Annotated in this window: 62 protein-coding genes, 1 tRNA gene and 1 pseudogene (2 of these 64 only partly in view); 8 read left to right on the top strand and 56 right to left on the bottom strand. The window is 60.7% G+C overall.

What is annotated here, in order from left to right; genetic code table 11:
* Window positions 1-4: the 5' portion of a DUF2970 domain-containing protein gene (locus LHU53_RS02980; protein WP_227330590.1), read on the bottom strand. It extends 203 nt beyond the left edge of the window; only the first 4 of its 207 coding nucleotides appear in the window; it begins with the start codon at window positions 2-4; the stop codon falls past the left edge of the window.
* Window positions 1-582, bottom strand: a complete 582-nt coding sequence (locus LHU53_RS02975; protein WP_227330589.1) for a cytochrome c oxidase assembly protein — start codon at window positions 580-582, stop codon at window positions 1-3. Before LHU53_RS02975 ends, LHU53_RS02980 begins: the two co-directional genes overlap by 4 nt.
* 7 nt (window positions 583-589) lie before the next feature.
* A complete protein-coding gene (locus LHU53_RS02970) occupies window positions 590-739 on the bottom strand; it encodes a hypothetical protein (RefSeq protein ID WP_227330588.1) in 150 nt (49 codons plus the stop codon).
* Between the two features lie 8 nt (window positions 740-747).
* The gene (gene ctaD / locus LHU53_RS02965) at window positions 748-2,364 is read right to left on the bottom strand and encodes a cytochrome c oxidase subunit I (protein WP_227330587.1); all 1,617 of its coding nucleotides are present in this window, start codon (window positions 2,362-2,364) and stop codon (window positions 748-750) included.
* Between the two features lie 33 nt (window positions 2,365-2,397).
* Entirely contained in the window at window positions 2,398-3,465 is a 1,068-nt protein-coding gene (coxB, locus tag LHU53_RS02960; protein WP_227330586.1) for a cytochrome c oxidase subunit II, read from the bottom strand.
* A 254-nt stretch (window positions 3,466-3,719) separates the two neighbouring features.
* Window positions 3,720-3,938, bottom strand: a complete 219-nt coding sequence (locus LHU53_RS02955) for a cytochrome c oxidase subunit II transmembrane domain-containing protein (RefSeq protein WP_227330585.1) — start codon at window positions 3,936-3,938, stop codon at window positions 3,720-3,722.
* Window positions 3,939-3,949: 11 nt separating this feature from the next.
* Complete coding sequence (locus LHU53_RS02950) at window positions 3,950-4,873, bottom strand: biotin synthase (RefSeq protein WP_227330584.1); 924 nt, start codon at window positions 4,871-4,873, stop codon at window positions 3,950-3,952.
* A gap of 37 nt (window positions 4,874-4,910) precedes the next feature.
* Here LHU53_RS02950 and LHU53_RS02945 point away from each other — a divergent pair, with 37 nt between their 5' ends.
* From LHU53_RS02945 to LHU53_RS02930, 4 genes are all read left to right on the top strand, one after another.
* The gene (locus LHU53_RS02945; RefSeq protein WP_227330583.1) at window positions 4,911-5,618 is read left to right on the top strand and encodes a ComF family protein; all 708 of its coding nucleotides are present in this window, start codon (window positions 4,911-4,913) and stop codon (window positions 5,616-5,618) included.
* A gap of 54 nt (window positions 5,619-5,672) precedes the next feature.
* Entirely contained in the window at window positions 5,673-6,149 is a 477-nt protein-coding gene (locus tag LHU53_RS02940) for a cupin domain-containing protein (RefSeq protein ID WP_227330582.1), read from the top strand.
* A 231-nt stretch (window positions 6,150-6,380) separates the two neighbouring features.
* Window positions 6,381-7,442 carry a DUF4062 domain-containing protein gene (locus LHU53_RS02935; RefSeq protein WP_227330581.1) on the top strand — a complete coding sequence of 354 codons (1,062 nt, stop codon included), beginning with the start codon at window positions 6,381-6,383 and terminating at the stop codon, window positions 7,440-7,442.
* Between the two features lie 141 nt (window positions 7,443-7,583).
* Complete coding sequence (locus LHU53_RS02930) at window positions 7,584-8,054, top strand: tRNA (cytidine(34)-2'-O)-methyltransferase (RefSeq protein WP_227330580.1); 471 nt, start codon at window positions 7,584-7,586, stop codon at window positions 8,052-8,054.
* Between the two features lie 45 nt (window positions 8,055-8,099).
* Here LHU53_RS02930 and LHU53_RS02925 read toward each other — a convergent pair whose 3' ends face one another.
* The 4 genes from LHU53_RS02925 to secA form a co-directional block, all read right to left on the bottom strand.
* Window positions 8,100-8,573 carry an NUDIX domain-containing protein gene (locus tag LHU53_RS02925; protein ID WP_227330579.1) on the bottom strand — a complete coding sequence of 158 codons (474 nt, stop codon included), beginning with the start codon at window positions 8,571-8,573 and terminating at the stop codon, window positions 8,100-8,102.
* Window positions 8,570-9,463: an ATP-binding protein gene (locus LHU53_RS02920; protein WP_227330578.1), complete on the bottom strand. Its 894-nt coding sequence runs from the start codon at window positions 9,461-9,463 to the stop codon at window positions 8,570-8,572. Before LHU53_RS02920 ends, LHU53_RS02925 begins: the two co-directional genes overlap by 4 nt.
* The gene (gene argJ, locus LHU53_RS02915) at window positions 9,460-10,689 is read right to left on the bottom strand and encodes a bifunctional glutamate N-acetyltransferase/amino-acid acetyltransferase ArgJ (protein WP_227330577.1); all 1,230 of its coding nucleotides are present in this window, start codon (window positions 10,687-10,689) and stop codon (window positions 9,460-9,462) included. The genes LHU53_RS02920 and argJ overlap by 4 nt, the downstream gene beginning before the upstream one ends.
* Before the next feature lie 90 nt (window positions 10,690-10,779).
* Complete coding sequence (gene secA, locus LHU53_RS02910; RefSeq protein ID WP_227330576.1) at window positions 10,780-13,524, bottom strand: preprotein translocase subunit SecA; 2,745 nt, start codon at window positions 13,522-13,524, stop codon at window positions 10,780-10,782.
* 249 nt (window positions 13,525-13,773) lie between these two features.
* On the opposite strand from secA, the gene LHU53_RS02905 reads away from it, so the two are divergent.
* Window positions 13,774-14,082 (top strand): hypothetical protein, encoded by a 309-nt coding sequence (locus LHU53_RS02905; protein WP_227330575.1) that lies wholly within the window; start codon window positions 13,774-13,776, stop codon window positions 14,080-14,082.
* A gap of 134 nt (window positions 14,083-14,216) precedes the next feature.
* Here the strand turns inward: LHU53_RS02905 and LHU53_RS02900 are convergent.
* The 9 genes and pseudogenes from LHU53_RS02900 to LHU53_RS02860 all read right to left on the bottom strand — a co-directional run bounded on the left by LHU53_RS02900 (window position 14,217) and on the right by LHU53_RS02860 (window position 20,655).
* A tRNA-Thr gene (locus LHU53_RS02900) sits at window positions 14,217-14,292 on the bottom strand.
* A gap of 76 nt (window positions 14,293-14,368) precedes the next feature.
* Window positions 14,369-14,752: pseudogene (locus LHU53_RS02895) on the bottom strand (ClpXP protease specificity-enhancing factor); the annotation flags it as partial.
* A 7-nt stretch (window positions 14,753-14,759) separates the two neighbouring features.
* Entirely contained in the window at window positions 14,760-15,371 is a 612-nt protein-coding gene (locus tag LHU53_RS02890) for a glutathione S-transferase N-terminal domain-containing protein (RefSeq protein WP_078364154.1), read from the bottom strand.
* 99 nt (window positions 15,372-15,470) lie between these two features.
* Entirely contained in the window at window positions 15,471-16,226 is a 756-nt protein-coding gene (locus LHU53_RS02885) for a cytochrome c1 (RefSeq protein WP_227330647.1), read from the bottom strand.
* A 32-nt stretch (window positions 16,227-16,258) separates the two neighbouring features.
* The gene (locus tag LHU53_RS02880; RefSeq protein ID WP_227330573.1) at window positions 16,259-17,659 is read right to left on the bottom strand and encodes a cytochrome bc complex cytochrome b subunit; all 1,401 of its coding nucleotides are present in this window, start codon (window positions 17,657-17,659) and stop codon (window positions 16,259-16,261) included.
* An 11-nt stretch (window positions 17,660-17,670) separates the two neighbouring features.
* A complete protein-coding gene (gene petA, locus LHU53_RS02875; protein WP_227330646.1) occupies window positions 17,671-18,285 on the bottom strand; it encodes a ubiquinol-cytochrome c reductase iron-sulfur subunit in 615 nt (204 codons plus the stop codon).
* Window positions 18,286-18,380: 95 nt separating this feature from the next.
* Window positions 18,381-19,451 (bottom strand): 4-hydroxythreonine-4-phosphate dehydrogenase PdxA, encoded by a 1,071-nt coding sequence (pdxA, locus tag LHU53_RS02870; protein WP_227330572.1) that lies wholly within the window; start codon window positions 19,449-19,451, stop codon window positions 18,381-18,383.
* A 7-nt stretch (window positions 19,452-19,458) separates the two neighbouring features.
* Entirely contained in the window at window positions 19,459-20,217 is a 759-nt protein-coding gene (locus LHU53_RS02865; protein ID WP_227330571.1) for a Nif3-like dinuclear metal center hexameric protein, read from the bottom strand.
* A 78-nt stretch (window positions 20,218-20,295) separates the two neighbouring features.
* A complete protein-coding gene (locus LHU53_RS02860; protein ID WP_227330570.1) occupies window positions 20,296-20,655 on the bottom strand; it encodes a hypothetical protein in 360 nt (119 codons plus the stop codon).
* Window positions 20,656-20,724: 69 nt separating this feature from the next.
* Between LHU53_RS02860 and LHU53_RS02855 the strand changes: the two genes are divergently transcribed.
* Window positions 20,725-21,864 carry a trypsin-like peptidase domain-containing protein gene (locus tag LHU53_RS02855; RefSeq protein ID WP_227330569.1) on the top strand — a complete coding sequence of 380 codons (1,140 nt, stop codon included), beginning with the start codon at window positions 20,725-20,727 and terminating at the stop codon, window positions 21,862-21,864.
* A gap of 3 nt (window positions 21,865-21,867) precedes the next feature.
* Here the strand turns inward: LHU53_RS02855 and tatC are convergent, their stop codons facing one another.
* The 14 genes from tatC to LHU53_RS02785 all read right to left on the bottom strand — a co-directional run bounded on the left by tatC (window position 21,868) and on the right by LHU53_RS02785 (window position 30,193).
* The gene (gene tatC, locus LHU53_RS02850) at window positions 21,868-22,662 is read right to left on the bottom strand and encodes a twin-arginine translocase subunit TatC (RefSeq protein ID WP_227330568.1); all 795 of its coding nucleotides are present in this window, start codon (window positions 22,660-22,662) and stop codon (window positions 21,868-21,870) included.
* Entirely contained in the window at window positions 22,662-23,129 is a 468-nt protein-coding gene (gene tatB / locus LHU53_RS02845; RefSeq protein ID WP_227330567.1) for a Sec-independent protein translocase protein TatB, read from the bottom strand. The genes tatC and tatB overlap by 1 nt, the downstream gene beginning before the upstream one ends.
* Window positions 23,130-23,159: 30 nt before the next feature.
* Entirely contained in the window at window positions 23,160-23,396 is a 237-nt protein-coding gene (gene tatA, locus LHU53_RS02840; protein WP_227330566.1) for a Sec-independent protein translocase subunit TatA, read from the bottom strand.
* Window positions 23,397-23,464: 68 nt separating this feature from the next.
* Window positions 23,465-23,839, bottom strand: coding sequence for a histidine triad nucleotide-binding protein (locus LHU53_RS02835; protein WP_227330565.1), 375 nt, complete (start codon window positions 23,837-23,839; stop codon window positions 23,465-23,467).
* A complete protein-coding gene (locus LHU53_RS02830; RefSeq protein ID WP_227330564.1) occupies window positions 23,836-24,225 on the bottom strand; it encodes a hypothetical protein in 390 nt (129 codons plus the stop codon). Before LHU53_RS02830 ends, LHU53_RS02835 begins: the two co-directional genes overlap by 4 nt.
* Complete coding sequence (locus LHU53_RS02825) at window positions 24,222-24,611, bottom strand: phosphoribosyl-ATP diphosphatase (RefSeq protein ID WP_227330563.1); 390 nt, start codon at window positions 24,609-24,611, stop codon at window positions 24,222-24,224. Before LHU53_RS02825 ends, LHU53_RS02830 begins: the two co-directional genes overlap by 4 nt.
* Before the next feature lie 5 nt (window positions 24,612-24,616).
* Window positions 24,617-25,006 (bottom strand): phosphoribosyl-AMP cyclohydrolase, encoded by a 390-nt coding sequence (gene hisI, locus LHU53_RS02820; RefSeq protein ID WP_227330562.1) that lies wholly within the window; start codon window positions 25,004-25,006, stop codon window positions 24,617-24,619.
* A 168-nt stretch (window positions 25,007-25,174) separates the two neighbouring features.
* Window positions 25,175-25,975 carry an imidazole glycerol phosphate synthase subunit HisF gene (hisF, locus tag LHU53_RS02815; RefSeq protein ID WP_227330561.1) on the bottom strand — a complete coding sequence of 267 codons (801 nt, stop codon included), beginning with the start codon at window positions 25,973-25,975 and terminating at the stop codon, window positions 25,175-25,177.
* 138 nt (window positions 25,976-26,113) lie between these two features.
* Window positions 26,114-26,854 (bottom strand): 1-(5-phosphoribosyl)-5-[(5-phosphoribosylamino)methylideneamino]imidazole-4-carboxamide isomerase, encoded by a 741-nt coding sequence (gene hisA / locus LHU53_RS02810; RefSeq protein ID WP_227330560.1) that lies wholly within the window; start codon window positions 26,852-26,854, stop codon window positions 26,114-26,116.
* A gap of 131 nt (window positions 26,855-26,985) precedes the next feature.
* Window positions 26,986-27,669 (bottom strand): imidazole glycerol phosphate synthase subunit HisH, encoded by a 684-nt coding sequence (gene hisH / locus LHU53_RS02805; RefSeq protein WP_227330559.1) that lies wholly within the window; start codon window positions 27,667-27,669, stop codon window positions 26,986-26,988.
* A 51-nt stretch (window positions 27,670-27,720) separates the two neighbouring features.
* Window positions 27,721-28,359: an imidazoleglycerol-phosphate dehydratase HisB gene (gene hisB, locus LHU53_RS02800; RefSeq protein ID WP_227330558.1), complete on the bottom strand. Its 639-nt coding sequence runs from the start codon at window positions 28,357-28,359 to the stop codon at window positions 27,721-27,723.
* Window positions 28,356-29,489, bottom strand: a complete 1,134-nt coding sequence (gene hisC / locus LHU53_RS02795) for a histidinol-phosphate transaminase (RefSeq protein ID WP_227330557.1) — start codon at window positions 29,487-29,489, stop codon at window positions 28,356-28,358. The genes hisB and hisC overlap by 4 nt, the downstream gene beginning before the upstream one ends.
* Before the next feature lie 22 nt (window positions 29,490-29,511).
* Window positions 29,512-29,976 carry a PIN domain-containing protein gene (locus tag LHU53_RS02790; protein ID WP_227330556.1) on the bottom strand — a complete coding sequence of 155 codons (465 nt, stop codon included), beginning with the start codon at window positions 29,974-29,976 and terminating at the stop codon, window positions 29,512-29,514.
* The gene (locus tag LHU53_RS02785; RefSeq protein WP_227330555.1) at window positions 29,969-30,193 is read right to left on the bottom strand and encodes a CopG family transcriptional regulator; all 225 of its coding nucleotides are present in this window, start codon (window positions 30,191-30,193) and stop codon (window positions 29,969-29,971) included. Before LHU53_RS02785 ends, LHU53_RS02790 begins: the two co-directional genes overlap by 8 nt.
* Window positions 30,194-30,569: 376 nt before the next feature.
* On the opposite strand from LHU53_RS02785, the gene LHU53_RS02780 reads away from it, so the two are divergent.
* On the top strand, window positions 30,570-31,415 hold the full coding sequence (locus tag LHU53_RS02780) for a restriction endonuclease (protein WP_227330554.1): 846 nt from the start codon (window positions 30,570-30,572) through the stop codon (window positions 31,413-31,415).
* Between the two features lies 1 nt (window position 31,416).
* The gene (locus tag LHU53_RS02775; protein WP_227330553.1) at window positions 31,417-31,956 is read left to right on the top strand and encodes a hypothetical protein; all 540 of its coding nucleotides are present in this window, start codon (window positions 31,417-31,419) and stop codon (window positions 31,954-31,956) included.
* 586 nt (window positions 31,957-32,542) lie between these two features.
* Here LHU53_RS02775 and hisD read toward each other — a convergent pair.
* From hisD to LHU53_RS02665, 22 genes are all read right to left on the bottom strand, one after another.
* Complete coding sequence (hisD, locus tag LHU53_RS02770; RefSeq protein WP_227330552.1) at window positions 32,543-33,868, bottom strand: histidinol dehydrogenase; 1,326 nt, start codon at window positions 33,866-33,868, stop codon at window positions 32,543-32,545.
* A gap of 205 nt (window positions 33,869-34,073) precedes the next feature.
* Entirely contained in the window at window positions 34,074-34,811 is a 738-nt protein-coding gene (locus LHU53_RS02765) for a metallophosphoesterase (protein ID WP_227330551.1), read from the bottom strand.
* Between the two features lie 36 nt (window positions 34,812-34,847).
* On the bottom strand, window positions 34,848-35,270 hold the full coding sequence (locus tag LHU53_RS02760; protein WP_227330550.1) for a type II toxin-antitoxin system VapC family toxin: 423 nt from the start codon (window positions 35,268-35,270) through the stop codon (window positions 34,848-34,850).
* On the bottom strand, window positions 35,267-35,524 hold the full coding sequence (locus LHU53_RS02755) for an Arc family DNA-binding protein (protein ID WP_227330549.1): 258 nt from the start codon (window positions 35,522-35,524) through the stop codon (window positions 35,267-35,269). The genes LHU53_RS02760 and LHU53_RS02755 overlap by 4 nt, the downstream gene beginning before the upstream one ends.
* Before the next feature lie 246 nt (window positions 35,525-35,770).
* Entirely contained in the window at window positions 35,771-36,406 is a 636-nt protein-coding gene (gene hisG, locus LHU53_RS02750) for an ATP phosphoribosyltransferase (RefSeq protein ID WP_227330548.1), read from the bottom strand.
* 60 nt (window positions 36,407-36,466) lie between these two features.
* A complete protein-coding gene (gene murA / locus LHU53_RS02745) occupies window positions 36,467-37,741 on the bottom strand; it encodes a UDP-N-acetylglucosamine 1-carboxyvinyltransferase (protein ID WP_227330547.1) in 1,275 nt (424 codons plus the stop codon).
* 1 nt (window position 37,742) lies between these two features.
* The gene (locus tag LHU53_RS02740; RefSeq protein ID WP_227330546.1) at window positions 37,743-37,988 is read right to left on the bottom strand and encodes a BolA family protein; all 246 of its coding nucleotides are present in this window, start codon (window positions 37,986-37,988) and stop codon (window positions 37,743-37,745) included.
* Between the two features lie 54 nt (window positions 37,989-38,042).
* Complete coding sequence (locus tag LHU53_RS02735; RefSeq protein ID WP_227330545.1) at window positions 38,043-38,798, bottom strand: ABC transporter permease; 756 nt, start codon at window positions 38,796-38,798, stop codon at window positions 38,043-38,045.
* Window positions 38,795-39,745, bottom strand: coding sequence for an ABC transporter ATP-binding protein (locus LHU53_RS02730; RefSeq protein ID WP_227330544.1), 951 nt, complete (start codon window positions 39,743-39,745; stop codon window positions 38,795-38,797). Before LHU53_RS02730 ends, LHU53_RS02735 begins: the two co-directional genes overlap by 4 nt.
* A gap of 7 nt (window positions 39,746-39,752) precedes the next feature.
* On the bottom strand, window positions 39,753-40,040 hold the full coding sequence (locus LHU53_RS02725) for an STAS domain-containing protein (protein ID WP_227330543.1): 288 nt from the start codon (window positions 40,038-40,040) through the stop codon (window positions 39,753-39,755).
* A 2-nt stretch (window positions 40,041-40,042) separates the two neighbouring features.
* Complete coding sequence (locus LHU53_RS02720) at window positions 40,043-40,702, bottom strand: phospholipid-binding protein MlaC (protein ID WP_227330542.1); 660 nt, start codon at window positions 40,700-40,702, stop codon at window positions 40,043-40,045.
* Window positions 40,703-40,718: 16 nt separating this feature from the next.
* Window positions 40,719-41,477, bottom strand: a complete 759-nt coding sequence (locus tag LHU53_RS02715) for a VacJ family lipoprotein (RefSeq protein WP_227330541.1) — start codon at window positions 41,475-41,477, stop codon at window positions 40,719-40,721.
* A 15-nt stretch (window positions 41,478-41,492) separates the two neighbouring features.
* Entirely contained in the window at window positions 41,493-41,972 is a 480-nt protein-coding gene (gene mlaD, locus LHU53_RS02710; protein ID WP_227330540.1) for an outer membrane lipid asymmetry maintenance protein MlaD, read from the bottom strand.
* Between the two features lie 146 nt (window positions 41,973-42,118).
* Window positions 42,119-42,901: a lipid asymmetry maintenance ABC transporter permease subunit MlaE gene (gene mlaE / locus LHU53_RS02705; protein WP_227330539.1), complete on the bottom strand. Its 783-nt coding sequence runs from the start codon at window positions 42,899-42,901 to the stop codon at window positions 42,119-42,121.
* A complete protein-coding gene (locus tag LHU53_RS02700; protein ID WP_227330538.1) occupies window positions 42,898-43,716 on the bottom strand; it encodes an ABC transporter ATP-binding protein in 819 nt (272 codons plus the stop codon). The genes mlaE and LHU53_RS02700 overlap by 4 nt, the downstream gene beginning before the upstream one ends.
* Before the next feature lie 58 nt (window positions 43,717-43,774).
* Window positions 43,775-45,241, bottom strand: coding sequence for a glutamate synthase subunit beta (locus LHU53_RS02695; protein WP_227330537.1), 1,467 nt, complete (start codon window positions 45,239-45,241; stop codon window positions 43,775-43,777).
* 26 nt (window positions 45,242-45,267) lie between these two features.
* Window positions 45,268-49,998, bottom strand: a complete 4,731-nt coding sequence (locus LHU53_RS02690) for a glutamate synthase-related protein (protein WP_227330536.1) — start codon at window positions 49,996-49,998, stop codon at window positions 45,268-45,270.
* Window positions 49,999-50,184: 186 nt separating this feature from the next.
* Complete coding sequence (locus LHU53_RS02685) at window positions 50,185-50,877, bottom strand: transposase (protein ID WP_227330535.1); 693 nt, start codon at window positions 50,875-50,877, stop codon at window positions 50,185-50,187.
* A gap of 27 nt (window positions 50,878-50,904) precedes the next feature.
* Entirely contained in the window at window positions 50,905-51,372 is a 468-nt protein-coding gene (locus tag LHU53_RS02680) for a hypothetical protein (protein WP_227330534.1), read from the bottom strand.
* A gap of 36 nt (window positions 51,373-51,408) precedes the next feature.
* On the bottom strand, window positions 51,409-52,425 hold the full coding sequence (locus LHU53_RS02675) for an SAM-dependent methyltransferase (protein WP_227330533.1): 1,017 nt from the start codon (window positions 52,423-52,425) through the stop codon (window positions 51,409-51,411).
* Window positions 52,406-53,029, bottom strand: a complete 624-nt coding sequence (locus LHU53_RS02670; protein ID WP_227330532.1) for a DUF1415 domain-containing protein — start codon at window positions 53,027-53,029, stop codon at window positions 52,406-52,408. The genes LHU53_RS02675 and LHU53_RS02670 overlap by 20 nt, the downstream gene beginning before the upstream one ends.
* Before the next feature lie 96 nt (window positions 53,030-53,125).
* Window positions 53,126-54,053, bottom strand: the 3' portion of a protein-coding gene (locus LHU53_RS02665; RefSeq protein ID WP_227330645.1) for a deoxyguanosinetriphosphate triphosphohydrolase. It continues 263 nt past the right edge of the window; 928 of the gene's 1,191 nt are visible here — the last part of the coding sequence; the start codon falls outside the window, past its right edge; the stop codon is at window positions 53,126-53,128.

Here is a 54,053-nt window from a genome sequence, read left to right as displayed (position 1 = left end):
TCATGGTGCCGCCTGCGGCTTGGCTGCGGCTACCTGCACCGATCCCGCCGGCACCTCAAAAAACGTGTAGGACAAGGTCACGGTGGCCAGGTCTGGCGGCAAGCGGGGGTCAATGATGAACACCACCGGCAGCTGGCGCACCTCATGTGGCGCAAAGGTCTGCTGTTTGAAGCAAAAGCAATCCAGCTTGACCACATACTCGGCCGCGTGTTTTGGCCCGTAGCTGGGCACCGCCTGGCCGATCACGGGGGTGTCACGGGTGTTTTCAACCCGATACGTCAGGTGGATGATGTCGCCGGTCTGCACCGACAAGGTGCTGACTTCCGGGCTAAAACGCAGCCCGTTGTCGAAACTGTTGGCATCGAACTCGATCCCGATGGCGCGTGCCGCCACGGTGCTGCGCGCCAGTTTGCCAGCCCGGTCGATGTCATAAATACCAGTCCATTCACAAAAAGCTCGGTACAGCGACGGCTGGACCGCAGCAAACAACAAACTGCCCGCCACCACCCACATCAGCCGCCACGCCAGGCGCCGATTGGCCAGCCTGACTGGCGTATGGGGGGGCACGACGGGGGCGCTCATGTCGGGCTCAGTGGGCGGAGAACCACCACTGCCGCAGGATGTAGCTGGCAAACATGCCGAGTGCCAGCAGGGCCAGGCCGATGGCCAGACGCCGGTTGGCCGCTGTCTGGCGCGGGGGCCGCTTGGCGGGTGTGGGTTGAAGTGCATCGTTTTTCATGGCAACCCTCAGCCGTGCGCCCGTGACGTGTCAAACGGCGGCGGCACTTCAAAGGTGTGGTACGGCGCGGGCGACGACACCGTCCACTCCAGGCCTTCGGCACCTTCCCAGGGTTTGGCGGGGGCTTTTTCTTTGCGCCTCAGGGTGTTGAACACCACCACCAGCACCAGCAACTGGCTGATGCCAAAACCAAAAGCGCCGATGCTCGACACCATATTGAACTCGGTGAACTGCTGGGCGTAGTCCGGAATACGCCGCGGCATGCCCGCCAGCCCCAAAAAGTGCTGCGGGAAAAAAGCCACGTTGAAAAACACCAGCGACAGCCAGAAATGCCATTGGCCCAGTCTCTCGCTGTACATGTAGCCGGTCCACTTGGGCAGCCAGTAATACAGCCCGGCGTAGGCCGAGAACAGCGCTCCGGCCACCATCACATAGTGAAAATGCGCCACCACGTAGTAGGTGTCCTGAAGCTGGATGTCCACCGCGGTGATCGCCAGCACCAAGCCGGTCAGGCCGCCAATGGTGAACAGAAACAGGAAACCCAGCGCAAACAGCATCGGCGTCTCAAACGTGATCGACCCGCGCCACATGGTCGTCACCCAGTTGAACACCTTGACCCCGGTGGGCACGGCAATCAGCAGCGTGGCGTACATGAAATACAGCTGCCCGGTCAGCGGGATGCCGGTCACATACATGTGATGCGCCCAGACCAGAAACGAAATCAGGCCAATCGCGGCAATGGCGTACACCATCGAGGTGTAGCCAAACAGCGGCTTGCGCGAAAACGCCGGAATGACGTGCGACACCACCCCAAAGGCCGGCAAGGCGATGATGTACACCTCGGGGTGGCCAAAAAACCAGAAGATGTGTTGAAACAGCACCGGGTCACCGCCCCCGGCGGCGCTGAAGAAACTGGTGCCGAAATGGCGATCTGTCAGCAGCATGGTGACCGCACCGGCCAGGATCGGCATCGACGCAATCAGCAGGAAGGCGGTGACCAGCCAGGTCCAGCAGAACATCGGCATCTTCATCAGCGTCATGCCCGGCGTGCGCATGTTGAGGATGGTGGTGATGATGTTGATCGCCCCCATGATGGAGGACATGCCGAGAATATGGATGGCAAAAATGGCCATGTCCATGCCAATGCCCATCTGTACCGACAAGGGTGGGTACAGCGTCCAGCCGGTCCCGGCAGCGCCGCCGGGCATCAGCAGTGAGGAGGTCAGCAGGATGGCTGCGGGCGGCAGCAGCCAAAAGCTCCAGTTGTTCATGCGCCCAAACGCCATGTCGGAAGCGCCCACCATCATCGGCAGCATCCAGTTGGCGAACCCGACAAACGCCGGCATGATGGCCCCGAACACCATGATCAGCGCATGCAGCGTCAGCATCTGGTTATAGAACTCGGGCGTCACAAACTGGATGCCCGGCTGCATCAACTCCGCGCGCAGCACCAGCGACATGGCGCCACCGACCAGAAACATGGCAAAGCTGAACCAGAGGTACATCGTGCCGATGTCCTTGTGGTTGGTGGTGGTGACCCAGCGCAAGATGCCTTTGGTGGGATGGCCAGCGTGCGCCGCGTGGCCCTCGTGGCCTGGGTGGATGGCGGTATCACTGGCGTACATGGTGTGTCCTCCTTGGAGCGCGGGTCATTCGGGTCACTTGCCGCGCAGGGCCAGTACTTCAGCCGGTTGGATGACATCGCCGGTATGGTTGCCCCAGGCGTTGCGCTCATAGGCCACGACAGCGGCCAAGTCCGTGTTGTTGAGTTGCGCACCAAACGCCGCCATGGCGGTGCCTGTCTTGCCATTCAGGACGATGCCGATGTGGTCAAGCTTAGGACCTGTGACCAATTTGGAGCCATCCAGCGCCGGAATGGCCGGTGGCAGCCCGCTGCCGTTGACCTGGTGACAGGCAACACAATGGGCGAGATAGATTTTTTCGCCATGTGCCACCTGCTCGGCCAGGGTCCAGACCTTGTTGGGGTCCTCCACATTGGCGGCCATCAGCGTCTTTTGCTCGGCAGTCCACGCGGCATATTGCTGTTCGGACACCACCTCCACCACCACCGGCATGAAGCCGTGGTCTTTGCCACACAGCTCCGAACACTGGCCGCGGTAGGTGCCCTCTTTCTCGGCGCGGAACCAAGTCTCGCGCACAAAGCCGGGCACCGCGTCGGTCTTGACCGCAAACGCTGGCACCGACCAGGCGTGAATCACGTCGGCCGAGGTGGTCAGCACACGCACCTTGCGGTTGACCGGAACAACCAGCGGCCGGTCCACGTCCAGCAAGTAGTTTTCGCCTTTGGGTGCTTGACCTTTGATCTGCTCCTGGGTGGTTGCCAGCACACTCTGAAACCTGATGCCTGCAGCGTCACCGGTCAGGTATTCATAACCCCACTTCCACTGGTAGCCGGTGGCTTTCACGGTCAGGTCTGGCTGCGAGGTGTCGCGCATATTCACCAGCGCGCGGGTGGACGGCACGGCCACCACCACCAGAATCACAAACGGCACCACGGTCCACAGAATCTCGACCTTGGTGTTGTCATGAAATTGGGCGGCCTGGTGCCCCCTGGACTTGCGGTGGGCATACAGCGAATACGCCAGCACCGAAAAAACGCCGAAGAAGATGATGGAGATCAGCCACATCATCCAGGTGTGTAAATCCTGGGCCTGGCGCGCACTGGCGGTCACCGGGTCTTGCAAACCATGTTCCCAAGCGGCCATGATCAGGTTGCAACCCAACAACACAACACCCACAACCACCCCCTTGCCGGTTGTTGCAACCAGCGCTGGGATCCGTTCCAGAAGGCATCCAGTCGATTTGGTGACCATTGATCCCCCACGTTCTGGGTTGGTGAACACACCGCCGTGCCCGCAGCCATGGCACGGTCCGATTGTTCACAGTGACCGTGCCGTCACCAGGGTTTCCTGCAAAAACCATGACGGCAGGCTGGTTTTACCGTCGGCAGGCGGGGTGGTCAGCGGCTCCAGAACGCCTGGGCAATCGGCCAGACCAACGCCAGAACGATCACGGCAGGCACCAGCGTCCACGCCATTTCCACGCTCAACCTGGCGTGAAAGTTGGTTTGGGTCTGCTGGCCCAGACGATGGTGGCGCCAGGTCACCCACAGCAGCGTCACCACTGAGGCTAAAAACAGCAGCAAGCTAGCCAGCATCAGCGCGGACGGGAGATCCATCAAAGGCATCGTCAGCCCCGCGCACCGGGGTCGGTGAACGTGGTCGGCAAGCCGCCGTCCCGACGTTTGCCGCGCTGCAAAGCCATGCGCATGTCGTCGAGCGAAATCTCGCTGTGGGCGCCCACCGACAAGCGCGGTGGCGGTTTGAACGCATGGCCGTAAATCACTTCAAAGGTCAGTTGCAACGGCTGCTGTGCCAGCGCGTCCAACAGCTGCTGGTGCCAGCCCCGCCCGCGCAACGCGGGGAAACGTCCGACAAACAGGTTGCGGCCCAGACCGCGCAGCTCTTCCAGCAGGCGCGCAGGGGTTTCAAAGGTCAGCGTGATGCGCTCCATGTCCATCACCGGCTCGGCAAAGCCGTTGGCCACCAGCATGTCGCCCCAGTCATGCATGTCGGTGAACTGATGCGCCGGGGCGGGCCAGTGCAGCGCCTGGTAGAGCTTTTGCAGCTCCAGCAGCGTGTCGGGCCCCAGGCACGAAAACATCAAAAAACCGTCCACTTCCAGCGCCTGATGCCACTGCGTCATCATGGCCTGTGGGTCGGCCGCCATGTGCAGCGCCATGTTGGACCACAGCATCTGCGCCGGTTGGTCAATGCGCGTGGTCACCTGGGTTTTGGGTTGCAACCAGCTTTGGGGCTTCCAGCGCGGCGCCACCAGTGCCTTGGCCGCGCGCTGCACGTCTGCCGATGAGTTTTCCAGAACCGTGCTAGCGGCCTTGGGGTAACGCTGCGTCAGCAAACCATGCGCCTGCATGCCGCCGCGCAACGGCGCCCAGTGGACCCAGCGGGTGGGCTGCAGCTTGATGTAGTCCAGCCGCTCCTGCATGCGCCGCGCCACCTCTTCGTGCAGCCAGGGCGACTCGGCCACAGGCAGGTGTTGCCAGCGCTGGGCGGCTCGGGGGTCAATGGTGGGGGGCGTGGTAGAAGCGGGCATCTGGCAACCTGTGCGAAGCGGGGAGTATATTGAGCGAATGTTTGGCACGTTGATCACAGGGAAGTTGCCCAGGCTGCCCAGCCAGTGCCGGGTCTGCCACAGCTGGCCAAGCCAGCCGGTGTGTGAAGCCTGCGTGGGCCAATTTGCGCAACCACAGCCTCGCTGCCTGACCTGCGCCCTGCCCCTGCCTGCGGCGCTACAAGACAAGCCACGCCACTGCGGCGCCTGCATCAAAACCCCACCTCCACTGGACCGCTGCCTGGCCGCCGTTTCATACGCTTACCCCTGGTCCACCTTGATAACGCACTACAAATTTCATTCCGAACCGGGTCTGGTGCGCAGTTTTGCCACGCTGCTGCGCGCCATCCCCTGGGTGGAACCTGCGCTGGACAACGCCGACCTGCTGATCCCCATGCCGCTGTCCGACCAAAAGCTGAAGGCGCGCGGCTACAACCAGGCCCTGCTGCTGGCCCGCGCACTCGAACCGACCAAAACCCGCGCCGACATCCTGCTGCGCATTCAGGATACGCCAGCACAGCACACCCTCAAACGCAGCGAACGCCTGACGGTGCTGAACCACGCCTTTGCCGTGGAGCCGCTGCTGGCCCACACCCTGCGCGGCCAGCGCGTGGTGCTGGTGGACGATGTGATGACCACCGGCGCCTCCCTGTTCACCGCCGCGCGGGTGCTCAAGGCGGCGGGGGCCAGTGTGGTGACGGGCTTGGTGGTGGCGCGGACAGAGTGAGGTGGCGGTCTCACGATGTAGAGTGGGCGCACCACCGACTTCCCAAAGGCCACCATGCAAAACCAACCACTTACTGTTGTGGCACTCGACGCCGCACCACGCACCAAACCCTCCAACTACCCGGAACCGTTTCGCTCCATGGTCACAGGCCGGGTGAAGCGCCCGCTGGGTGACCTGTTTGGCCTGAGCCACTTTGGCGTGAACATCACCACGCTGCCGCCCGGCACCATTTCGGCGCTGCGACATGCCCATACCAGGCAGGATGAGTTTGTTTATGTTGTGTCGGGCTGCCTGGTGTTACTCACCGATGAAGGACGCACGGAACTCAGCGCAGGCATGTGCGCCGGCTTCAAGGCAGGCAGCGGCAACGCCCACCAACTGCGCAACGAATCCACGATGGATGCGGTCTACCTGGAAGTTGGTGACCGGACACCGGGGGACGAAGTGAGCTACCCCGACGACGATCTGGTGGCCCGTTCAGAAAATGGCGCTTGGGTGTTCTTGCACAAGGATGGGCGGGCGTATCCGTAGCGCTTGTCGAGCAGAGGCAATGCAAGGTGCCACCCAGCGTAGCCCATTAAGTTTGCATTTTTAGAGCACCGATGACTCTTGATATCGAACAACATTGATCGAAATTCCATGCCACATAAGGATCTCAGGAGCATCTTTCTTCCGACCTTCGGGCGACAATCGTCGTGCGAGGGAGAGAGGTGACTATCTCTCCGTGATTAGTTAGGTCTCAAAGAACACGAGGGAGGGCAAATGAAGCGACGTCTTCAGGTGTTTGTGTCAAGTACATATACCGATCTAGTAGTGGAGAGACAGTCTGCCGTAAGTGCCATCCTCAAGGCGGGGCACATTCCTGCTGGCATGGAGCTGTTTACGTCAGGTGATCGGTCCCAGATGGACACCATCAAGCAGTGGATCGACGAATCCGATGTCTACATGCTCATTCTGGGTGGCCGCTATGGTTCGGTCGAACCCGCGACGAGCATTAGTTACACAGAGCTCGAGTACGACTACGCTGTACAGCAAGGAAAGCCACTATTCGCGGTGGTGATCACCGATGCAGCTTTGGAACAAAAAGTCACAACTGGCGGTTCTGTTTTCATGGAAAAGGAGAACCCAAAAGAGCTAAGGCTCTTCCGAAAGAAGGTCCTATCCAACATGTCATCGTTCTTCGATGATCCGAAGGACATCAAGCTTTGCGTCCATGAATCAATGGCGGACTTCTCAGCAAACCGGGAGCTGAAAGGTTGGGTATCCGGCGATGAGGTAACCGACACGAAGCCCCTCTTTGAGGAAATTCGCAAGTTATCGGAAGAAAATCACAAGTTGAGGAATGCGCTGGCAGAGCAGCAGAAGCGGGCGATATCAAATAGTTCGAAAGACGTTGAGTCCTTCTCTGAGCTCCAAAAAGTGCTCAGCGCAATTGAAGTGAAAATCCCTGCATCACTGAACGATGGGAAGGAAGCAAAGATTGATCTTTTTGCCCTTTTCTTTCACAACAAGGAGACGTTTGTCACGGGCGTGACAAACGCTCACGGGGTTCACGAATCCGAATCTTTCCTGTTCTATAACGTGTGTCCCAAGCTTCAAGTGCATGGACTTGTTGAGAACGAAAAGGTTGCTGGCGCTCGTTACCGCCGCTATGCAGTAACGAAGCAAGGTAGCACGTTCTTAGCAGAAATGGAGCGAAGAATCCTTCTGAAGGAGAGGCCGAAGACACCATCCTCCATAACCGGAGAGCAAGTCACCAATCCAACTTCTGAAGAAGCAAAGCCAACAGCCAAGCCTGCAACGAGAAAGCACAAGCGTGCGTAAGTAACAAGGGTTTGCGGCGCAGGTGCCATTGCGCCAGTCGTTGCAAGCAGCTGGAAAACATCGCTGTAAAGCGCCCCAATGGTCCACCCGCTGCCACCCAAGGCGCAAAACACCTGAGGCCAAGCAGCGACAATCCACCCCATGTTTCACATTGTCCTGGTCGAACCCGAAATCCCGCCGAACACCGGCAACGTCATCCGCCTGGCGGCCAACACCGGCTGCACGCTGCACCTGGTGGAGCCGCTGGGGTTTTCGATGGACGACAAACACATGCGCCGCGCCGGGCTGGACTACCACGAGTACGCCACCGTCAAGCGCCACGCCGACTGGGCCACGTTTCTGGCCACGCAAAACCCGCCGCCCGAGCGCATGTTTGCGCTGACCACCCGCGCCAGCCGTAATGTGTTTGAGGTGGCTTTCCAGCCGGGGGACTATCTGGTGTTTGGCTCGGAAACCAAGGGGCTCAGTGATGTGGTGCGCCTGGCCTTTACGCCCAGCACGGCGATCAAGTTACCCATGGTGCCGGGCCAGCGCAGCCTGAATTTGTCGAACGCGGTGGCGGTGACGGTGTTTGAGGCTTGGCGGCAGAATGGCTTTGCCAAGCCGTTATAAGCCAAATCGGCCTCTAGCCCTCGTATATCAAGGGCTAGTAGCTATTTAATACAGAGCACCCGTCCAGCCGATGTCAGCGGCAAGCCATTGCAATACGGGAATCGTACCGGGCAAGACCGGGCTCACTTTCACCGGAATCTGCTGCCAGGCAAAACTCTGTGCCTCGCGCATCTGCAACTCACCCGACCAGTCCAGCACCTTGCAAAAATGCAGGCGCACCAGGGCGTGGGGGTAGTCCACCAGCTCCTCGCGCCAGCGCTGGATTTGGCCGGTGGTGATGCCCAGTTCTTCGTGTAACTCACGCGCCAGGGCTTGCTCCACCGTTTCACCGGCCTCCAACTTGCCGCCAGGAAACTCCCAGTAACCGGCGTAGACCTTGCCCTCGGGGCGCGAGGTCAGCAAAAAGTCACCGTTGGGCTGGATCAGCACCCCCACCGCCACATCGACCACCTTGCGGTCCGGGCCTCCTTCTCGCGCCTCGTGTCCGTCAGCCACCAGGGGCTTGTTTGGCTGACTCATGGCTGGGCGGCGCCGGGCGCAGCCGATTGGCGGCCCGCCAGGTCGCGGGCAAACTGGTAAGCGACACGGCCGCTGCGGGCGCCGCGCTCCAGCGCCCAGACCAGGGCCTCGGGCCGGGCGGCTTCGATCACGCTGGTGGCCACCCCAAAGGAGGTGAGCCACTGCGCCACGATGGCCAGGTACTCGTCCTGGTTGAAAGAGTAGAAGCTGACCCACAGGCCAAAACGCTCGGAGAGCGAGATTTTTTCTTCCACCACCTCACCTGGGTGCACCTCGCCGTCGGGCGCGTGGGTGTAGGTCAGGTTGTCCTTCATGTGCTCGGGCAGCAGGTGGCGGCGGTTGCTGGTGGCGTAGATCAGCACATTGGGCGTGGTGGCGGCCACCGAGCCGTCCAGGATCGACTTGAGCGCCTTGTAGCCGGGTTCACCGTCTTCAAAACTCAGGTCGTCACAGAACACGATGAATTTTTCGGGCCGATCAGACACCAGCTCGACGATGTCGGGCAGGTCCACCAGGTCGGCCTTGTCAACCTCGATCAGGCGCAGGCCCAGGTGGGCGTATTCGTTGAGGCAGGCGCGGATCAGGCTGGACTTGCCGGTACCACGGGCGCCGGTGAGTAACACGTTGTTGGCCAGGTCACCCCGCACAAACTGCCAGGTGTTGCGCTGGATTTTTTCCTTTTGCGGCTCGATGGCTTTGAGGTCGGCCAGCTTCATGGCGCCGATGTGGCGCACCGGCTCCAGGCTGCTGCGCCCGGCACTGCGTTTGCGATAGCGAAAGGCGCTGGAGGCGGCCCAGTCCGGCTGCGCCAGGGGCTGGGGCAGAACCGACTCGATGCGGGCCATGAGCTGCTCGGCACGGGCCAGCAGCTGGTCAAAACGGTCACTCATGAGCGGTAGTCGGCGTTGATGGTGACGTATTCGTGGCTCAGGTCACAGGTCCAGACGGTGTCAGCCGCGCTGCCCCGGCCCAACAGCACCCGCACGGTGATTTCGCTTTGTTTCATGACACGCTGGCCATCTTCTTCGCGGTAGGCCGGGTTGCGGCCCCCTTTGACCGCCACGTGCACGTCGTCCAGGTACAGGTCAATGCCGGTCTGGTCCAGGTCGGTGATGCCGGCGTAACCGACGGCCGCCAGGATACGGCCCAGGTTCGGGTCGCTGGCAAAAAACGCGGTTTTGACCAGCGGGGAATGCGCAATCGCGTAGGCCACCTGGCGGCATTCGGCCTGGGTCAAACCACCTTCAACCTTGATTGATATAAATTTAGTAGCACCCTCCCCATCTCGCACAATGGCTTGTGCCAGTTTTTGTGCCACGCCAAGCATGGCGGCCTTGAGCGCCTGGCCGGCCGGGCTGGCCAGTGAGTCGATCACTGGGTGCGCCGCCTTGTTGGTGGCAATCACCACGAAGGAGTCGTTGGTGGAGGTGTCGCCGTCGACCGTGACGCGGTTGAACGAGCCCTCGGCCAGCTCCAGCGCCAGTTGTTTCATCAGACCGGGGGCAACACGCGCGTCGGTGGCCATAAAACCCAGCATGGTGGCCATGTTCGGGCGGATCATGCCTGCGCCCTTGCTGATGCCGGTGATGCTGACCGTCACGCCGTCGATGTTCACCTGCGCGCCAAAGGCTTTGGGGGCGGTGTCGGTGGTCATGATGGCTTGCGCCGCGTTGAGCCAGTTGTTCGGCTTGGCATCAAGAATGGCGGCGTCCAGACCGGCTTCAATTCGCTCCACCGGCAGGGTTTCCATGATCACGCCGGTGGAAAACGGCAGCACCTGCTGCGCACTGAGCCCCAAGCGACTTGCCAGAGCGGCGCAGCTTTGTTGCGCACGGGCCAGGCCGTCGGCACCGGTGCCCGCATTGGCGTTGCCGGTGTTGATGACCATGGCGCGGATGCCCTGGCTACCTGCCAAATGTTCGCGGCAGATCTGCACCGGGGCGGCGCAGAAACGGTTTTGGGTGAACACGCCCGAGACTGAGGCGCCCGCGTCGATTTGCACCACCGTCAAGTCCTTGCGGTTGGCTTTGCGGATACCGGCCTCTGTGATGCCAATGGTCACACCGGCGATGGGGAAGAGTTCAGCGGGATTCGGGGCGGGCAGGTTGACGGGCATGGTGGTCTTTCAAAACGTCAAAAACACTTTCGGGGAGGCCAGATAAACGAAATCGGGCGCTGGGCCCGATTTTCATGCAGTCAGTGTGGCTTAGCTCAGCTTGCCGTGGCACTGCTTGTATTTTTTGCCGCTGCCGCAGGGACAGGGGTCGTTGCGGCCCACACGCGGCACATCTTGCGCCACGGTGGCAGCGTCGACCGTGGTTTCGACCTCACCGGTCTCAGTAGGGGCGCTGTAGGTGACGTTGCTGACACGTTCGGCACGGTCCTCCATGGCAGCGGCGGCCTCAGCAGCTTCTTCTTGCGACTGCACGCGTACCGTCATCAACATTTTGGTGACTTCGTTTTTGACCGAGTCGAGCATCTGGCCAAACAGCTCAAAGGCTTCGCGCTTGTATTCCTGCTTGGGTTGTTTCTGCGCGTAACCACGCAGGTGGATGCCCTGGCGCAGGTAGTCCAGCGCGCTCAGGTGGTCGCGCCAATTGCTGTCGATGGTTTGCAGCAGCACCATGCGCTCAAACTGGGTGAAATTCTCCAGCCCGACACGCTCCACCTTGTCGCCAAACACCTGGTTGGCATGGGCTTTGACGGCATCCACCAGGTCCTGATCGGTGATGGCGCTGGCCGCATTCACCTGGGCTTGCAGCGCCAGCGTCATCTGCCACTCGTCTTCCAGCACTTTTTCAAGCGCGGCCAGGCTCCATTGCTCTTCGACCGATTCAGCGGGCACAAACTGGCGCACGATGTCTTCAAAACAACCTTCGCGCAGGCCCTGGATCTGGGCCGACAGGTCGGTGGCGTCCAGAATCTCGTTGCGCTGCTGGTAAATCACCTTGCGTTGGTCGTTGGAGACGTCGTCGTACTCCAGCAACTGTTTACGCATGTCGAAGTTGCGCGCCTCCACCTTGCGCTGGGCGCTCTCGATGCTGCGGGTGACGATGCCGGCCTCGATGGCTTCGCCCTCGGGCATCTTCAGGCGGTCCATGATCGACTTGACGCGGTCACCGGCAAAAATGCGCATCAGCGCGTCGTCCAGACTCAGGTAAAAGCGCGATGAGCCGGGGTCGCCCTGGCGGCCAGAGCGACCGCGCAACTGGTTGTCAATACGCCGTGATTCATGGCGTTCGGTGGCGATGATGCGCAGGCCGCCGAGTTGGGTCACCTTGTCGTGCTCTTGTTTCCACTGGCTGCGGATGGCTTCGATCTGCTGCTGCTTTTGCGTCGCATCCAAGGTTTCATCGAGCTCGATGGCTTCGATGGCCTTGCTGATATTGCCACCCAGCACAATGTCGGTACCCCGACCGGCCATGTTGGTGGCAATGGTGATCATCTTGGTGCGCCCGGCCTGCGCCACGATGTCTGCCTCACGGGCGTGCTGCTTGGCGTTGAGCACCTGGTGCGGCAGGTTCTCCTTTTTGAGCAGGTCCGAGATCACTTCCGAGTTTTCGATCGACGTGGTGCCCACCAGCACCGGCTGGCCACGCTCGTAACACTCGCGAATGTCTTTGATGGCTGCGTCGTACTTTTCCTTGGTGGTTTTGTAGACGCGGTCGAGCTGGTCGTCACGGCGGCTGGGCTTGTTGGGCGGCATCACCACGGTTTCCAGACCGTAGATTTCCTGGAACTCGTAGGCTTCGGTGTCCGCGGTGCCGGTCATGCCGGCCAGCTTGCTGTAGAGCCGGAAGTAGTTCTGGAACGTGATCGACGCCATGGTCTGGTTTTCTGGCTGAATCGCCACACCTTCCTTGGCCTCCACCGCCTGGTGCAGGCCTTCGCTCCAGCGCCGCCCGGTCATCAGACGGCCGGTGAACTCGTCGACGATGATCACTTCGCCCGCCTGCACCACATAGTGTTGGTCACGCAGGTACAGGTGCTGCGCGCGCAGCGCGGCGTACAGGTGGTGCATCAGGGTGATGTTGGCCGGGTCGTACAGGCTGGCGCCTTCGGGAATCAGGCCCATGCCGAACAGGATGCGCTCGGCGTTTTCGTGGCCGCGCTCGGTCAGGAACACTTGGCGGCTCTTTTCGTCCAGCGTGAAGTCGCCCGGCTTGGTGATGCCCTCGCCCGTGCGCGGGTCGGCTTCGCCTTCCTGCTTTTCCAGCTGCGGCACGATGAGCTTGATGGCCTGGTACAGGTTGGTCTGGTCTTCGGCCTGGCCGCTGATGATCAAGGGCGTGCGCGCCTCGTCGATCAGGATCGAGTCCACCTCATCAACGATGGCGTAGTTCAGCCCGCGCTGCACCCGATCGGCCGCCTCGTAGACCATGTTGTCACGCAGGTAGTCAAAACCGTATTCGTTGTTGGTGCCGTAGGTGATGTCGGCTTGGTAGGCGGCCTGTTTGTCAGCGCGCGGCATGTTGGGCAGGTTGATACCCACCGACAGGCCGAGAAAGTTGTACAACTTTCCCATCCACTGCGCGTCGCGGTTGGCCAGGTAATCGTTGACGGTGACCACATGCACGCCGTTGCCAGTCAGGGCGTTCAGGTAAACCGGCAGCGTGGCGGTCAGGGTCTTGCCCTCGCCGGTGCCCATTTCAGAAATTTTGCCTTCGTGCAAGGACATGCCGCCGAGCAACTGCACATCGAAGTGACGCATCTTCATGACACGTTTGGAGCCCTCGCGCACCACGGCAAAAGCCTCAGGCAACAGATTGTCGAGCGACTCACCCTGGCTCACACGCTGTTTGAACGCTTCCGTTTGGGCGCGTAAAGCCTCATCGGTCAGTTGCTCCAGCCCGGCTTCCAGCGCATTGATTTTGGCAACCGTATGACGGTACTTTTTGAGCAGGCGGTCATTGCGACTGCCGAAAATTTTGGTGAGGAAATTGGTGGCCATGAATGCGGGGCGCAGCGTCTTCACCGATCACGGCAAAAACGACACGCAGTCCTATATGATGATCTGACTGAAATGGGGATAAGCAACGCTGACACAAGCTGTTTCAGGCAAGAACCTGTAAAACAATCCGGACAATTTTAGCTTTGTAGCAAGGGGCAGCCTAAATTGCGGTTGTCTCGCACTTGAACGGCGTGCACAGCACGCCACGTGATGTTGTCCGGTGTGTCGCCCTGGTTAATATCAGCGCCCATGAGACCCCGCAGCCAACACCAATTCAGCCTGCTGCAAGCCAGCGAAAACCATCCCGGGCTGGCCAAGCTTTTGACGCAGCATCGCGACTCATCCGCGCGGCTGAAAGCCATTCAACCCTTGATTCCGGCCGCGTTGCGCCCCTTCGTCAAGAGCGGGCCGCTGGAAGACGGCGCCTGGTGTCTGATGCTGACCAACAACACCACCGCCGCCAAATTGCGCCAGCTACTGCCAGCGTTTGAAGCCCAGCTGCGCGTTTCTGGGCTGGAAGTCAGCTCGATCCGGCTCAAGGTGAGTCGACCGCAGTGATCCATTCACGCCTTCGCTCTATCTTGGCTTGGCTGTCCAGGGATGCCCCGGTGTCCGTACTGGACTGTCGACGGCAGACGTACCATTAAAAATGCCCCCGAGCACGTTGACTCGGGGGCATTTGGACTGTCTGATGGTGCCGCTTGTCGGATTCGAACTGACGACCTACCGCTTACAAGGCGGTTGCTCTACCAACTGAGCTAAAGCGGCATGGTCAAGATTTTACATGAGCCGGGACCACTCCCAACCAGTCGGTCAGCAGCTATTTGACCCGCTTGAGTGCCGGTCGCGCAGCCGCGGCGGGCTTGGGTGGCTCAGGCTCCGGTGTGCTTTCAGGTTTGCTGATTTGGGGAAACGCCATACCTTGACCGTTTTCACGGGCAAAAATGGCAATCACCTGATCAACCGGCACCATGATGTCACGCGCTACCCCGGCAAAACGAGCCTTGAACGAAATGTAATCGTTACCCAGTTGCAGCCCGGTGGTGGCCGTCAGACCCACGTTCAGGACAATTTCGCCGTCTTTGACATACTCGAGTGGCACCTGAACCGAGCGATTTACCGACACCGTGATGTGTGGCGTGTAGCCGTTGTCACAGCACCATTCATGAATGGCACGAATCAGGTAAGGGCGGGTCGACGTGACTTCGGTGTCGTTGGGGTCACTCATCCGGCACCTACTTGCGCATGACTTTTTCTGAAGGCGTCAGTGCCTCGATATAGGCCGGGCGCGAAAAGATGCGCTCTGCGTACTTCAGCAACGGTGCGGCATTCTTGCTCAGCTCGATGCCATAGTAGTCCAGACGCCAGAGCAGCGGCGCAATGGCCACATCGAGCATCGAGAAACCGTCACCCAGCATGAACTTGTTCTTCAGGAACACGGGAGCCAGTTGGGTCAACCGGTCACGAATGTGCGCGCGGGCCTTCTCCAGCGCTTTTTCATTGGCCTTGGCGGTGCGCGACTCCAGGGTCGACACGTGCGTGAACAATTCCTTTTCGAAGTTCAGCAGGAACAAGCGCACGCGCGCGCGGTCCACCGGGTCGCCGGGCATGAGCTGCGGGTGCGGGAAGCGCTCATCAATGTACTCATTGATGATGTTGGACTCGTACAAAATCAGGTCACGTTCCACCAGGATCGGCACTTGGCCGTAGGGGTTCATGACGCTGATGTCTTCAGGCTTGTTGTAAAGGTCAACATCGCGAATCTCGAAGTCCATCCCTTTTTCAAACAGGACAAAACGGCAGCGATGAGAGTAGGGGCAGGTCGTCCCCGAATAAAGCACCATCATGGTGGAAGCTCCTAAAAAAATAAAAGAGCGGGGCGCAAAAAGCGACCCACTCCGTGTTGTTCAGGCCGTGTGGTGACACGGCCTTCCGTAAACAACTGACTACTTGATGTCTTTCCAGTACGACTTGTTCAAACGCCAGGTCACAACCGTCAAACCAGCCAGGAAAATCAGCACCCAGATGCCCATGGTGCGGCGTGTGTTCTGCACCGGTTCGCCCATCCACTGCAGGTAGTTCACCAGATCACCTACCATCTGATCGTACTGTTCGGCACTCATGGTGCCGGGTGTGACCTGCTCGAACCCCTTGAAGACATGGGTCTTCTGGCCATGAGCCTCCACTTCTTCATAGATGGCCTTGCGGTCGCCCTGAAGTTCCCAGAACACATGCGGCATACCTACATTGGGGAACACGATGTTGTTCCAGCCGGTTTGGCTGACCGGGTCGCGGTAGAAACTCCGCATGTAGGTGTACAGGTAATCAGCCCCGGTGCCATTGGCACCCGCGCGGGAGCGCGCGATGACACTCAGGTCAGGCGGATTGTTGCCAAACCAGGCTTTGCCCTCTTTGGCGCTGAAGGGAGCCTTCATGGTGTCGCCCACCTTGGCGTCGGTCAGCACCAACTCATTCTTGATCTGATCCAGCGTGAAGCCGATGTCCTGCAGGCGGTTGTAACGCATGTACTCAGCGCCGTGACAGTTCAGGCAATAGGTGGCAAAGGTTTTGGCACCATTTTGCAGCGCGGTTTGGTCAGTGATGCGATTGGGCGCCTTGTCCCATGCAGGCCCCCCTGTGTTGGCCAAGGCCGACAAGGACAAACCTGAAGCGAGCGACAAACCCAGGACAACTTTTTTGATAAAACTCGTTTTCATTGTGAGAATTCTCCGGGTCAGTGAGGCTTGTAAACAACGCGACTCGGCACCGGTTTAAAGGTCCCCATGCGGCTCCACCAAGGCATCAACAAAAAGAAACCAAAATAAAACAGCGTACCCACTTGCGACATCCGATTGAACAGATCCGACGGTGGCTGAATACCCAGGTAGCCCAGCACCAGGAAATCGATCACAAACACGGCATACAGGTACTTGTGCCAGGTAGGGCGGTAGCGAATGGACTTGGCCTCGCTGTTGTCCAGCCACGGCAGGAAGAACAGGATGACCACACCGGCGCCCATCGCAACCACACCCCAGAACTTGGCGTCAATCAGCAACATCAGGGCCACGAGCACGACTGCCCCGCCCACAACCAACCCCTTGAACAGCGCAGGCATCTTGACCTTGAACACCGCGAGCGCAGCAGCGCCGAGGGTCACCGCCATCAGGACATACATCAACTCAGCCGTGACTGCGCGAAGCATGGAGTAGAAGGGGGTGAAATACCAGACCGGCGCGATGTGCAACGGTGTCACATACGGATTGGCAGGAATGAAGTTGTTGTACTCCAGGAAGTACCCACCCATTTCAGGCGCAAAGAAAATGATCGCCGAGAAAACGAACAGGAACACACTGACGCCAAAGATGTCATGCACCGAGTAGTAGGGGTGGAACGGAATGCCGTCCAGCGGGATGCCATTGGCGTCCTTGTTGGCCTTGATTTCCACGCCGTCCGGGTTGTTGGAGCCAACTTCATGCAGCGCGATGATGTGCGCCACCACCAAGCCCAACAACACCAGTGGCACCGCAATCACGTGGAAGCTGAAGAAGCGGTTCAAGGTGGCATCACCCACCACAAAGTCACCACGAATCAGCAGCGCCAGGTCCGGGCCAATGAAGGGGATGGCCGAGAACAGATTCACGATCACCTGAGCGCCCCAGTAGCTCATCTGGCCCCACGGCAGCAAGTAACCCATGAAGGCTTCAGCCATCAGCGCCAGGAAAATCCCGCAACCAAAGAGCCAGACCAGCTCACGCGGTTTGCGGTAGCTGCCATACATCAGACCGCGGAACATGTGCAGATAGACCAGCAGGAAGAAGGCCGACGCCCCCGTGGAGTGCATGTAGCGAATCAACCAGCCCCAAGGCACATCCCGCATGATGTATTCCACCGAGGCAAACGCCAGCGCGGCGTCCGGCTTGTAATGCATCACCAGGAAAATACCGGTGACGATCTGGATCACAAACACCAGCAAGGACAACGAGCCAAAGATGTACCAGACGTTGAAGTTCTTGGGCGCGTAGTACTCGCTCATGTGCTCTTTGAAGAGCTTGGAGAGCGGAAAGCGGTTATCGACCCAGTTCAGAGCCTTGGCGCCCGCCGACGCATTGGGGGAGATTTCGTGAAATTCTGCCATGTCAATAATCCTCAGGCTTTCTTGTCTTCACCGATCACCAGTCTGGTGTCTGAAACGTACATGTGTGGCGGAACTTGGAGGTTGTCTGGCGCCGGTTTGTTCTTGTAAACACGACCAGCGAGGTCAAAGGTCGAGCCATGGCAAGCACACAAAAAGCCACCAGCCCAGTCATCAGGCAGCGACGGCTGAGGGCCACTTTGGAATTTATCGGACGGCGAACAACCCAGGTGTGTGCAGATGCCTACGGCCACCATGAACTCAGGTTTGATCGAGCGTGTCGCATTGCGGGCGTAATCCGGGGCCTGCTCCTCCGGCTTGCGCGTGGAATCAGGGTCAACCAACTGGTCGTTGAGCTTGGGCAGCGCAGCCAGCATCTCGGGTGTGCGACGGATGATCCAGACCGGCTTGCCGCGCCATTCCACGGTCATTTTTTCGCCTGGTTTCAAAGCGGAAATATCTGCCTCGACCGATGCACCTGCGGCTTTGGCCCGCTCCGAGGGTTGGAACGACGCCACAAACGGAACCACCGCTGCCGCTGTCCCGAGTGCTCCCACGGCACTGGAAGCGATCAGCCACGTTCGTTTTTCGGCGTCAACCAAACCGTTCTTGACAACAGATTCACTCATGGGCATCCTCAATGATAAAAACCATAACAGATCAAAGGAATCGATTGTAACTGAGCACCTTTCGGGCGCATTACATCTGGCGCGTAAAGCTGACTTTAGTCACGCGAGTTTGACAAAAGACGCGCCATGCGCACCGCGGCGATCAAACTGGACGCATCGGCGCGACCCGTGCCCGCCAGATCAAAGGCGGTGCCATGATCCGGGCTGGTGCGCACCAGCGGCAAACCCAGGGTGACATTCACCCCTTTGTCCACCCCCAGGTATTTCACCGGGATCAGACCCTGGTCGTGGTACATGGCCAGCACCACGTCAAACTCACCCGGTCGCTCAGGCAACACGCGTGCACGCATGAAGACGGTGTCCGGCGGCTGGGGATCGCTCACACACAACCCCTGCCGCCGCGCCGCGGCCACCGCAGGGGCAATGATGTCCAGCTCCTCCTGACCAAACAGACCGCCCTCACCCGCGTGCGGGTTGAGTCCGGCCACCCCGATGCGCGGCGCGCGGCCCAGCAGCGCGGTCAGCGACTGGTGGGTGATCCGCAAGCTTTGCAGCACGTTGTCGAACGTCACCGCAGCCAGGGCCTCGCGCATCGAGACATGGATGCTGACCAACACAACCCGCAATTCGTCATTGGCCAGCATCATGCGCACCGGGCACTGGTCCAGCGTGAGCCCCTGGTGCGCCGCCGCCAGCGACTGCAACAGTTCGGTGTGACCGGGAAAGGCCGCATAAGGCGGACCGGCCAGCGACAGGGCCGCCTTGTTCAACGGCGCCGTCACCAGCCCGGCCACCTGGCCACGCAAGGCCGCGTTGGCCGCCCACACCACGCAGTCGCCCGCCATCTGGCCGGCCTGGGCGCTGACCTGCCCAAAGGGCGGCGGTGGCAGCTTGGCTGCGGATGAGTCCACCTGCCACACCGGCACACAGCGCGGCGGGCAGTTCAGCGCCTCCTGCACCGCTGACAACTGCACCACCGGCAAAACAACGCCGCCTGCAGCTACCACGGCGGCGGCACGGCGCAAGGTGGCCACATCCCCCGCGACAAAACAGCCACACACTTCCTGCGGTGCGTCACGAAAGGCTTTGACAATGGTCTCGGGGCCAATACCGGCCGGGTCGCCCTGGCTGATGGCCAGCGGCAAAGTTGGGGAAGGCTCATGCATTTTGGAATCAGGCCGGGTTGTCGATGTCGATAAAAACGTGTTCCAGCCCAAACTGGCTGGCCACATGAGCCCCCACCGCCGGGGCGCCATAACGCTCGGTGGCATGGTGGCCACACGCCAAATACGCCACGCCGCACTCGCGGGCCAGGTGGGCCTGTGGCTCGGACAATTCGCCAGTGAGGAAAGCATCCGCACCGGCAGCGATGGCAGCCTCGAAATAACTTTGCGCCCCACCGCTGCACCAAGCGATTTTTTGGATGGTTTTGGAGCCGGTGTCCACCAGGGTGACAGGCCGACTCAACACACCAGACACATGATCTGCGAGCGCCTGGGCAGAAACAAAATCAACGCCATGGGCGCGCTGACCCAGCCAGCCCAGGTCCTGTTCACCAAACCGCGAAGCCCCGACCAACCCCAGCTTCAGGCCCAACTGGGCGTTGTTGCCCAACTCGGGATGAGCATCCAGCGGCAGGTGGTAGGCCAGCAGATTGATGTCATGCGCCAGCAGCAACGCCAGACGCTGTTTCATCCAGCCAGTCACACAACCGCTCTGACCGCGCCAGAACAAACCGTGGTGCACGAGGATCGTGTCGGCACCAGTTTTAATGGCCGCCTCGATCAGCGCCCGGCTGGCGGTGACGCCCGAGATGATTTTGCGAACCTCTGGGGCCCCCTCCACTTGCAGCCCATTGGGGCCGTAGTCACGAAAACGCTCAGGTTGCAGCAAGGCATCGAGCGCGCCCACAAGTTCAGTGCGGTCCATCATGTGTACATCGATAAGAATTGAGAGCAGGATGATATCGACGCAACGGTCTCCCAAATGCTTGCGCCGTGAGGATGGGCTCTACGGTTCGGCGTCGGGCAACAACTCCGCGTCGCAGTCGCACCCTTGGCCCGCGGCCACCCAGCGCAAGGCGGCGACCCCCAACACACCAGCCAGCAGCGGTACCGCCCAGTGGAGCCAGTGCGGCAGCCGCTGGGCCAACACCTCGCGTGGCGCGGTAATGGCACCGCAGCGGTAGATCAGGGCGTCCGCATCCCAGCGCAAAGCGCGGCAAGCCCCCTGGCGATGGCCCGACAGCACCACGCCCAATGGACAGGGTTCCAGCAAACAGCACACGCCACAGCCATTGCAAGCACCGCCCATCACCGGTTTGAGCGGTGCCTCGGCAAAAATAGGGATGTGATCAGGCGAGCTGCGCATTGAAATTGGACTGTATACCTACAATTTAAGACGTCTTACCCCAAAAAACCGGGCCCGGCCCTTATCACCATGAAGCGTCTTTGGTTATTGTTTTCCCAAGCGGTCACCGTCGTGCTGGCCGCCTACTTTGTGGTGGGCACCTTGCAGCCGGGTTGGCTGCCGCAGCGCGGTGTGAGCTCAGCGGTAGCGGTGCTGGAGGCGCCTGCAGCCAGCGACAGCGCTTCGCCGGTCGGCAGCTTCCGGCTGGCGGCACAAAAATCATCGTCGGCGGTGGTGAGTATCAACATCAGCAAAAACGCCCGCCCCAGCCCCCACGGCAACGACCCGTGGTTCAAGTTCTTTTTTGGTCAACAGCAAGATCAGCCTCAGATGGGCTTGGGCAGCGGGGTGATCGTCAGCCCGGACGGTTACATCCTAACCAACAACCACGTGGTGGAAGGTGCCGACGAGATTGAGGTCATGCTCAACGACAGCCGCCGGGCCAGCGCCAAGATCATTGGCACCGACCCCGACTCCGACCTGGCGGTGCTCAAAATCGACCTGGACCGCCTGCCCGTGATTGTGCTGGGCAATTCCAATGCGCTGCAGGTGGGCGACCAGGTGCTGGCCATCGGCAACCCGTTTGGCGTGGGCCAGACCGTGACCAGCGGCATCGTCAGCGCCCTGGGGCGCAACCAGCTGGGCATCAACACGTTTGAGAACTTCATCCAGACCGACGCCGCCATCAACCCTGGCAACTCGGGCGGCGCGCTGGTGGACACCAACGGCAACCTGCTGGGCATCAACACCGCCATCTATTCACGCTCGGGCGGCAGCATGGGCATCGGTTTTGCCATTCCCGTGTCCACCGCCAAGATGGTGCTTGACGGCATCGTGAAAGACGGTCAGGTCACCCGCGGCTGGATTGGGGTCGAGCCCAACGAACTCACGCCCGAACTGGCCCAGACGTTTGGCGTGCAAGCCGAACACGGCGTGATCATCACCGGTGTGTTGCAAAACGGGCCTGCAGCCCAAGGCGGCATGAAACCGGGTGACGTGGTGACCGAGGTGGCCGGGCAAGCGGTGCACAACGTGGCGGAGATGTTGTCGGTGGTGGCGGCTTTGCCACCCGGTCAACCGCAGACATTTGCCGTGCAGCGTGCTGCTGGCAAAACCACGCTGCAAATTGCGCCCGGTGTACGGCCCAAGCCGCGTCAGCGCCAACCGTAAGCGTCAGGTCGACGGGGTCGACGCCGCTTCATCGTCAGGCGCCTTGGTATGTTTGATGAACAACTGGGCGGCGATGATGCCAATCTCGTACAGCAGGACCATCGGAATGGCCAGCGCCAGCTGCGACACCACGTCGGGCGGCGTCACGATGGCCGCGATGATGAAAGCCAGCACCACAAAGTAGCCACGAAACTCCTTGAGTTTCTGGATGCTGAAGATGCCCATGCGCGCCAGCACCACCACCACCACCGGCACCTCAAACGCCAGGCCAAAGGCCAGGAACATCGACAACACAAAGCTCAGGTACGCCTCAATGTCAGGTGACGCGGTGATGCTTTTGGGCGCAAAACTCTGGATGAACGCAAACACGCGGCCAAACACGAAGAAGTAACAGAACGCCACGCCGACAAAAAACAGCACCGTGCTCGACACCACCAGCGGCATCACCAGCTTTTTCTCATGCGAATACAGGCCCGGCGCCACAAACGCCCAGATCTGGTACAGCACCACAGGAAGCGCAATCAGGAAAGCCGTCATCATCAGCACCTTGAGCGGCACCATGAAAGGCGAAATGACCGAGGTGGCGATCAGCGTGGACCCAGGGGACAAATGCGCCACCAAGGGCGCAGCCAGCCAGTCGTACAACACGCCCGGGCCGGGGTAAAGCGCCAGAGCGATGGCTACCACCACGATCGCCACCGTGGCCTTGACCAAACGGTCACGCAGCTCAACCAGATGCTGCACAAACGGTTGTTCAGACCCCGCCAGTTCGTCGTCTTTTTTGGAAGAATCTGCCATTATTTGTAATTTTTCGGCCGAAAGCGCGCCACCCGGGCCGCACCGGATTGGGTGCGGGTACGCACCCCGGTGCGGGCTTTGTACCAGTTCGGCATGGCGCCCTGTTTCAAACGCCAGTTTTTCTTGGGATGGTGATACTGCGGGGCAGGCCCGCTCAGGTCAGAGTCACCCAGACTGGCGGAGGAATCGCTGATAGCTTCGGACCACGATTTTTCGAAATCAGCGGCATTGTCGTGGATCGACTGGCTGACATCCTTGGCCGCGCTCTCCACCGATTCCTTCATCTTTTTGAGTTCGTCAAGCTCCATGGAACGGTTGACCTCAGCCTTGACATCACTGATGTAGCGCTGCGCCTTGCCCAGCAGTGTGCCCGCCATGCGGGCCACGCGGGGCAGTTTCTCGGGCCCGATCACCACCAGCGCCACCGCGCCGATCAGCGCCAGCTTGGAAATGCCGAGATCAATCATGCCAAGCCCGCGCCCAACCCACGTCCTGCATCAGGACTTCTGCTTGGCTTGCACGTCAATCGTGGTCTTATCCGCCGCCACAGCGGCTTGTGCCACCTGCTCGGGGGTTTTGTCGTCAGCGGCGGTGCCGCCGTCCTTCATGCCGTCCTTGAAGCCCTTGACCGCGCCCCCCAGGTCACTGCCGATGTTCTTGAGTTTCTTGGTGCCAAACACCAAGACAACGATCAGCAAAACAACCAACCAATGCCAAATTGAAAATGAACCCATCGTGTTTCTCCTAGCGAAGTCTGAAATTTTAGACGGGCAAGCGCGGCGTCTAGGGCAAAAGAGCGGGATTATCCCCGTAACCACGGCCGCGGGCCGCCCATCACATGGATATGCAGATGCGGCACTTCCTGCCCGCCTTCTGCCCCAGTGTTGCAGAGCAGGCGAAAGCCGCCCGCCGGGTAAGGGTTACAGCCCTGCGCCAGCGCCAGCTTGGGCGCCAGCACCATCATGCGCCCCATCAGCGCAGCCTGCGCGTCGGTCAGTTGCGCCATGGACGCGATGTGCTGCTTGGGGATCAGCAAAAAATGCACCGGCGCCCACGGGTGGATGTCGTGAAAGGCGTAGATCTCGTCGTCCTGGTACACCAGCTTCGACGGAATCTGGCCCGCCACAATTTTGCAGAACAGGCAGTTCGGGTCGTGGTCAACGATGTTCTCGGTCATGCAGGGATCTCCATCGGTAAGCCTTTGTTCAAACGCACCATGCCACTGATGATGCGGTACAAGAACCAGATCGATATGGCCAGCCAGGCCAGCCAGCCGGGCAAAAACAGCAGCAGCCACAACGGCGCCGTGACCAGGTACAGCAGCGCCGCAATGATCACCGTGCGGATGCGCCAGCGAAAGTGCGAGGCGTGCCAGGTGCCCTCGGCGTCACCGCGTTTGACCAGATCAATCACCAGCGCCACGACCAACAGCAGCGGCCCCATCTGCGCGCCCGGAATCAGCGCTGCCACCGCCACCACCAGATGCAGGATGTAGCTGACCGTGCCCCAGGCGTTCAGGCCGTTGAGGGTTTGCACATCCAGTTCGCGAAATTCGTCGCTCATGAGGGGTCTCCTTGGGGTTCGGCTTCACGCGCTTTCACTTTGCGCAAAGCCTTTTCCTCGATGCCGCTGGTGCCTGCGCGGCGGTTCAGCTCGGCCAGCACATCGGCCGGGCTCAGTCCGTAATGCGCCAGCGCAATCATGCTGTGGAACCACAAATCCGCCACCTCATAAACGATCTTGGCCGGGTCGCCGCCGTGGTCGGCTTCCTTGGCGGCCATCACCACCTCGGTGGCTTCCTCGCCGATTTTCTTCAGGAAGGCGTCCGGCCCCTTGTGCAACAGGCGCGCCACATAACTGGCTTCGGGGTCGCCGCCACGGGCGGGCAGGCGCGACTCGATCACGGCGGCCAGTGTGGCCAGGGAATCGGTGGAGGTGTTGATGGGCATGGCACTCACTTGTAAATGGTTTGCGGATCTTTCAATACCGGATCAGATGGCTGCCAGACCCCGTCTTTCAAGACACTGAAAAAACAACTGTGGCGCCCGGTGTGGCAGGCAATGCCTGGTGTGTGGCCGGTCTGGGTGACTTTGAGCAACACCACATCCTGGTCACAGTCGATACGGATGTCATGCACGGTCTGCACATGGCCGGACTCTTCACCCTTGAACCACAGCTTGTTGCGCGAGCGGCTGAAATACACCGCGCGGCCTAGTTCGACCGTTTTTTGCAGCGCTTCGCGGTTCATCCAGGCAAACATCAGCACGTCGCCCGTGCCCTGCTCCTGCGCGATGACTGGCACCAGGCCGTGTGTGTCCCATTGAATGGCGTCGAGATAGTTCATGGCAGCATTGTCCCCGATGCGCAAGACGCCACTGTGACCACGGCCCATCCTTGTGCCACCCAGACCAAGGGGGACTGTTCCTTCACGCCGTGCTGTGATCCGGCATCCATGCCCTCGCGGTCATGGAACCCGGGTCGGCGCCCGGGATGGCAGCCGTGGAACGTCACCTCAAATTCTGACCGGGATGCCGCGCCCAGCCATGTGCGCCTTGGCCTGCGCCACGGTGAACTCGCCGTAATGGAAGATGCTGGCCGCCAGCACCGCGTCAGCGCCACCAAGCTGGACGCCGTCGGCCAGATGGTCGAGCGTACCGACGCCGCCGGAGGCAATCACCGGCACCTGGATGGCATCGCTCACCGCGCGGGTCAGCGCCAAATCGAACCCGGCCTTGGTGCCATCACGGTCCATGCTGGTGAGCAAAATCTCGCCCGCGCCGAATTCAGCCATCTGGGTCGCCCAGGCCACTGCGTCGAGCCCGGTGTTTTTGCGCCCGCCGTGGCTGTACACGTCCCAACCCTCACCCACCGGTTGCCCGTTGGCGCCGAGTCGCAAGGCGTCTTCCGCGCTGCGGCGCTTGGCGTCGATGGCGACCACAATGCACTGCGCGCCGTATTTGCGCGAGGCATCACGAATGACCTGCGGGTTGGCAATCGCTGCCGAGTTAAAACTGGTTTTGTCGGCACCCGCATTGAGCAGGCGGCGCACGTCGTCCACAGTGCGCACACCCCCGCCGACGGTGAGCGGAATGAACACCTGGCTGGCCACGGCCTCGATGATGTGCAGGATCAGGTCGCGCCCGTCGCTGGTGGCAGTGATGTCCAGAAAAGTGAGTTCGTCGGCGCCCTGCTCGTTGTACCGTGCGGCGATTTCGACCGGATCACCGGCATCACGCAACTCGACAAAATTGACACCTTTGACCACCCGGCCGCCGGTGACGTCAAGGCAGGGAATGATTCGTTTGGCTAGCATGGTTGACCTATAACGTCACGGGATTCGGTGATCTGCGTATTGCTCGCAGCGAAATCAAGGAGGAGACCGAAGGTCGGGGGACATTCGCGGAGGGCAATATGTAGGTCACCGAATCCTTTAGCTACCCAGCCCAGCCTGTTAGCCATTCAGTTCGTCCGCCCGTTCTTGCGCCTTCTCAAAATCCAGGTCACCGCTGTAGATGGCACGGCCACAGATGACACCTTCCACCCCCTCGTCTTCCACCGCGCACAGGGCTTCGATGTCGGCGATGTTGGACAGGCCGCCCGAGGCGATCACCGGAATGGTGAGCGCCTGCGCCAGGCGCACGGTGGCTTCAATGTTGATACCACTGAGCATGCCGTCGCGGCCGATGTCGGTGTAGATGATGGATTCGACACCAAAGTCTTCAAACTTCTTGCCCATGTCGATCACGTCGTGGCGGGTCAGCTTGCTCCAGCCGTCGGTGGCCACCTTGCCGTCTTTGGCGTCCAGACCCACGATGATGTGGCCGCCAAACGCAGTGCAGGCATCCTGCAAGAAGCCGGGGTTGCGCACCGCTGCGGTGCCGATGATGACGTAACGCAAGCCAGCGTCCAGATAACGCTCGATGGTGTCCAGGTCACGGATGCCGCCGCCGAGCTGCACATCCACCTCGCTGCCCACCGCCTTGAGGATCTTGCGGATGGCGGCCTCGTTCTTCGGGTGCCCGGCAAACGCCCCGTTCAGATCGACCAGATGCAGGCGCCGCGCGCCCTTGTCCACCCAGCTGCGGGCCATCACCGATGGCTCCTCGCTGAAGGTGGTGGCAAGTGCCATATCGCCCTGTTGCAGGCGCACACAATGGCCGTCTTTGAGATCAATTGCAGGAATTAAAAGCATGATGCTTCAGGTGTGGGAGTGAAAAAACGAAAGAAAACCGGAGATGGACGAGAACTGCGACAGCTCATGCCCGAGGCCAGGCGCTGGCAAAACAGGGAGTGGTTGACATGACGGGTGTCAAAAAAGCTGAATCAGGGATTCCAGTGGAGAAAGTTGCGGTACAGGGCCAAGCCTTGGTCGGCGCTTTTCTCGGGGTGAAACTGTGTGGCAAAAATATTATCACGTGCAATGGCAGAACTGAAGCGCTGGCCGTAGTCCGTCTCACCCGCGCTGTGGCGCGCATCCGACGGTCTGGCGTAGAAACTGTGCACAAAGTAGAAGTAGCTGCCATCCGGCACCTCGCCCCAGACCGGGTGCCGCACGCCGCCCGGCTGCATCTGCCAGACCTGGTTCCAGCCCATCTGTGGCACCTTGTAGCGGCTGCCATCGGGCTGCACCTGGCCCGCCAGGTCAAACTTGAGCACCTCCCCGTGGATCAGGCCCAGACCGGGCGTGTCGCCCTCAGCGCTGTGGTCCAGCAGCATCTGCATGCCGACACACACGCCAAACAAGGGTTTGCTGGCCGCGGCTTCGATTACCGAGGCTTGCAAGCCCGATTCACGCAGCTCGCGCATGCAGTCGGGCATGGCGCCCTGGCCGGGCAACACCACCCGCTCGGCAGCCCGCACCTCGTCGGGGTTGGCGGTGATGACCACCTGGTAACCACTGCCAACGGCCGCAGCCTGCACCGCTTGCGACACCGAGCGCAGGTTGCCCATGCCGTAATCGACCACGGCCACGGTCTTGCCGGAGGAATGGATCACTTCATTGTTCATCGTTGTCAACCCTTGCTCACGCTCATGACCGCCAAGCCGGCCCACCATCCATCACAACGACCCCTTGGTCGACGGCACCTGGCCCGCCGAGCGCGGGTCCAGCTCCACCGCGGCACGCAGGGCGCGGCCGAAAGCCTTGAAGATGGTCTCGGCCTGATGGTGCGCGTTGACACCTTTGAGGTTGTCGATGTGCAGCGTGACAAAGGCGTGGTTGACAAAGCCCTGAAAAAATTCGTGCACCAACTGGCTGTCAAAGTTGCCGATCATGCCGCTGGAAAATTTCACGTCCATCACCAGCCCGGGGCGGCCAGAAAAGTCGATCACCACGCGGCTGAGCGCTTCGTCCAGCGGCACGTAGGCGTGGCCGTAGCGGCGGATGCCTTTTTTGTCGCCAATCGCCTTGTGCACCGCCTGCCCCAGGGTGATGCCCACGTCTTCCACCGTGTGGTGGCCGTCGATGTGCAAGTCGCCCTCGGCGTCAATGTCCAGGTCAATCAAGCCGTGGCGGGCAATCTGATCGAGCATGTGGTCGAAGAAACCAATGCCGGTGTGCAGGCGCGATACGCCGGTGCCGTCCAGATTGACACGCACCGACACCTGCGTCTCGGCGGTGTTGCGGGCCAGTTCGGCGATGCGTGGCAGGGTGGTGGCCAACGCTTCAGGAAGTTCGGTCAGCGGGTAGTTGGTCATAGTGAGGTTTCCAGGGCGGCCAGCATCTGGTGGTTTTCGGGCGAGGTGCCTACCGTCAGGCGCAGGCAGTTGTTCAACAGTGCATGCATTTTAGAAACGTTCTTGACCAGCACACCCCGGGCTTTCATGCCCTCAAAGGTTTTCTGGGCGTCTGGCACCCGGATCAGGATCATGTTGGCCTGGCTCGGGAACACTGTCACACCGGGAAACTCGGCCAGCACGGTCAGCAGCTGTTCACGCTGGCGGCAGATGTCCTGCGCCTGTTGTTCAAACACGGCCTGGTGCTCCAGCGCAAACAGCGCGGCCTCGCAGTTGAGCACACTCACGTTGTAGGGCGGGCGCACCTTGTCGAGCTGGCCAATCAGCGCCTGCTGACCCACCAGGTAACCCAAGCGCACCCCGGCCAGGCCAAACTTGCTGAGCGTGCGCAGCAGCAGCACATGCGGGTGGCGGGTCAGGCGGTCGGCGTAACTCTTGGTGGCAAAGGGCTGGTAGGCCTCGTCAATCACCACCAGTCCGCCGTACTCACCGGCGGCACAGACGATGGCCTCCAGCGCCTCGTCGTCCCACAAGTTGGCCGTAGGGTTGTTGGGGTAGGCCAGGAAGGTGATGGCGGGCTGGTATTGATCGATGGCGGCCAACATCGCGGGCAGGTCCAGCTCGAAATCGGTCGTCAAGGGCACACCCACATAGTCCAGCCCCTGCAGCTGCGCACTCATGGCGTACATGACAAAACCCGGCTCGGGCGCCAGCACCACGGCCTTTTTCTGGCCGTTGGTTTCTGATGGCGGTACCGCGCAGGCCAGTGCCAGCAGGCTGATGAGTTCGTCCGAGCCATTGCCCAGCATCAGGGCGTAACCCTCGGGCAAGGCTGCGTGCTGCTGCAGCGCAACCATCAGGTCGGTGATGCGTGGGCCGGGGTAACGATTCAGCGCCACCGCACCCAGGCGCTGACCCAACCCAGCCTGCAACTCGGGTGAAAGCCGGTGCGGGTTCTCCATGGCGTCAAGCTTGACCAGGCCGGTGGCGTTTTGCACGGTGTAGGCGTGCATGGCTTGGACGTCGGGGCGGATGCGGCGCTGGATCAGCGTGTCCAGCGCGGGGTTTGTGATGGGGTCGTTCGCAGGCATCAGGTAATCACTTTTCAAAAAATCAGTCCACCAGCGCCAGCTCACCTGGGGTGACCAGCAGCGGGCTCAGGATGCTCACACCGTCGATCTGCTGGCCGTGTGTCAAATCGAGCGACAACACATGGCTGGCGCCACTTTGTGCGGCGGCGGCGACGATCAGCGCGTCCCAATAAGGCAGGCCAAAACGGGCTTCCACCCCCCAGGCGGTTTCCACCGTCTGGTGGTCAATCTGCCAGGGCTGCCAGAGCTGGTAACGGCGCAACTTGGCGCGGGCGTCACCCAGCGGCATGCCAAAGTGCTGCGTGGCGCTGACGTAATACGCACTCAGCACCTGCGTGCTGACACGCCCGGCGCGGCGCTGCCACAGCGCCTGCAACCAGTCGCGCACACGGGCTTGGCGAGCTGCATCAAACGCATCGTCGGCCATCAACAACACGTTGGTGTCCACAAAAACGATGGCGCCGGTGGCGTCCAGCGGGCTAGCCATGTTGGCCCCCTCGCACTGGGTAGGCCTTGCCACCTGCGTTGAAGCTGGAAGTGTCGGCCTCCCAGTCGCGCTGCGCACGGGTGTAGGCATCGTCAAACTGCATCTTCTCGGTGAGCATCTCGCCCACCAGCCGCGACACACTGGTGTTACGCCGCGCCGCCTCGATCCGCACCCACTCCAGGGTGCTGTCTTCGACGGTGATGGTGACGTTTTTCATCCTGGAATCAGTTTACACGAAATTCGTGGTGCACGAAGTTCGTGTTTATCTTCGTGGAGGTGATGCTGGAGAGGCGGCAGATATCTGGCGGCTATGCCGTTGTTGTTTTCTTTACCCACCGCACCTGGCTGCGGGCCAGATGCAAGTACCGGCGGCTATAGTCAGACCAACGATGGAAGAGATAGCACATGAAGGCCCTGGACACCGCGTTTAACAACTGGCATCTGCCGAGTTTCTTGCTCTTTTTATCAGAGCACATTCAGCATATGGCACGAGGGCTGAAGAGTGATTTCTCATACCAAAACGCCAGGATGTCCGACGGGATTTTGCCGTCTACATTACGTTACACCTCACGCCACAACTAGGTGACATCGACATGGCTCGTGTATTTATCTCGCACGCACACAGTCAGCAAGGCCTCGCTAAGCGACTGGCTGATGGCTTGGCCAACGCTGGATTGACCCCAATTCTTGATTCAAGCGCACTCGCTATTGGCGATGATCTTCTTAGACACGTGCTTTACAGCGTTGAAAGCTCGGACTTCGTCCTATTGCTCATGCCTGTTGGGCAAGGAAGCGAGGCACGCTGGCTTCGGCATGAGATGAATGAAGCAATAGGTTACAAACTCAGAAGCAGAAATATTTCAGTCGTACCCGTTTACCTCGGAAGGAAACCTGTGGATGCACCAGCTTCCGGTGTTGTTTCCTTTGCGGTTGATTTTGACGAACATGGCGAGCCGTCTGACAAATCGATCGAGAAAATTGCCACTTCGCTACGAGACCTTCCCAGAATTCAATTTGACCGTCTCGGCCCTGCCGAATTTGAGCGCCTTGTAGTTGCTCTGCTTGAAAAGCTTCGATTCTTCGATATCGAATCGAACACAACAAATGACTATGGATTCGATCTGCTTGCACGCACGCGTGCCAGAAATCCATTTGGTGGACTTGGCATAATTACTTGGCTTGTGGAAATAAAGTATAGAAACGACTCCCGCGCAGATATTAGTGCTTTACACCAGCTGAGCTCGCGTCTTGAACGGTTTCCCCTCGAGACTAATGGCGTGCTTATTACCAATGGCCAACTGACATCCACCGCGCGCGAGTGGGTCGAAGAAAATCGAAAGAGGAAGAGAACATCTATCACCATCGTCGACGGCACGCAGCTTCGTGAGATGTTGATAAGGTACCCGGCGTTGGTAGATCAGTTCTTTCCCGAGGTTTGAGATGACAGTCGAAGCTGATCTGGTGGCTCGGCTGAACGCAGTCCCAGCAGGACATGCTGGCTGGGTGGACTTCGAGAATATCTGTATTGAGATTCTTCAGCACCTATTTGTTCCGCCACTCGCAAAGCCAAAGGTGCAGCCACGCACGTACTCTGGCATTGATCGCAGAGATGCTGTTTTTCCAAATCGTGAAGATATCGGAACCGGAGTCTGGGCCAGAATTTATCGAGAGCTAGAGGCGCGCCTAATACTTTTTGAATTCAAGAACTACGATGCCACCGAGATTGGGAAAGATGAAATCAATCAGACTAGGAACTATCTCAATGCTGCAATGGGCAGGTTGGCGATTGTGTGCTCTAACAAACTTCCTAACGATCAAGCCCACATAAAAAGAAATACGATCTATTCGGAAGAAAAGAAGGTGATTCTTTTCCTTACTAAAGACAAACTGGAGGAAATGCTGTTCATTAAGGAACGGGGTGATGATCCCAGTGATCTCATGATGGATGAGATTGAATGGTTCTACCTTCAGCACGAGTGAGGTCTACCCTTTCATTCCACCGGACCTGCGCAAAAATCCGCGCAGGCCGGTGAATTCAGACGTTGGACCACTGCATCGGGGGACCGTGGGCTGCGTTGTTTTCCCCCACAACCAGCCATTATTTGTCGGGTTTACCTATCCTAAGGAGGGCGTGAAGATGAAAGAAACACTTCGTTTTATCAAGCATATCTTTCGCAACATCGTGAAGTTCGGCGGCTGCAAAATGTGTTCCTGCACGAGTTACCACACATCAGAAAATGATTGGCAATTTTGCGATTGTGGGCACAGCAGATCTATGCATGAACACTAAGTTTCAAGGCAGCTTGGGTGAAGGCTTTGGCCCAACCCTGCGGTCAACCGGACGCTGCACGATAAACCACGCAACGCCGGTGACCTCCAAGGTTCGCCGTGGGCGCGGCACTTTCTGAACACTTTTAGCCAAATCAGCCTCTAGCCCTCGTTTAACAAAGGCATACCTCTACGAATAATATAGCAACCAACTTCTGCAGGCTGGCTACCGCGATGTGTTGCCACCCACCCGGTAAGTCAACTCAGCGCGGCAGACTCAACCCACGCGGCGCGGGTGTCAGGCTTGGCTGTGCAGGCGCATCTCCGCCGCGCGTGCGTGGGCTTGCAGGCCTTCGCCGTGGGCGAGCACCGAGGCAATCTGGCCCAAGATCTGGGCACCGGCTTCGCTGACCTCGATCAGGCTGCTGCGTTTTTGGAAGTCGTAGACCCCCAGCGGTGACGAGAAGCGTGCGGTGCCGCTGGTGGGCAACACGTGGTTCGGCCCGGCGCAGTAGTCGCCCAGGCTCTCAGACGTGAATGCACCCAAAAAGATGGCGCCTGCGTGTTTGAGCAGCGGCTCCCAGCGGTGTGGGTCGCGGCTGGAGACTTCCAGGTGTTCCGGCGCAATGCGGTTGGCAATATCGCAGGCTTCTTCCATGCTGCGCGTGAGGATCAGCGCGCCGCGGTCGTTGAGCGACTTGGCAATGATCTCGCGCCGGGGCATCTCGGGCAGCAGCTTGGTGATGCTGGCCTGCACTTGTTCGATGTAAGACGCGTCGGGGCACAACAAAATGCTCTGCGCCAGTTCGTCGTGTTCGGCCTGGCTGAACAGGTCCATCGCCACCCAGTCGGGCGGTGTGCTGCCATCGGCCAGCACCAGGATTTCACTCGGGCCGGCGATCATGTCGATGCCGACCACGCCAAACACGCGCTTTTTGGCGCTGGCCACATAGGCGTTGCCGGGGCCGGTGATCTTGTCTACTTTGGGCACTGTGGCGGTGCCGTAAGCCAACGCTGCCACGGCTTGCGCGCCGCCGATGGTGAAGGCGCGTGTGACACCCGCCACATAAGCGGCGGCCAACACCAGGGCATTTTTTTCACCCTTGGGCGTGGGCACCACCATGATGATTTCGCCCACACCGGCCACATGCGCGGGGATGGCGTTCATCAACACACTGCTCGGGTAGGCGGCCTTGCCGCCCGGCACGTAGATGCCGACGCGGTCCAGCGGGGTGACCTTCTGACCCAAGAGCGTGCCGTCGTCGTCGCGGTAACTCCAGCTCTCGCCACTGGCCTTTTTTTGCGCCTCGTGGTAGCTGCGCACACGTTTGGCGGCAGATTCGAGTGCGCTGCGTTGCAGATCGGGCAAAGCCTCAAAGGCGGCCTTGAGTTCGGCCTGGGTCAGCTCCAGCTCGGCCATGGTGGCGGCTTGCAGTCCGTCAAAACGGGTGGTGTAGTCAAGCACAGCGGCATCACCACGCGCCTGCACATCTGCCAGGATGTCGGCCACACGGTGCTCGATGCCCGCGTCTGTCTCGGCGGACCAATGTAAGCGGGCCTTGAAATCAGCCTCAAAAGAGCTGTCAGCGGTGGATAAACGGGCGGGGGTGGCTGTTGGGTTCATGGTGGCAAGCTTCGGGTTGGCTTGAGTTTAGCGGGGTGCTGGCTACCGGCTATGTCGCAGAGGGCAGCCTAGCGGAATCAAAACTTCAGGCGCTACGTAATAGATAGTCAATTTCACTTATTGGATAAGGGATAGAGGCCTATCTTATGCAGAGAATCTCAACACCTGCTCAGGCGGCGCGGCAGCCAGGAGAGCGAAGACGTGTTCATGGCATGTAGCCGGTGCGCAAAGCGTGTTCCCACTCGGGGCGGCCGCGTAACCTGGCCAGCTGGGCCATCGCCGCGTGGTCGTAGGGAACCGACAGCAGAGACACGCACCAGCCGTCTTTGCGTTGCTCCGCCAGAGCGTAACGCGCGTCGGGCGAGCCGGTCTCCACCACATGGGGCACCGGGTGGGTGTCGTCATAAGCCGGCAGACCCACACTGCCCGGATTCACCACGCGCTGCCCACGCCGGGTGTGCACCACACGCGCCACATGGGTGTGACCACAAGCCACCAGGGACGCGAGTTCGCCGCTCAGGCGGGTATCCACCTCGGCGGCGGTGGCCAGGCGGACAGCGCCCTTCTCCAGGGTTTCTAGAAAATATTCGACATCACTGCGCGGCGAGCCGTGGCACAGGAACACATCGGGTGTTAAACGAACGTTGGACGGCAAAGACCTGATCCAGTCCCACTCCGGCATGGTGAGTTGCGCGTGGGCGTAAGCGTCAGAAAGGCCCATCTGATCCGCGCTTTGGGTGAGCAACTGCCGCTCGTGGTTGCCCGCCACGCTCAGCCAACCCTGGGCCATCAGGAACTGGGCGGTTTCACGCGGCAACAGCGGGCCGGACAGGCTGTCACCCAGGTTCACCACCTGGTCCACACCCCGGCGGCGCAGGTCGGCGGTGACGGCTTCCAGAGCGGCGAGGTTGCCGTGGATGTCGGAGAGCAGGGCCAGGCGCATGGTGAGGTAGGGTTAAGTCGGCGCGTATTGCGGAGGCTAGCGGCTGTCCCACGGGTTGATCAGGGCCACGCCCAAACCCTCAAAGTGCTTGGTGTTTCGCGTCGCCAAGATGGCGTCGCGACTCAGGCAGATGGCCGCAATTTGTGCGTCGGCCATCGCCATACTTTGGCCGATGCGCTCACGCTCGGCCAGCATCACCGCGTAAACCGACGCTGCACCCAGATCAAAGCTCAGGATCTGCCCGGCAAAGTCCTGCTCCAGCATGGCCGACACCGCTTGTGCCAGCCGCTGCTTGCGCGCACCTTCTGGCAACCTGGCCACACCAAACAACAACTCGGCTGCCACCACCGAGTTCAGCCACAGGTCTTCGGGGGCTTGCGCATCCAGCCAGGCCAACACCGTCGGATCAGGCTTGGCGCGCATGACCTCTGACAGCACATTGGTGTCCAGAACAATCACGCGCTGTGGCCTTCCTCAAAACTGGCGAAACGCGGCAAGTCAGATCGATCAGGCAGCGGCAACGCTACGCCACCCATAGCAGCAAAGCGCGCATGAATGCGGCTACCCAGCCCACTGGGCCGGGCGTCCTGCGTCATGGCTTGACGCAAAATCGACCGCACCTCTTCCTCCATGGAGCGACCATGCGCAGCCGCCATCAGGCGCAACTTGTCTTTGATCTCGGGCTCAATGTTTCTCACCGTCAAGGTACTCATGGGCAAACTCCTCAGAGGCAAAAATGCCATCACTGACAGCAATGCTAGCAGATCAAACAAAAGTGCGCCATGAAAAGTGGCCATTGGCACCCACAGCACACACCTGGTGAGCCTGTTGCCACTGGCTGGGTGGCAGATGGGAGGGCCTGGACGTGGACGCTAGCAAATCGGGCAGGCGCCCACCCGTCGGACAGATCTGCGCAAGCCGCCGCCCCGTGTGGTCGGCTTGCCTACGTCAGAGACCGATCAAGCGATAGCCGACTCAAACGCGTCAATGATGTGGCGCATGGGCGCCTGCTTGAGCTTGAGCGCGGCCTGGTTGACCACCAGGCGTGAGCTGATGTCCATGATGTGTTCGACTTCAACCAGGTGGTTGGCCTTGAGGGTGTTGCCGGTGGACACCAGGTCCACAATCGCGTCGGCCATGCCCACCAGCGGCGCGAGTTCCATGCTGCCGTAGAGCTTGATCAGGTCAACGTGCACACCCTTGCTGGCGAAGAAGTCGCGCGCAATCGCCACGTATTTGGTGGCCACGGTCAGGCGTGAGCCTTTTTTGACCGCGCTTTTGTAGTCAAAGTCGGAGCGCACCGCCACGCTGATGCGGCATTTGGCAATCTGCAAATCCAGCGGCTGGTAGAGGCCCTGGCTGCCGTGCTCCAGCAGCGTGTCTTTGCCGGTGATGCCCATGTCGGCGCCGCCGTACTGCACGTAGGTGGGCACGTCGGTGGCGCGCACCACCAGCACCCGCACATCGGGCTGGTTGGTGGTGAGGATGAGTTTGCGCGAGGTGTCCGGGTCTTCCAGCACCTCAATGCCAGCGGCTTTGAGCAGCGGCAGGGTTTCTTCAAAGATCCGGCCCTTGGACAGTGCAATAGTGATCATTTTGGCCTCTAGCCCTTATTTAATAAGGGAGGGTAGCTATATAAATTAATGGATAACTGGCTATTTGACACGCTCAATGTCGGCACCGAGTGCGCGCAACTTTTCTTCCATCTGGTCGTAACCGCGGTCCAGGTGGTAGATGCGGTCCACCAGCGTCTCACCTTGCGCCACCAGACCGGCAATCACCAAGCTGGCCGAAGCGCGCAGGTCGGTCGCCATCACGGTGGCGCCAGACAGTTGTGGCACACCTTCCACCAAAGCGATCTTGCCGTCAATCTGGATGTTGGCGCCCAGGCGCACCAGTTCGTTGACGTGCATGAAACGGTTCTCAAAAATCGTCTCGGTGACCTTGGCGGTGCCTTGCGCCACGCAGTTGAGCGCCATGAACTGCGCCTGCATGTCAGTCGGGAAACCCGGGTACTCGGTGGTGCGGAAACTCTGCGCCTTGAGCTGGGCCGCGCCGCTGGACTGGACACGAATGCCGTCAGCCTCGGCAGTGACGCTCACGCCCGCTTCGCGCAGTTTTTCGACCACGGCCTCCAGGTGGTCGATGCGGGCGTGGCGCGCCAGCACATCGCCGCCAGCGGCAGCCACCGCACACAAAAAGGTACCGGCTTCGATGCGGTCCGACACCACCTGGTGGGTGCAGCCGTGCAATTTGTCCACGCCCTGGATGCGGATGCGACTGGTGCCGTGGCCTTCGATCTTGGCGCCCATCTTGATCAGCATCTCGGCCAGATCGGGAATCTCGGGCTCTTGCGCGGCGTTTTCCAGAATGGTTTCACCTTCGGCCAGGCAGGCGGCCATCAGGAAGTTTTCGGTGCCGGTCACCGTCACCATGTCGGTGGTGATGCGCGCGCCTTTGAGGCGGGTGCGGCCTGCGGGCAACTTGGCGACCATGTAGCCGTGTTCGACCACAATCTCGGAGCCCATCGCGGTCAGGCCCTTGATGTGCTGGTCCACCGGCCGCGAGCCGATGGCACAGCCACCGGGCAGCGACACTTTGGCGTGGCCAAACCGCGCCAGCAGCGGCCCCAGGGCCAGCACCGAGGCGCGCATGGTTTTCACGAGTTCGTAAGGGGCTTCGGGGCGGATCGGGTCAGCGGCATGGAAACCCATGCCGCCGCGCTCCCCAAAGGTCTCGGTTTTGACACCCATGTGCTCGAGCAGGGTGCGCATGGTGGCCACGTCTTTGAGGCGCGGCACGTTGTGCAGGATGACTGGCTCGTTGGTGAGCAGCGCGGCGCACAGTTCGGGCAGGGCGGCGTTTTTGGCGCCGGAGATGGTGACCTCACCCAACAGCGGGCGGCCACCACGAATCAGAAGTTTGTCCATGTCATTGGGCGCGTTGGGTGGCCCATTCGGCCGGGGTGAAAGCCTTGATCGACAAGGCGTGCACCTCGTCGGTCTTCATGCGGTCGCCCAGCGTGGCGTAGACGCGCTGGTGGCGGGCAATGGCGCGTTTGCCGTCAAACTCAGCAGAGACGATGGTGGCGAACCAGTGGCGGCCATCACCTTCGAGTTCAATGTGCTCACAGGGCAGGTGGGCGGCAATCAGGGCTTTGAGTTGGTCAGCAGTCATATACAAACAGGTTGACGGGGCAGCCCATGGGCGCACTCCCCCGCAGTTAAAACATCAGGAACGAATCCGGTAGCCGATGCGCAGCAGGTACGCCGCCGCCGCACTGACCACCAGCAGCGTGACGCCGACCACCCCCAGGCTGAGCCAGGGCGAGACGTCGCTCACACCAAAAAAACCGTAGCGAAAGCCGTCAATCATGTAGAAAAACGGGTTGAGGTGGCTCACCTTCTGCCAGAACGGCGGCAGCGAATGGATGGAGTAAAACACCCCGCTCAAAAAGGTCATGGGCATCACGATGAAGTTCTGGAACGCGGCCAGCTGCTCGAACTTTTCTGAATGCAGACCGGCGATCAGGCCCAAAGCGCCCATCAAGGTGGCGCCCATCAGCGCAAACACCACAATCCAGACCGGGGCGACAAAGCTGAACTCGGTGAAAAAGGCCGACACAGCAAAGACACAAACCGCCACCACCAGCCCGCGAAACACCGAAGCGCCCACATAGGCCACAAACCAGTGCCAGGACGACAAGGGCGTGAGCAGCAAAAACACCAGATTGCCCATCACCTTGCTGGCGATCAGCGAGGACGAGCTGTTGGCAAACGCGTTTTGCAGCAGGCTCATCATGGCCAGGCCCGGCACCAGAAAGGCGGTGTAACTGACCTGGTCATAGACCTTGACGTGTGATTCAAGCGCATGGCCAAAAATCAGCAGGTACAGCATGGCGGTGAGCACCGGACCACCCACGGTCTGGCCCACCACGCGCCAAAAGCGCATGACCTCCTTGTAAAACAGCATCTGCCAGCCGGTCATGCGCTCACCTGTTGGTCGGTTGGATCGATGCGGGCATGCTGCTTCATGACTTGCAGAAACACGTCTTCCAGGTCGGCACGGCGGATTTCGATGTCGTGCAGTTCCAGCCCGGCCTCGCGGGCGGCGGCCAGGTAGCGCTCAATCGCCAGCGCGTCCGTGGCCGGGTATTGAACGACTCGGCCGGTGATGCGGGCGCCGGTCTTCAAGGACGGCGGCAATTCACTGTCTATCTTGAACTGCAGCACATTGCCGGAGGCGGCCTTGAGCAGCGCACTGGTGCTGTCCAGCGCCACCACGCGCCCCTGCTTGAGCATGGCGATGCGGCCACACAGCGCCTCGGCTTCCTCCAGGTAGTGGGTGGTGAGCAACACCGTGCTGCCTTGTTTGTTGAGCTTGGCAATGAAGGCCCACAGCGTCTGGCGCAGCTCCACATCCACCCCGGCGGTGGGTTCATCCAGCACAATCACCGGCGGCTTGTGCACCAGCGCCAGCCCCACCAGCACACGGCGCTTCATACCGCCCGAAAGGGCGCGCATGTTGACGTGGGCTTTTTCGGTGAGGCCCAAGCTCTCCAGCAGCTCGTCAATCCAGGCGTCGTTGTGTTTGACGCCAAAGTAGCCCGACTGGAAGCGCAGTGCCTCGCGCACATTGAAAAACGGGTCAAACACCAGCTCTTGCGGCACCACACCGAGCTTGCGCCGCGCCGCGGCAAAGTCGGTTTGCACATCGCTGCCGAGCACAGACACGCGCCCGGATGTGGCTTTGGCCAGCCCGGCCAGAATGGTGATCAGCGTGGTTTTGCCTGCGCCGTTGGGGCCCAGCAGACCAAAAAACTCACCCGGCTCAATGTCCAGACTGACGTTATCCAGCGCCAGAAACGTGCCGCTCTGCGGGTTGCGGGGAGACGGGTAAGCTTTGGAGACTGACTGGAAGGAGATGGCGGGCATGGGGCCGCTATTTTAGGGCTGCGCTGCCGACATGGTCCGGCAGCAACTCGGCGATGCCATACAGGCGCGCCAGGTCGGCCAGCCGCTGCGGCAGACAGGTCACGGCAAAGGTTTTGCCCAAGCCCAGCGCCTGGCGCCGCAACGAGAGCAACACGGCCAAGGCCGCCGAATCAAATCGGCCCAGGCCCGACGCACTCACCACCACACCGGCGGGCTCGGCCGGCAAGACCGCCCCCAGGTCCAGCAGGCAGGCGCTGGCGGTGGTGTGCGTCAGTTGGGGTGGCAGTTGCAGCACGGCTAACCCTTGTTGGATTTGGCGTCGCCTGCCGCGTTGGACTTGTTGCGCTCGGTCAGCGTGGCAATCAGGCCATCAATGCCTTTGGCATTGATCTCCTGAGAAAACTGGCTGCGGTAGGTGTCCACCAGCCACACCCCCAGCACGTTGAAGTTGTAGACCTTCCAGCCCGCGCCAACGCCAGGGGTCTTGACGAGTCGGTAATCCAGCTGGACCGGGTCACCGCGGCCTTTGATCAGCGTGCGCACGATCACTTCCTTGTCTTCCGGCGCAGAACGCATCGGCTTGATGCTGAACGACAGGTTCTTGACCTGGCTCATGGCGCCAGAGTAGGTGCGCAACAAGAGGGTTTTGAACTCGGCTTGCAGCCGGGCGCGCTGCTCCGGGGTGGCCTGCCGCCAAGCGGGGCCCACCGCCGACGACGTCATGCGCTGGAAGTCGACATGCGGCATCACTTTCTGGTCAACCAGCTCCTTGATGCGAGCCAAGTCACCGGCCTGCACCGCCTTGTCGGACTGGATGATGTCGATGGCTTCTTGGGTCAGGCGACCAATCAGCGCATCGGGCGCCTCGTCAGCCGCTTGGGCCAGGGGGCTGGCGAGGCCCAGGCCGACCAGACTCAGGAAGGGCAAACACTGCAATAAAGAACGTCGTTTCATCATCACTCCTTCCGGAAATTCAAGGGTTGGCATTGTCGTTCGGCGCTGGCGGTTCCTCTTCCATCGGCGGATTGCCGTCATGGACCAGGCTGAGCCGACGTTGCAAAAACGCGTCGCGCGTGAAGGTGTAGGGATCCAGCGCCACCTCGTCGAGCATTTTGCCGGCCTCGAGCAGCTGCGCCCGACGGCTGACCAGACCCAGCGCCGTGGCCGAGTTGCGGGTGGCGGTGTCGTCCACCGCTGACAGGGCATTGCCGCTCATGTCCACTGGCAGCGCAGCCGTGTCACGCAGTGTGGACGGGCCCAGCAAGGGCAGCACCACATAGGGGCCCGCGCCAACGCCCCAATGGCCCAGGGTCTGGCCAAAATCTTCAGGGAAGCGTTCAATGCGCATCTCGGAGGCTATGTCAATCAGGCCACCCAGACCGAACACCGTGTTCACACCAAAACGCACGATGCTGTTGCCCGCCCCCTCCCCCTTGAGCTGCAAGGTGTTGTTGACGAATGACCAGAGGTCTTGCAGGTTGCTGAAGAAGTTGCTGACACCGGTGCGCACCGGTGAGGGCAAGACATCGCGGTAAGCGATAGCGACTGGCTTGACCACCGCGCGGTCCACGGCGTCGTTGAAACCATACACACCGCGGTTGAACGGCTCCAGCGGGTCGCGCGAGTTGGCATTCGGGCCGGTGGCGCAAGCGCTGAGCACCAACGCGGCGGTCAATACGGCCGCCCGGGTGGCAACACGGCGATAGCCCTGGGTGATGTTGTTTGGGTTCATGCGGGAGGCTCTCATCTACTTGTCCGATTCGGGGGCGGCGGGTTCAGCCGCCTTGCTGTACAAAAACTGGCTGATGAGGTTTTCCAGCACCACCGCGGACTGGGTGCTGGAAATGACATCACCGGCGGCCAGGTTCTGGTCGTCGGCCCCGGCTTCAATGCCCAGATACTGGTCCCCCAGCAAACCGCTGGTCAGGATCTTGAGCGAACTGTCTTTGGGGAACACGTAGCGGTTTTCCAGCGCCAGCGTCACCCTGGCCTGGAACGATTTGTCGTCAAAGGCAATGTCTTCCACGCGGCCCACCACCACGCCAGCGCTTTTGACGGCTGCCTTGGGCTTGAGGCCACCGATGTTGTCAAACTTGGCGGTGACCGCATAGGTTTTCTGGAAGTTCAGGCTCAGCAGATTGGCCGACTGCAGCGCCAGAAACAGGATGGCGACCGCACCCAGCAGCACAAACAGGCCCACCCAGAGATCATTTTTGGAGCGTTGCATTCAAATCCCTTCTAAATGGTTGAGGACAGAGCTGGCTCGCTTCGCGTAGCTGCGGTCTGTCCCGCAAGTTCTCACGATGTCGAGGACAGAGCAAGCGACTTTCGGTCGGGGCGCATGCATGTCGCTTTGGTCTGTCCCGCAAAGTCTCATATTGTGAACATCATGGCGGTCAGGATGAAGTCCAGACCCAGCACGGTCAGCGAGGCCATCACCACGGTGCGCGTGGTGGCCTTGGCCACCCCTTCAGGCGTGGCCTGCGCGTTGTAACCCTGCAACAGCGCGATGAAGGTCACCGCCACGCCAAACACAAAACTCTTGACCACCCCGTTGCCCAAATCCTGAAAGACGTCCACACCGCCCTGAATCTGGCTCCAGAACGCGCCGCCGTCCACACCGATCATCAGCACCCCAACCACCCAGCCACCGATCACACCGGTGGCACTGAACATGGCAGCCAGCAGCGGCATGGTGATCACACCCGCCCAGAAGCGCGGCGCCAGCACCCGCTGGATCGGGTCCACCGCCATCATTTCCATCACGCTGATCTGCTCGCCAGCCTTCATCAGCCCGATTTCTGCGGTGAGTGAGGTACCGGCCCGCCCGGCAAACAGCAGGGCCGATACCACCGGCCCCAGTTCGCGCAGCAGGCTCAGCGTCACCATCAAGCCTAGCGACTCGGCCGAGCCATAGCGTTTCAAAACGTAATAGCCTTGCAACCCAAAGACAAAGCCGACAAACAGCCCGGCCACCGTGATGATCGGCAGCGAGTAATTACCCAAAAAGTGAATCTGATCGCGCACCAGACCGTTGCGCTTGAGCGCGTAGCCCACCGTACCCAGCAGCCGGCCAAACAACCGGGCGGCATACCCCATGGCGTCCAGGTGCCTGCGCACCGCAAAACCCAGGTCTTTGGGCTGGTACCAGCTCATGGCCTCACCTCGGCGGCAAAGTCCTGCGCCAGGCTGGGGCCGGGGTAGTGGAAGTGCACCGGGCCTTCCGGCAAGGCGTTGACAAATTGGTGCACCAGCGGCTCGGTGCTGTGGCGCACCTCATCGGGCGTGCCTTGGGTGGCAATCTTGCCGTTGGCCAGAATGATGACCTGGTCGGCAATGGCAAACGTCTGTTCCAGGTCATGGCTGACAAAAATGCTGGTCAGACCCATGGCGTCGTTGAGTTCACGGATCAGCGTGGCCGCCGTGCCCAGAGAGATCGGGTCCAGCCCGGCAAAAGGTTCGTCGTACATCACCAGCTCGGGGTCCAGCGCCACGGCCCGGGCCATGGCCACGCGCCGCGCCATGCCTCCTGACAAATCGCTGGGCATCAGGTCGCGTGCGCCGCGCAGACCCACCGCATTGAGTTTCATCAGCACGATGTCACGGATCAGCGCTTCGGGCAGATCGGTGTGCTCGCGCAGCGGAAACGCCACGTTTTCATACACATTCAAATCGGCAAACAGCGCCCCAAACTGGAACAGCATGCCCATGCGCCGCCGCGCCACATACAGCTCGGGCTGGGTCATGGGGGTGACGTCCTGGCCGTCAAACAGGGTCTGGCCGCGTTGCGCCCTGATCTGCCCGCCAATCAGCCGCAGCACCGTGGTTTTGCCCCCGCCGGATGCCCCCATCAGCGCCGTGACCTTGCCGCGCGGGATGGTCAGCGACACGTCGTCCAGAATCAAGCGCTCACCGTAGCCAAAGCTCAGGTGGTGCATTTCAACTAGCGGTTTGACAGGGTTTGTGGGCATGAATAGAAAAAGGGTTCGGGAAAACCCGAACCCGCGATGATAAGGGACTGGGCGACTTTTACCGTGGCAGGTCGCTAAAGCCCATCAAGAACTCGTCCACCGAGCGCGCCGCCTGACGGCCTTCGCGAATGGCCCACACCACCAAGCTCTGGCCGCGGCGCACGTCGCCCGCTGCGAAAACCTTGGGCACGTTGGTGACATAACCACCAATGAAGTCGGTACTGGCCTTGGCGTTACCACGCGCGTCTTTCTCGATGCCAAACGCATCCAGCACGGTGGCCACCGGGTTCACAAAGCCCATGGCCAGCAGCACCAGGTCGGCCTGGTAGGTCTTCTCGGTGCCTGGGATCTCGACCATCTTGCCGTCCTTGAGCTCAATGTGCACGGTCTTCAGGCCGGTGAGTTTGCCCTTCTCACCGATGAATTCCTTGGTGGAGATGGCGAACTCGCGCACACAACCTTCATCGTGGCTGGAGCTGGTGCGCAGCTTCATCGGCCAATACGGCCAGGTCAGCGGGCGGTTTTCTTCCACCGGCGGCTGCGGCATGACTTCAAACTGGGTCACGCTGGCAGCCCCGTGGCGGTTGCTGGTGCCCACGCAGTCGCTGCCGGTGTCGCCACCGCCAATCACGATGACGTGTTTGCCGTCGGCACGCAGCTGGTTTTTCAGCTTGTCGCCAGCGTTGACCTTGTTTTGCTGAGGCAAAAACTCCATGGCAAAGTGCACACCGTCCAGGTCACGACCGGGCACCGGCAGATCACGCGACTGCTCGGCGCCGCCGGTCAGGATGATGGCGTCAAACTCGGCTTTCAACTGCTCGGGCGACACGGTGTCCTTGGCCCAGTTGGTAACTTTGCTGCCCTTGGGCAGGCTGCCTACCAGCACGCCGGTGCGGATGGTCACGCCCTCGGCCTTGAGCTGCTCGACACGGCGGTCGATGTGGCTCTTTTCCATCTTGAAGTCCGGAATGCCGTAACGCAGCAAACCACCGACACGGTCGTTCTTCTCGAACAAGGTCACATCATGGCCGACGCGCGCCAGCTGTTGCGCCGCTGCCATGCCGGCCGGGCCAGAGCCGACCACGGCCACCTTTTTGCCGGTCTTGTGCTTGGGCGGCATGGGTTTGACCCAGCCTTCCGCCCAGGCGCGGTCGATGATGGCGTGTTCGATCGACTTGATGCCCACCGCGTCATCGTTGACATTGAGCACACAAGCCGCTTCACAGGGCGCCGGGCAGATGCGCCCGGTGAACTCGGGGAAGTTGTTGGTGCTGTGCAAGACGTCGATGGCGTTTTGCCAGTCGGCACGGTAAACCAGATCGTTGAAGTCCGGAATGATGTTGTTGACCGGGCAGCCGCTGTTGCAAAACGGTGTGCCACAGTCCATGCAGCGCGCCGACTGCCGGGCAGCCTGCTGGTCATCGAGCCCGACCACAAACTCCTTGAAGTGCTTCAAACGCTCGGGCACGGGCTTGTAGCCCTCTTCGATGCGCTCGTATTCCATGAAACCGGTGACTTTTCCCATGATATTTTTCCTGAAACTGTTTCAGTCTAGACTTTGGATGCTTCTTTTTTGTGCGCTGCCTGGGCCAGCTCTGCCAGGGCTTGAGCACCCTTTTTGGCATGCATTTCACCCAGGGCCCGTTTGTATTCCAGGGGGAACACCTTGACGAATTTCTGGCGGCTGGTGTCCCAGTTGTCGAGCAACTCGCGGGCGCGTTTGCTGCCGGTCCAGCGGTTGTGGTCTTCCAGCAACTTCTTCAACTGCACCTCATCGGCCAGGCCGCCGTGCCAGAGTTTCTCGTTGACGCTGGCCTGTTGCTCAGACACGCTCAGCACCTTTTCCAGCGTCACCATGGCGGTGTTGCAGCGCTTGGCAAACTGGCCGTCTTCATCAAAAACATAGGCAATGCCGCCGCTCATGCCGGCCGCAAAGTTGCGCCCGGTCTTGCCCAGCACGGCCACGGTGCCGCCGGTCATGTATTCGCAACCGTGGTCGCCAGTGCCTTCAACAACAGCCGTGGCACCTGACAAACGCACCGCAAAGCGTTCACCGGCAACACCGCTGAAGAAGGCCTCGCCACTGGTGGCGCCAAACATCACGGTGTTGCCCACGATGGTATTTTTGGTGGCGTCACCGCGGAAGTCGATGCTGGGGCGCACCACCACCCGGCCGCCAGAGAGGCCCTTGCCGGTGTAGTCGTTGGCGTCGCCAATCAGGTACAAAGTGACGCCCTTGCACAAAAACGCGCCAAACGACTGGCCGCCGGTGCCTTCCAGCTGGATGCGGATGGTGTCGTCCGGCAGGCCTTCGGGGTGCACCTTGGTCACCGCGCCCGAGAGCATGGCGCCCACCGAGCGATTCACATTGCGCGCCACCTCGATGAACTTCACGCGCTCGCCCTTGTCGATGGCCGCGCGGGACTTGGCGATCAGCACGTTGTCCAGCGCCTTCTCCAGACCGTGTTCCTGGTCTTCGATGTGGAACTTGGGCACATCTGCCGCGACGTTGGGCATGGCAAACAGGCGGCTGAAGTCCAGCCCGCTGGCTTTCCAGTGATCCAGCCCTGAGCGCATGTCCAGCAGGTCGGCGCGACCAATCATGTCGTCGAACTTGCGGATACCCAGCTGCGCCATGATCTGACGCGCTTCTTCGGCGATGAAGAAGAAGTAGTTCACCACATGCTCGGGCTTGCCCGAAAACTTCTGGCGCAGCACCGGGTCTTGGGTGGCGACCCCCACCGGGCAGGTGTTGAGGTGGCACTTGCGCATCATGATGCAGCCCTCCACCACCAGCGGTGCGGTGGCAAAACCGAACTCGTCGGCACCCAGCAAAGCGCCAATCACCACGTCACGGCCGGTTTTCATCTGACCGTCGGTCTGCACCCGGATGCGGCTGCGCAGGCGGTTGAGCACCAGGATCTGCTGGGTTTCGGCCAGACCGATTTCCCACGGGCTGCCGCAATGTTTGATGGACGACCAGGGTGAGGCACCGGTACCGCCGTCGTGCCCGGCAATCACCACATGGTCAGCCTTGCACTTGGCCACACCGGCAGCGATGGTGCCGACACCGATTTCAGACACCAGCTTGACGGAAATCGAGCTGTGCGGCGCCACGTTTTTCAGATCGTGGATCAGCTGCGCCAAGTCTTCAATCGAGTAGATGTCGTGGTGCGGCGGCGGCGAAATCAGGCCGACACCGGGCACCGAGTAGCGCAGCTTGCCGATGTACTCAGACACCTTGCCGCCAGGCAGTTGCCCGCCCTCGCCCGGCTTGGCACCTTGGGCCATCTTGATCTGGATCTGGTCGGCGCTGTGCAGGTATTCCGCCGTCACGCCAAAGCGGCCCGAAGCCACCTGCTTGATGCGGCTGCGCAACGAGTCGCCGTCTTGCAGCGGCATGTCGACCTCAACCACGTCGGCACCAATCACGCTCTTCAAGGTGTCGCCGAGTTTGATCGGGATGCCTTTGAGCTCGTTGCGATAACGCGCCGGGTCTTCGCCGCCCTCGCCGGTGTTGCTCTTGCCGCCAATGCGGTTCATGGCCACGGCCAGCGTGGCGTGGGCCTCGGTGGAGATGGAGCCCAGCGACATGGCGCCGGTGGCAAAACGCTTGACGATTTCTTTGGCGGGCTCCACTTCGTCGATCGGGATCGCCTTGCTCGGGTCGATCTTGAACTCGAACAGGCCACGCAGCGTCATGTGGCGCTTGCTCTGGTCGTTGATCAACTGGGCGTATTCCTTGTAGGTGTTCCAGTTGTTGGCCCGGGTGCTGTGTTGCAACTTGGCAATCGCATCGGGCGTCCACATGTGTTCTTCACCTCGGGCACGCCAGGCGTATTCACCACCAGCATCCAGGCGGTTGGCCAGCACCGGATCGGGACCAAACGCTTCCTTGTGGCGGCGAATGGCTTCCTCGGCGATCTCGAACACACTGATGCCTTCGACCCGGCTCGGTGTGCCGGTGAAGTACTTCTCGACCGTGGCGGTCGACAGGCCGATGACCTCAAACAGCTGCGCGCCGCAGTAGCTCATGTAGGTGGAGACACCCATCTTGGACATGATCTTGGACAGGCCCTTGCCCACTGCCTTGACGTAGTTGTAGATGGCTTTGTCCGCACTCAGGTCACCCGGCAGGTCTTTGCAGATGCTGGCCAGGGTTTCCATCGCCAGGTAGGGGTGAACCGCTTCGGCACCGTAACCGGCCAACACACCAAAGTGGTGGACCTCACGGGCCGAGCCCGTTTCCACGACCAGACCGGCGGTGGTACGCAGGCCTTCACGCACCAGGTGCTGGTGGATCGCGGACAGCGCGAGAACCGCCGGAATCGCCACCTGGGTGGCGTTCATGGCGCGGTCGCTGATGATCAGGATGTTGTGGCCGCCCTTGATGGCGTCCACCGCTTCGGCGCACAGCGAGGCCAACTTGGCTTCCACGCCTTCACGGCCCCACGCCAGCGGGTAGGTGATGTCCAGGGTGTAGCTGCGGAACTTGCCCTGGGTGTGGGTAGCGATGTCGCGCAGCTTGGCCATGTCGGCAAAGTCCAGCACCGGCTGGCTGACTTCCAGGCGCAGCGGCGGGTTGACCTGGTTGATGTCGAGCAGGTTGGGCTTGGGGCCAATGAAGGACACCAGACTCATCACAATCGCTTCGCGGATCGGGTCGATCGGCGGGTTGGTCACCTGGGCAAACAACTGCTTGAAGTAGTTGTAGAGCGGCTTGTTTTTGTCACTCAGCACAGCCAGCGGGCTGTCGTTGCCCATCGAGCCAATGGCTTCTTCACCATTGGCAGCCATCGGGGCGATCAGGAACTTGATGTCTTCCTGGGTGAAGCCAAAGGCCTGCTGGCGATCCAGCAAGGTGCTGTTGGATTCATTGGCGCTGGCAGGTTCGCTGCCGCCGGGCACGTCGCTCAGGCGAATGCGCAGGTTCTCGATCCATTGTTTGTAGGGTTTGCTGTTGGCTAGGCTGGACTTGAGTTCTTCGTCCTCCACCATGCGACCTTGTTCCAGGTCGATCATGAACATCTTGCCGGGCTGCAGGCGCCACTTGCGCACAATCTTGTTTTCCGGGAACGGCAGCACGCCAGACTCTGAGGCCATGACGACCAGATCGTCTTCGGTGATGCAGTAACGCGACGGGCGCAAACCGTTGCGGTCCAGCGTGGCGCCAATCTGACGGCCATCGGTGAACACAATGCTGGCCGGGCCGTCCCAGGGCTCCAGCATGGCGGCGTGGTATTCATAGAAGGCACGGCGGCGTTCGTCCATGCCGGTGTTTTGCTCCCAGGGTTCAGGGATCATCATCATCACCGCCTGGCTGATCGGGTAACCGGCCATGGTGAGCAACTCCAGGCAGTTGTCAAAGGTGGCGGTGTCGCTCTGGCTGGCAAAGCTGATCGGGTAGAGCTTTTTGAGGTCGTCACCGAGTACCGGAGAGCTCATCACGCCTTCGCGGGCTTTCATCCAGTTGTAGTTCCCCTTGACGGTGTTGATTTCACCGTTGTGCGCCACATAGCGGTACGGGTGGGCCAGCGGCCACTCGGGGAAGGTGTTGGTGGAAAAGCGTTGGTGCACCAGGCCCAGGGCGGAGACACAACGCGGGTCCTGCAGGTCCAGGTAATAGGTGCCCACTTGGTCAGCCAGCAGCAGCCCCTTGTAGATCACCGTGCGGCTGGACATGCTGGGTACGTAATACTCTTTGCTGTGTTTGAGCTTGAGCGCCTGAATATGCGCGCTGGCGGTCTTGCGGATCACATACAGCTTGCGCTCCAACGAATCCTGCACGATCACATCGGCGCCACGGCCAATGAAGATCTGGCGCAGGATGGGTTCTTTTTTACGCACATTGGGCGACATCGGCATGTCACGGTTGACCGGCACATCGCGCCAGCCGAGCAAGACCTGGCCCTCGGCCTTGACCGCACGCTCCAGCTCCTGCTCACAGGCCAGACGCGAGGCATGTTCTTTTGGCAAAAACACCATCCCCACACCGTACTCACCGGGTGGCGGCAGGATCACACCCTGGGCGGCCATTTCTTCACGGTACAAGGCATCAGGCAGCTGGATCAGGATACCGGCGCCGTCACCCATCAACTTGTCCGCGCCCACCGCGCCCCGGTGATCGAGGTTTTCAAGAATTTTCAGGGCGTTCTTGACAATGTCGTGCGACTTGGTGCCCTTGATATGGGCCACAAAACCCACACCGCAGGCATCGTGCTCCTGGGCGGAAGAATACAAACCATGGTCCTGGAGATGCTGGATCTCGGCTGCCGTCGTCATGGGGCGCGCTCCTAAAAATATCAAAAGAGGTGAACTCTACCGCAATGCAACACCCATGCCAAAGGAATTAATTGGGGTCAGATTCCAATTATTTTCATTCTTGAGATATCAACTATTATTTAGGGACAGATTAATTTGATAGCGAAGAAGGCTTAATTTATAATGCCTGCTGGCTTATAGGTGATGTCAATCGCGCGTCAAAACAGGTCGCCCGGCTTGGGCTTTACTGACGCGCCGCTCGGTACGCTTTTGTAAATTAACGACAAAATCCGGATCGCCCAGCGCCCAGCCGCGCAACGTGGCATCGGTCAGGGACGCTTGTTGCACCGGGTTGATGCCCGCTCGCACCAATTCTGCATAGGCCGCCTCGCGGGCGAACGGCGTGTTGCCCAGCTCCCAAAACAGCGCATGGGGTTTGATCAGTCGGTCGGTTCGCAGCCCAAGATAGTGCGCATGGCTGGACCAGGGATAGTCTTGTGGTTGCGCCACCAACCCCGCACGCACCGGATTGAGGTCGATATAGGCCATGCAGGCCAGCAAATAACGCTCGGACTGGATCACGGTGGATTTGTACCGCCCCTCCCACAGCGTGCCGGTGCGTTGCTGGGCGGCATTGAAGTGGCGCACATACCGCCGCCCCACCGCCTGCATCATTTTGGGCAGACCATCGGCCGTGCTGGGGGTGGCCAGCAGGTGGATATGGTTGTCCATCAGCACATAGGCGTGGATCAGCACCTCCAACTGGGCGGCGTACTCCACCAGCAAATCCAGCAGAAACTGGCGATCAGCCGCGCTGGCAAAGATGGCCTGGCGGTTGTTGCCGCGTTGGATGACGTGGTGCGGGTAACCCGGCAGCGTCAGGCGTGGCAGGCGCGCCATACAAATCGCAAAAGCAACGCCGACCGGTTACTGCGGTGCCTTGACAACGCGCACCTTGCCGCCGGTGGTGACAATGATCACCGCATCGCCGGGCACCAGCGTTTCACTGCCCTTGGCCTGCACAATGGCACGGCGCTCACCACCCTTGAGCTGGATCAGCAGCTCATTGGCATTTTCACGGGTGGACATGCGCTCGATGGTGTTGCCCGCCACCGCGCCCGCCACCCCGACCAGCAGACCAATGACCTGGCTCTCGGCACCGCCGGCACCGCGGCTGGCGCCTGCCACCGCACCGGTCACACCACCCACGGCCGCACCAACACCACTCTGGCTGCCATCGACCGTGACGCTGCGAATCGACAACAACACGCCGTCTTGAACCTGTGACATGCGTTGCGCGTCACCGCGCTGGATCACGTCCGGGCTGCTGGTAGAACACGCGGCCAAAGCCACGACCAACGCAGCTGACAAACCCATCTTCATGAAAGTTTTCATGGCCTTCTCCTTCAAATCAAGACAACCGGCGACATATCACGCCTCGCTCACACCTGCCACATTGTCCGGCAGCGATGTAAAGCGGGTATGAAGCAGGGACAGCAGCCCAAATTCGGCCAGCAAAGCGCGCAGGCGCTCGGCGCTGGTGCGTTTTTTTTGGCCGGTGTAGCGGGCGATGATGAGTTCGTTTTTCATACTGTGCTCCCAGCCCACCAGCTCGGTCACCGTCACCTGGTAACCACACGCCTCCAGGTACAGGCAGCGCAACACATTGGTGATCTGGCTACCCATCTCGCGGGTGTGAATCGGGTGGCGCCACAGTTCTGACAGCGGTGTGCGCGACAACGACAACGCCTTGTGCTGGCTCAACACTCGCGCCACCTCGGCCTGACAACACGGCACCAGCACCATCACCCGTGCCTGTTTCTGCAAACCAAAAGCAATGGCGTCATCGGTGGCGCTGTCGCAGGCATGCAGGGCTGTCACCACGTCGATGTGATCCGGCAGGCGGGCGGACTGCGCCGACTCCGCCACCGTCAGATTGATGAACGACATGCGCTCAAACCCCAGCCGCGCCGCCAATTCGGTTGACTTTTGCACCAACTCGGGGCGCGACTCGATGCCGTAGATGCGGCCGTTCGGGCGTTGCCTGAAAAACAGGTCGTACAGGATGAAGCCCAGATACGACTTGCCCGCCCCGTGGTCGGCCAAGGTGATGCCGCTTGGCACCGGCCCGGCAGCGCCCGGCTTGGCCGTGGCCCGGGAGGTGTCAGGCTGACGCGTTGGTGCATCCAGCAGCTCCAGCAACAGCTTTTCAATGAACTGGTACAGGTGGTACACCTGCTTGAGCTTGCGCCGTGAGTCCTGGTTGAGCTTGCCTTCGCGGGTCAGAATGTGCAGCTCTTTGAGCAGCTCAATCGACTGGCCGGGGCGCAACTCCTGCGCCAGCGGGTTTGTTGCCGTGCCGCTTGCCCCTTGGGCAGCGCCCAAAGGCGTGGCCGGGTGGCGGGCTTTTTTGGAAGGGCGGGGAAGATCAGTTTTTGGCGGGGTCATGGCGGGATGATGCCACGTCAGGCGCAGTGGAAACCGGGCAGCCATTGGCCTGAGCGCTGCTGGGCCCCACCTGCAGCGCCTGCCAGCCCGCCACGCCCAGCGTCTGCAGCGTCTGCATGTTGGTCTCAAAAATGGCCTCGGGGTTGGGGAACGCCGCCACCGCGCGGTCGATGCTGTCCTCGCGCAGCAGGTGCAAGGTGGGGTAGGGCGAGCGGTTGGTGAAATTGGTGATGTCGTCGTCCAAGGTTCCTGCAAACTGATATTGGGGGTGCAACGAGGCGATTTGCAGCACGCCGTCGAGTTCCAGGTCCATCAGCGCCTGATCGGCCTGGTCCAGAAAATCATTGAAGTCGAGGAAATCCTGCAGCCAGTCGGGCACGATGAAAAGCGTTGTGTCCCGCGTTTTGGCATCCAGCGCGGCGAGCGCTTTCAGCTCATCCACCAGATCGCTCAGCAAGGCCTCGTCGTCCGTGGCGCGGCTCACCGCGTAGTGCACCTGGCCTTTGACGTGCACACTTTTGGCAAACGGGCACAAATTCAGCCCGATCACAGCGCGCTCTAGCCAGCCCACCGTATCGGCCACCACGGTTTGGTCATCGTTCATCAAAAGTCCTCGTTTGGTTAAAAGCGTCTTGGATGTGGCGACCCGAAGCCGGGGACAGGCCAGCGACCGCAACCGCCCCATGACCGGCCTCCACGCTCACGTCAACAAGCGCTTGCCGGTCAGCCGCTCATGCTCGCGCAGCGCAAAACGGTCGGTCATGCCGGCAATGTAATCCGCCACCACCCGCGCGGCAACGCCTGGGGCATCACCCTCGTGCCCAGCCAGCGCGCCACCAGCCTGCAGGATGCGATGCTGGTAGCGCTGCGGCATCTCGTTGTGGCAACGGATGTAGGCGGCAAACAGCTCCTGCACCACCACCTGCGCCTGCCCGGTGGTGTGCGCCACCTGCGGGTGCCGGTACAGTTGCTGCAGCAAAAACGCTTTCAAGGTGCGGGATTGTTCGCGCATCACCGGCCCGAACTGCACCAGTGGCGCCATGCCGCGCACGGCCTGCACGTTTTCGGGCCGAGCCGCTTCCAGCGCCGCCCGGGTCGCGCTAATCACGTCGTACACCTGACTGCTTAACATGCGCCGGATCGACTCGTACAACAGCCTGCGGCCCTGGTGGGCGTCGGCCAATTGGGGAAACTCCGCCAGCGTCTGCAGACGGTACTGATCAATCAGCGCCACCTCCTGCAACTGCTCCAGGGTCAGCAACCCGGAGCGCACGCCGTCATCAATGTCATGCGCGTTGTAGGCAATTTCATCGGCCAGATTGCACAACTGGGCTTCCAGACTGGGTTGCTGACGGTCCAGAAAACGCCGCCCCACACCACCGGGTTCGTCACTCTCCAAGGCCTCGGCCTGGCGACGCGGACAATGCTTCAAGATGCCTTCCCGGGTCTCAAACGTGAGGTTCAGACCATCAAATTCGGGGTAACGCTCCTCCAGATGGTCCACCACGCGCAGGCTTTGCAGGTTGTGCTCGAAGCCCCCAAAGTTGGCCATGCAGTCGTTGAGCGCGTCCTGCCCGGCATGGCCAAACGGCGTGTGCCCCACGTCGTGCGCCAGCGCAATGGCTTCG

The organism is Rhodoferax sp. U2-2l, from assembly GCF_020594515.1.
Classification (GTDB): Bacteria; Pseudomonadota; Gammaproteobacteria; order Burkholderiales; family Burkholderiaceae_C; genus Rhodoferax.
The sequence above is the reverse complement of the archived record's forward strand: the minus strand, read 5'-3'. Positions and strand labels throughout refer to the sequence as shown.

Coding starts and splice junctions, on each gene's coding strand:
- LHU53_RS02975 (WP_227330589.1), bottom strand. CDS start 582: ATGAGCGCCCCCGTCGTGCCCCCCCATACGCCAGTCAGGCTGGCCAAT.
- LHU53_RS02970 (WP_227330588.1), bottom strand. CDS start 739: ATGAAAAACGATGCACTTCAACCCACACCCGCCAAGCGGCCCCCGCGC.
- ctaD (WP_227330587.1), bottom strand. CDS start 2,364: ATGTACGCCAGTGATACCGCCATCCACCCAGGCCACGAGGGCCACGCG.
- coxB (WP_227330586.1), bottom strand. CDS start 3,465: ATGGCCGCTTGGGAACATGGTTTGCAAGACCCGGTGACCGCCAGTGCG.
- LHU53_RS02955 (WP_227330585.1), bottom strand. CDS start 3,938: ATGGATCTCCCGTCCGCGCTGATGCTGGCTAGCTTGCTGCTGTTTTTA.
- LHU53_RS02950 (WP_227330584.1), bottom strand. CDS start 4,873: ATGCCCGCTTCTACCACGCCCCCCACCATTGACCCCCGAGCCGCCCAG.
- LHU53_RS02945 (WP_227330583.1), top strand. CDS start 4,911: ATGTTTGGCACGTTGATCACAGGGAAGTTGCCCAGGCTGCCCAGCCAG.
- LHU53_RS02940 (WP_227330582.1), top strand. CDS start 5,673: ATGCAAAACCAACCACTTACTGTTGTGGCACTCGACGCCGCACCACGC.
- LHU53_RS02935 (WP_227330581.1), top strand. CDS start 6,381: ATGAAGCGACGTCTTCAGGTGTTTGTGTCAAGTACATATACCGATCTA.
- LHU53_RS02930 (WP_227330580.1), top strand. CDS start 7,584: ATGTTTCACATTGTCCTGGTCGAACCCGAAATCCCGCCGAACACCGGC.
- LHU53_RS02925 (WP_227330579.1), bottom strand. CDS start 8,573: ATGAGTCAGCCAAACAAGCCCCTGGTGGCTGACGGACACGAGGCGCGA.
- LHU53_RS02920 (WP_227330578.1), bottom strand. CDS start 9,463: ATGAGTGACCGTTTTGACCAGCTGCTGGCCCGTGCCGAGCAGCTCATG.
- argJ (WP_227330577.1), bottom strand. CDS start 10,689: ATGCCCGTCAACCTGCCCGCCCCGAATCCCGCTGAACTCTTCCCCATC.
- secA (WP_227330576.1), bottom strand. CDS start 13,524: ATGGCCACCAATTTCCTCACCAAAATTTTCGGCAGTCGCAATGACCGC.
- LHU53_RS02905 (WP_227330575.1), top strand. CDS start 13,774: ATGAGACCCCGCAGCCAACACCAATTCAGCCTGCTGCAAGCCAGCGAA.
- LHU53_RS02890 (WP_078364154.1), bottom strand. CDS start 15,371: ATGATGGTGCTTTATTCGGGGACGACCTGCCCCTACTCTCATCGCTGC.
- LHU53_RS02880 (WP_227330573.1), bottom strand. CDS start 17,659: ATGGCAGAATTTCACGAAATCTCCCCCAATGCGTCGGCGGGCGCCAAG.
- petA (WP_227330646.1), bottom strand. CDS start 18,285: ATGAGTGAATCTGTTGTCAAGAACGGTTTGGTTGACGCCGAAAAACGA.
- pdxA (WP_227330572.1), bottom strand. CDS start 19,451: ATGCATGAGCCTTCCCCAACTTTGCCGCTGGCCATCAGCCAGGGCGAC.
- LHU53_RS02865 (WP_227330571.1), bottom strand. CDS start 20,217: ATGATGGACCGCACTGAACTTGTGGGCGCGCTCGATGCCTTGCTGCAA.
- LHU53_RS02860 (WP_227330570.1), bottom strand. CDS start 20,655: ATGCGCAGCTCGCCTGATCACATCCCTATTTTTGCCGAGGCACCGCTC.
- LHU53_RS02855 (WP_227330569.1), top strand. CDS start 20,725: ATGAAGCGTCTTTGGTTATTGTTTTCCCAAGCGGTCACCGTCGTGCTG.
- tatC (WP_227330568.1), bottom strand. CDS start 22,662: ATGGCAGATTCTTCCAAAAAAGACGACGAACTGGCGGGGTCTGAACAA.
- tatB (WP_227330567.1), bottom strand. CDS start 23,129: ATGATTGATCTCGGCATTTCCAAGCTGGCGCTGATCGGCGCGGTGGCG.
- tatA (WP_227330566.1), bottom strand. CDS start 23,396: ATGGGTTCATTTTCAATTTGGCATTGGTTGGTTGTTTTGCTGATCGTT.
- LHU53_RS02835 (WP_227330565.1), bottom strand. CDS start 23,839: ATGACCGAGAACATCGTTGACCACGACCCGAACTGCCTGTTCTGCAAA.
- LHU53_RS02830 (WP_227330564.1), bottom strand. CDS start 24,225: ATGAGCGACGAATTTCGCGAACTGGATGTGCAAACCCTCAACGGCCTG.
- LHU53_RS02825 (WP_227330563.1), bottom strand. CDS start 24,611: ATGCCCATCAACACCTCCACCGATTCCCTGGCCACACTGGCCGCCGTG.
- hisI (WP_227330562.1), bottom strand. CDS start 25,006: ATGAACTATCTCGACGCCATTCAATGGGACACACACGGCCTGGTGCCA.
- hisF (WP_227330561.1), bottom strand. CDS start 25,975: ATGCTAGCCAAACGAATCATTCCCTGCCTTGACGTCACCGGCGGCCGG.
- hisA (WP_227330560.1), bottom strand. CDS start 26,854: ATGCTTTTAATTCCTGCAATTGATCTCAAAGACGGCCATTGTGTGCGC.
- hisH (WP_227330559.1), bottom strand. CDS start 27,669: ATGAACAATGAAGTGATCCATTCCTCCGGCAAGACCGTGGCCGTGGTC.
- hisB (WP_227330558.1), bottom strand. CDS start 28,359: ATGACCAACTACCCGCTGACCGAACTTCCTGAAGCGTTGGCCACCACC.
- hisC (WP_227330557.1), bottom strand. CDS start 29,489: ATGCCTGCGAACGACCCCATCACAAACCCCGCGCTGGACACGCTGATC.
- LHU53_RS02790 (WP_227330556.1), bottom strand. CDS start 29,976: ATGGCTAGCCCGCTGGACGCCACCGGCGCCATCGTTTTTGTGGACACC.
- LHU53_RS02785 (WP_227330555.1), bottom strand. CDS start 30,193: ATGAAAAACGTCACCATCACCGTCGAAGACAGCACCCTGGAGTGGGTG.
- LHU53_RS02780 (WP_227330554.1), top strand. CDS start 30,570: ATGGCTCGTGTATTTATCTCGCACGCACACAGTCAGCAAGGCCTCGCT.
- LHU53_RS02775 (WP_227330553.1), top strand. CDS start 31,417: ATGACAGTCGAAGCTGATCTGGTGGCTCGGCTGAACGCAGTCCCAGCA.
- hisD (WP_227330552.1), bottom strand. CDS start 33,868: ATGAACCCAACAGCCACCCCCGCCCGTTTATCCACCGCTGACAGCTCT.
- LHU53_RS02765 (WP_227330551.1), bottom strand. CDS start 34,811: ATGCGCCTGGCCCTGCTCTCCGACATCCACGGCAACCTCGCCGCTCTG.
- LHU53_RS02755 (WP_227330549.1), bottom strand. CDS start 35,524: ATGAGTACCTTGACGGTGAGAAACATTGAGCCCGAGATCAAAGACAAG.
- hisG (WP_227330548.1), bottom strand. CDS start 36,406: ATGATCACTATTGCACTGTCCAAGGGCCGGATCTTTGAAGAAACCCTG.
- murA (WP_227330547.1), bottom strand. CDS start 37,741: ATGGACAAACTTCTGATTCGTGGTGGCCGCCCGCTGTTGGGTGAGGTC.
- LHU53_RS02740 (WP_227330546.1), bottom strand. CDS start 37,988: ATGACTGCTGACCAACTCAAAGCCCTGATTGCCGCCCACCTGCCCTGT.
- LHU53_RS02735 (WP_227330545.1), bottom strand. CDS start 38,798: ATGACCGGCTGGCAGATGCTGTTTTACAAGGAGGTCATGCGCTTTTGG.
- LHU53_RS02730 (WP_227330544.1), bottom strand. CDS start 39,745: ATGCCCGCCATCTCCTTCCAGTCAGTCTCCAAAGCTTACCCGTCTCCC.
- LHU53_RS02720 (WP_227330542.1), bottom strand. CDS start 40,702: ATGATGAAACGACGTTCTTTATTGCAGTGTTTGCCCTTCCTGAGTCTG.
- LHU53_RS02715 (WP_227330541.1), bottom strand. CDS start 41,477: ATGAACCCAAACAACATCACCCAGGGCTATCGCCGTGTTGCCACCCGG.
- mlaD (WP_227330540.1), bottom strand. CDS start 41,972: ATGCAACGCTCCAAAAATGATCTCTGGGTGGGCCTGTTTGTGCTGCTG.
- mlaE (WP_227330539.1), bottom strand. CDS start 42,901: ATGAGCTGGTACCAGCCCAAAGACCTGGGTTTTGCGGTGCGCAGGCAC.
- LHU53_RS02700 (WP_227330538.1), bottom strand. CDS start 43,716: ATGCCCACAAACCCTGTCAAACCGCTAGTTGAAATGCACCACCTGAGC.
- LHU53_RS02695 (WP_227330537.1), bottom strand. CDS start 45,241: ATGGGAAAAGTCACCGGTTTCATGGAATACGAGCGCATCGAAGAGGGC.
- LHU53_RS02690 (WP_227330536.1), bottom strand. CDS start 49,998: ATGACGACGGCAGCCGAGATCCAGCATCTCCAGGACCATGGTTTGTAT.
- LHU53_RS02685 (WP_227330535.1), bottom strand. CDS start 50,877: ATGGCGCGCCTGCCACGCCTGACGCTGCCGGGTTACCCGCACCACGTC.
- LHU53_RS02680 (WP_227330534.1), bottom strand. CDS start 51,372: ATGAAAACTTTCATGAAGATGGGTTTGTCAGCTGCGTTGGTCGTGGCT.
- LHU53_RS02675 (WP_227330533.1), bottom strand. CDS start 52,425: ATGACCCCGCCAAAAACTGATCTTCCCCGCCCTTCCAAAAAAGCCCGC.
- LHU53_RS02670 (WP_227330532.1), bottom strand. CDS start 53,029: ATGAACGATGACCAAACCGTGGTGGCCGATACGGTGGGCTGGCTAGAG.